Consider the following 57,671-nt stretch of genomic DNA (forward strand, 5'->3'; position numbering starts at 1 on the left):
GATTGCTGCAGTCAGAGTAGTTTTACCATGGTCAACGTGGCCGATAGTACCGACGTTGACGTGCGGTTTTGTACGTTCAAATTTTTCTTTAGACACGGCTATATTCCTTACTGTTGCGCTCTCCCCTTCTGGAGAGAGCACGGGATCAATGTTTTTTAAAACCCGGGGCTTATTTACCGCGAGCTTCGATTACGGCCTGAGCTACGTTGTTTGGCGCGTCATCATACTTCAGGAATTCCATGGAGTAAGATGCACGACCTTTGGTCAGTGAACGCAGTTGAGTTGCGTAACCGAACATTTCAGACAACGGAACTTCAGCGTGAATCTGAACGCCAGTAGCGTTAGATTCTTGACCTTTCAGCTGACCACGACGACGGCTAAGGTCACCGATAACGTCACCGGTGTTCTCTTCCGGAGTTTCAACTTCAACCTTCATGATAGGCTCAAGCAGAACTGGTTTCGCTTTCTTAAAGCCATCTTTGAAGGCAATAGAAGCGGCCAGTTTAAACGCCAGTTCAGAGGAGTCAACGTCGTGGTAAGAACCGAAGTGCAGACGCACGCCGAGATCTACTACTGGGTAACCCGCCAGAGGACCAGACTTCAGCTGCTCCTGGATACCTTTATCAACAGCAGGGATGTATTCCGTTGGGATCACACCACCTTTGATGTCGTTGACGAACTCGTAACCTTTCGGATTCGAGCCCGGCTCCAGTGGGTACATGTCGATAACAACATGACCGTACTGACCACGACCACCAGACTGCTTAGCGTGTTTACCTTCAACATCGGTAACTTTCGCGCGAATCGCTTCACGGTAAGCAACCTGAGGTTTACCAACGTTAGCTTCAACGTTGAATTCACGCTTCATACGGTCAACGATGATGTCGAGGTGAAGCTCACCCATACCAGCGATGATAGTCTGGTTGGTTTCTTCATCAGTCCATACGCGGAATGATGGATCTTCTTTAGCCAGACGACCCAGAGCCAGACCCATTTTTTCCTGGTCAGCTTTGGTTTTTGGTTCAACTGCGATCGAAATTACTGGCTCAGGGAATTCCATGCGCTCCAGGATGATCACATTGTCCTGGTCACACAGGGTATCACCGGTAGTCACTTCTTTCAGACCAATAGCTGCAGCGATATCGCCCGCGCGAACTTCTTTGATCTCTTCACGTTTGTTGGCGTGCATCTGTACGATACGGCCCAGACGCTCACGTGCTGATTTCACCGGGTTGAACACGGTGTCACCAGAGTTAACAACGCCAGAGTAAACGCGGAAGAAGGTCAGGTTACCAACAAACGGGTCAGTTGCGATTTTGAACGCCAGAGCAGCAAACGGCTCGTTGTCGTCAGAGTGACGAACAGCCGGAGTGTCTTTACCGTCGTCCAGCATACCGTTAATCGCAGTAACGTCAGTCGGAGCTGGCAGGTATTCAACTACCGCATCCAGCATCGCCTGAACACCTTTGTTCTTAAATGCAGAACCACAGGTAACCAAGATAATTTCGTTGTTCAGTACGCGCTTACGCAGAGAAGTTTTGATCTCTTCTTCAGTCAGCTCTTCGCCACCAAAGAATTTCTCCATCAGTTCGTCAGAACCTTCAGCAGCGGCTTCAACCAGTTTCTGGCGCCATTCTTCGGCCAGTTCCTGCATATCAGCTGGGATCTCTTCGTATTCGAAGGTCACGCCCTGATCGGCTTCGTTCCAGTTGATGGCTTTCATTTTCACCAGGTCAACAACACCGGTGAATTTCTCTTCCGCGCCGATAGCCAATTGCAGAGGCACCGGAGTTGCGCCCAGACGTTTTTCAATCTGATCAACAACTTTCAGGAAGTTAGCACCCATACGGTCCATTTTGTTAACGAACGCGATACGTGGAACTTTATATTTGTTTGCCTGACGCCATACGGTCTCAGACTGTGGCTGAACACCACCAACAGCACAGTAAACCATTACCGCACCATCAAGAACACGCATGGAACGTTCAACTTCGATGGTGAAGTCAACGTGCCCTGGGGTGTCGATGATGTTGATGTGGTGTGGTTCGAACTGTTTAGCCATACCTGACCAGAAACAGGTGGTCGCAGCAGACGTGATGGTAATACCACGTTCCTGCTCCTGCTCCATCCAGTCCATAGTGGCTGCGCCATCATGAACTTCACCGATTTTGTGGTTTACACCGGTGTAGAACAGAACACGTTCGGTAGTAGTTGTCTTACCGGCGTCGATGTGAGCACTGATACCAATGTTACGGTAACGCTCAATGGGTGTTTTACGAGCCATTTGATTCCTCTATATCCTAGGACGTTCATTTAAGTAACCCAAAGCGGGCAGCTCACATGAAGCGCCCGCTTGGTGACTAACACTCCGAAGGGATTACCAACGGTAGTGAGCGAACGCCTTGTTGGCTTCAGCCATACGGTGAACGTCTTCACGTTTCTTAACTGCAGTACCTTTGTTCTCTGCAGCATCAGAAAGTTCGTTCGCCAGGCGAAGAGCCATGGATTTATCACCGCGTTTACGAGCAGCTTCTACGATCCAACGCATTGCCAGAGCATTACGACGAACCGGACGTACTTCTACTGGAACCTGATAAGTAGAACCACCAACACGGCGGGACTTAACTTCGACAGTCGGACGAACGTTGTCCAGAGCGACTTCGAAAGCTTCCAGTGCTTGTTTACCAGAACGCTGAGCCAGGGTCTCCAGCGCGGTATACACGATAGATTCAGCAGTAGATTTCTTACCATCTACCATCAGAATGTTTACAAATTTGGCCAGCAACTCTGATCCGAACTTAGGATCTGGAAGAATTTTACGTTGACCAATGACGCGACGACGTGGCATGGGAATACTCCGTTGTTAATTCAGGGTTGTCCAAAACTCTATTGAGTTTGACATTTATTTAAAACGTTTGGCCTTACTTAACGGAAACCATTAAGCCTTAGGACGTTTCACGCCATACTTGGAACGAGATTGCTTACGGTCTTTAACGCCGGAGCAGTCAAGTGCACCACGAACGGTGTGGTAACGAACACCTGGCAAGTCTTTTACACGACCACCACGGATCAGGATAACTGAGTGTTCCTGCAGGTTGTGACCTTCACCGCCGATGTAGGAGGTAACTTCAAAACCGTTAGTCAAACGCACACGGCATACTTTACGCAGTGCGGAGTTTGGTTTCTTAGGAGTGGTAGTATATACACGAGTACATACGCCACGTTTCTGCGGGCAGGCTTCCAGCGCTGGCACGTTGCTTTTTGCAACTTTGCGAGCGCGTGGTTTGCGAACCAGCTGGTTAACTGTTGCCATTAAATAGCTCCTGGTTTTAGCTTTTGCTTCGTAAACACGTAATAAAACGGCCTCATATAATATGAGGACGCAGAATTTTAGGGCTGAGCCGAAAAGGTGTCAAGAAATATACAACAATCCTGGATTTTACCAGGTAATCTGCTGTTCGTGTTTAACTGTCAATCCGACGAAATCAGTATAGCTGACCTTGCCTATGCCGTTCGAAATTTGAGCAGTTAAGCCACGAGCCTCGATATCTTCGTGCAGCGCGTAAATAGAAATGGGGGCGGACAGCAGCAAATCAAGGGCTTTGGTCCCTGATAACGCAGCGATGACCGCATCTTGTAGCAATAAAACATCGTCGCCAGGCTTCACACAGCGCAGCAACGCTTCAAGATCTGTTTGAAAAGGTGAGTGTTGTAAAATATGCAGCATGTCGCCTCAGAAAGTCAGAACTACATCAAACTGATGCAGCATTTCGCTCAGCGCCTCTGGTTCAAGAGGTTTTACATCAAGCACCCAGGTACCTTCTGGAGACAATCCTCTTTCGCGAATGGAGTCTGCACAGATATAACACTGTTCTATGTCGTACAGCGGCAGCACGCGAAAAGTGGCGATGTAATCTCTTGCGAGGACAAGTCCCGGCTGTTGGTCCGGAATCAATTGCAATACGCCATCACCAATGAAAAACACACCGATGTCTTCGCTTAGCGCAGATGTCGCCAGCAAAGCATCCAACCCTTCCCGGCCAGCAGCGCTTCCATGAGGCGGTGTTTTAAATATAAATGCCACACGCTTCATCAGAATTGCACCGTTCTATCACAGGTCAGAGATGCTTGTGCCAAAGCGCCCAGCCCACTTAGCGTGAAACCAGACTGCAAATTATGGCACGGTAAACCGAGTTGAACCGCTTGTTCTTCGTCTGTCACGCCGCGGCGTAACGCGGCAGCCACGCAAATATGCAGCTCGACTCCATGCTCTTGATGCAGATGTTGCCATGCGCGCACTAAATCAAATTCATCGCTTGCAGGAGAGGTCAGCTGATTCGCGTTATAAACACCTTCTCGGTAGAAGAACACGCTTTCCAACGTATGCCCCTGGCCGATAACAGCCCGTGAAAACTGCAACGCACTACTCGCTTGCTGCGTGCCATAAGCCGGCCCTGTCACCAGGATGGCAAAACGCATTATTTATCCTGCCCCTGGAAATCACCGTTTTTGAATTGACGGATGTAGAGATACACCGTGTGTTTAGAAATATTCAAACGGTCGGCAACCTGGTTGATAGCGTCTTTGATATCAAAGATGCCTTTCTCGTAAAGATTAAGGACAATCTGTCGATTCTTGGCGTTGTTGGACACATTACGATCGGCATTCACTTCTTCAATCGTGAATTCCAGCGCCTGCATAACCAAATCTTCTACGGAGGAAGCAAAGTTCACGGAAGAAGCCACTTCTGGCGTTTCCGGCGGAATAAACGTCGACATAATTTGCGAGAACGGCACATCAAGGTTGATGTTGATGCACAGCAGTCCGATGACGCGCTCATCACGATTACGAATGGCGATAGTCTCTGACTTCATCAGTACGCCACTTTTAGCACGTGTGAAATAGCATTTAGAAACGCTACTGTCCGCACCGGTCATATCATGCAGCATTCGTAATGCGAGATCGGTAATTGGCGAGCCAATTTTGCGCCCGGTATGTTCACCATTCGCGATACGGATGGCCGAACATTTTAAATCTTGCAGCGAGTGCAACACAATTTCACAATGAGAACCAATCAGCATCGCTAACCCGTCCACTACCGCTTCGTAGGATTTTAATATTTCAAAGTCGGTTTGTTCAAAAGGACGCTGGTCCAGTAAGTCAAGCTCACTGGTTTCATTGGTTAAAAGCGAATTGGACATTTAAAGATACCACCCTCTACAGAGAGCCTGTCGCGCTTAAATGGTGTCAGGGCAGACTCATACTCGTTGTTGCGCAGTCTGCTAAGGTAATACAGCGTAAGATGCGCTTTCCAGCTTTTATTATACCCTGCCTCAAATAAAAAACCGCCGCCCTTGTGGGCGGCGGTTAATCATACCTTACTTGCTCTTAGCTGCTTCAGCTTCTGGAGCAGGAGCGGCATCTGGTTTAGCGTCTGCTTTAGGGGCTGGTTTGATATCCAGCAGCTCAACGTCAAATACCAGCGTGGAGTTAGCAGGGATCCCTGGAACGCCAGTTTTTCCGTATGCTAATTCTGGTGGAATAACCAGTTTGATTTTCCCGCCTTTCTTCAGGTTTTTCAGGCCTTCAGTCCAGCCTGGGATAACACCGTCAAGACGGAAAGACAGTGGCTCGCCACGGGTGTAAGAGTTATCAAACTCTTTACCGTCAATCAGCGTACCTTTGTAGTTCACAACAACAGTGTCGCTATCAGTTGGTGCTTCACCCGTACCAGCTTTGTCGATTTTATACATCAGGCCAGTAGGAGAGGTTTTAACACCTTTCTCTTTTGCGAAAGTATCACGGAAGGCTTTGCCTTTATCCGCGTTTTCTTTAGCGTCTTTTTCCATTTTCGCTTGAGCAGAAGACTTCACGCGAGCTTCAAAAGCTTGCAGAGTCTGCTCGATTTCCTGGTCAGATAATTTGCTCTTGTCAGCAAATGCATCCTGAACACCAGCGATAAGCTGAGTTTTATCAAGAGTGATACCCAGCTTTTCTTGTTCTTTCAGAGAGTTTTCCATATAACGGCCCAGCGAAGCACCTAATGCGTACGCAGATTTCTGGTCGTCATTTTTGAATGCCGCGTTGCTGGCAGCAGGAGCAGCAGGAGCCGCAGCATCTTTAGCGGCAGCAGCCGGGGCAGCGAACGCCGGAGCGCTCAGGGCAACGGCCATCGTGGTCGCCAGTAGCGTTACTTTAAACAGTGATTTCATCCATTTCTCCAGGGCCGGGGCCTCTAACCCCAAGGTTATTATCAACTAAGAGACGTACTATAACGTCGTGGAAGAAATCTACACAATCTCTCCGCGTCTTATCGAGACAAATTCAGACTCTTTTTGTTTAAAGAAGTTTCGTCCAGCGCAAAACGGCACTGTATCGAGAGAGATTTTTCAGTAGAATCGCCAGGAATTGTCCATCCGCAGGCCAGGAGTCATTAGCCATGCAACAAAAATCGACCGAACAACGGCTGGAAGAACTTGAGAGTCGTCTCGCTTTCCAGGAGATTACAATAGAAGAGTTAAATCAGACGGTAACGGCTCACGAATTGGAGATGGTCAAACTGCGCGAGCATTTCCGTTTGTTGGTTGAAAAACTAAAAGCGAGCCAACCTTCGATGGTAGCTTCAGAAGCCGAAGAAACTCCGCCCCCGCATTACTAATTTTACAAAAAGAAAAGGCGTGTCACAGACACGCCTTTTTTATTCCTAACGGCATCCTTAACGGATTAATGGCAGCCGCAGCCACCATTACCGCCGCAACCACCTTTACCATGTTCATGGTCGCCGTGATCGTGGCCATGACCACCGCAGCAGCCATCTTCACCATGGTCGTGGTGATGATCGTGTTCGCCGTGAACGTGACCATGAGCCAGTTCTTCAGCAGTCGCTTCACGAATAGCGATAACTTCTACGTTGAAGCTCAGGTTCTGACCTGCCAGCATGTGGTTGCCATCGACAACAACGTGCTCATCTTCAACTGCGGTAATTTCAACAGGTACTGGACCCTGGTCGGTATCAGCCATGAAGCGCATGCCAACTTCCAGCTCGTCAACGCCCATGAAGACGTCTTTCGGTACACGCTGAACCAGGTTTTCGTCGTATTGGCCGTAAGCGTCATTTGCGCCAACGTTCACGTCGAAACGATCACCAACAACGTGACCTTCCAGAGCGGTTTCCAGACCAGAAATCAGGGAGCCGTGACCATGCAGATAGTCCAGCGGCGCACTCACCGGAGACTCATCAACCAACACACCGTCTTCTGTACGTACCTGATAAGCCAGGCTGACCACCAGGTCTTTTGCTACTTTCATGATATCTCCTGAGCGAGCGTGAGAAAAAAACTGGCGCCGATTGTAGCGGAATTTAGCGCCGGTGTACCCCTAAGCTTAAAAAAAGCTGGCGCATCTCGCTAGTCCGGATGAAAAATCCCGATCACTTGCTCTTGTTCGCGAGCACGGTCCCGAGGTTGCTTATCCTCTTCACGCATTTGATGACCGCACTTAACACACTCAACAATATCGACATTATTCTCACGCCACATCGCGAGGGAATCCCGTGTCTGGCATTCAGGGCAAACAGCCCCGGCAATAAAACGTTTACGCACCGGCATTGGCTTCACCTTAATTATTCAAAATCGTCCCAACCATCGAACTGCCGACGCTCTTGCTGCATCTCGCGTTCAAAGATTTCTTCTAACTCACGACGCGCTTCCCGAACCCTGGAAATTTGTGCGTTATCGGTATGAATCGGCATTAATTCACGCAGCATGCTCATGTCCAGGCGTCGGAAATGAAGCTGCGCACGATGTGCCTGATGAGGATGCATTCCCAACGTCATCAACGCCTTACGCCCCAGCTCGAGCGCACTGGAAAACGTCTCGCGGGAGAACTGCGTGACGCCAGCCTGCAATAATTCATGCGCCTCCACACGGCCCCTGGCACGCGCCAGTATCGCCAGATGTGGAAAGTGTTGTTGACACAAATGAACGACTTTCATCGTGTCTTCCGGTTCATTACAGGTAATCACAATCGACTTTGCCGTCTCGGCGCCTGCCGAACGTAACAACTCAAGTTCGGTGGCATCACCATAATAAACTTTGTAGCCATATTTACGCATCAGGCTCACGGAACTGATATCACGCTCCAGCACCGTAATACGCATTTTGTTGGCCATCAGCAAACGGCCAATCACCTGCCCGAAACGCCCAAAGCCGACAATAATAACCTGTGGCTGGTCGTCCTCCACGTAGGGCTTTTCATCGTTTTCGTCATCAATGGTATTAAACCGCCGCGCAAGAATGGCATCGACACCTTTCATCAACAGCGGCGTGGTCATCATCGATAACGTAACGGTCACAAGGAGGAGCGGCATTTGGTCACCGCTGAACAGCTTTTGTGAAGAAGCGGTTGAGAACAGTACGAAAGCAAACTCTCCGCCCTGGCTGAGTACGCCTGAAAACTGCAAACGCTCGGAGCTGCGCAAGCCGAAAAACCACGACAGGCCATACAACACACCGGCTTTCACCGCCACCAACACCACGACGCCCAGGACAACCCAGAAAAGATGGGTGTATAGCACGCCAAGGTTTAGTGCCATGCCGACGGAGATAAAGAACAAACCGAGCAACAATCCTTTAAAAGGATCAATCGCGATTTCCAGTTCGTGCCGGTATTCACTTTCAGCCAGCAACACGCCTGCGATGAATGTCCCTAGCGCCATTGAGAAACCCAGCGCATCCATAAATAACGCCGAGCCCAATACTAATAACAGTGCCGCAGCGGTAAAGACTTCCCGCACGCCGGAGCCTGCAATAAAGCGGAACAGAGGCTTTAAAAGGTAACGGCCGCCAATCAACATGCCCGCAAAAGCCAACACCTTGAAACCAATTTTTATCCAGTCCGGGCTGTCGTCACCATTTCCGGCGAGCAACGGAACCAAAGCAATCGCCGGAATGACGGCTAAATCCTGGAACAGCAATACAGAAAATCCGAGCTGGCCGGATTCATTGCGGTTCATGCCTTTATCGCGCATTAACTGCAATGCCATCGCGGTCGAGGACATCGCCAGCCCTATTCCGCCGATGACCGCCGCTTGCCAGGAGAACTGCGTTAGCATCAACAAGCCGGCCAGTACCACCGCACTGAGCAATACCTGCGCAGCCCCGACGCCAAAGATAGACCGCCGGAGCTGCCATAACTTTGAAGGATTAAGCTCCAGGCCAATGATAAACATCAGGAACACAACACCCAGTTCAGAGAAGTGCAGGATTTCATCTACGTCACTGATAAACCCTAAACCCCACGGCCCAATGGCGATTCCCGCCAGCAAATAGCCGAGCACCGCGCCAATCCCTAATCGGGCAGCAATAGGGACGGCAACCACTGCTGCAAACAAAAACAGCACTCCTGCCAGCAATACGTCAGAACCTTCCATCAGCGGCCTCCTGGCAGGGTTGGTGATGCCAACCACTCGCCATACGCCTTCGCGTGGCTGGCAAGCTCTTGGGGAGACTGGCGGCGCGCCCAATAAACAATCATTGGATTCATCCAGTGCATACGGCACATCGCGGCAGTCAGTTCAAAGGGGCGTAAAATATCGGTCAGTGGGAAGCGATTAAAACCATCGTGGCGATAAGCACCTTCTGGTTCCCCAGTGGTTATCACGCTTCGCCAGTACTTTCCCGCGAGAGCTGTACCTCCAACACCACTTGCAAAGCCACGGCTGAGCACACGATCCAGCCACTCTTTGAGTAACGCCGGGCAGCTATAAGTATAAAGAGGGTGCTGAAAGACGATGACATCGTGCTCTTGCAGCAATGCCTGCTCGCGATAGATATCAATAAAAAAGTCAGGATAGTGCGCATAAAGGTCATGCACAGTGACATTAGCAAGCTTCTGCGCAGGCTGGAGTAAGACGCGGTTTGCTACCGAATCTTGTGACTCCGGATGGGCATATAGCAGCAAAACTTTCGGCGGCTGCGACATCATTACCCTCCAGGGCGTCGTCATAGTCTTTAAATTGGGCTACCATGCAGCCCGACGCGGTGCCGTAAGCATCACGTTACCTTAATATAATGACAATTTAACATACTCTGAACATACGGCGCTTTATGATTGTTTTCTCCTCGTTACAAATTCGTCGCGGCACACGCGTTCTGCTGGATAACGCCACCGCTACCATCAATCCAGGCCAAAAAGTGGGTCTGGTGGGTAAAAACGGCTGCGGTAAATCCACGCTGCTGGCGCTTCTGAAGAACGAGATCAGCGCCGATGGTGGCAGCATGACCTATCCGGGAAACTGGGCGCTGGCTTGGGTAAACCAGGAAACGCCAGCACTGGCAATGCCTGCCATTGAATATGTTATTGATGGCGACCGCGAATTCCGACTGCTTGAAGCAGAACTGGCAAAGGCCAATGAGCGCAACGATGGCCACGCTATTGCGCTGATTCACGGTAAGCTTGATGCAGTAGACGCCTGGACGATTCGCTCCCGCGCTTCAAGTTTGCTGCACGGTTTAGGCTTCAGCAATGAGCAACTCGAACGCCCGGTGAGTGATTTCTCCGGTGGCTGGCGTATGCGTCTGAACCTCGCGCAAGCCCTGATTTGCCGTTCCGATTTACTGCTACTCGATGAACCGACTAACCACCTGGACTTAGATGCGGTTATCTGGCTCGAGCGCTGGTTGAAAAGTTATCAGGGCACGTTAATTCTGATTTCCCACGACCGAGACTTCCTCGACCCGGTGGTCAGTAAAATTATCCACATCGAACAAGAGCAGATGTTTGAGTACACCGGCAACTACTCGTCGTTTGAAGGCCAACGCGCCACTCGCCTGGCGCAACAGCAGTCGATGTATGAAAGCCAGCAGGAGCGTGTCGCGCATCTGCAAGGTTTTATCGACCGTTTTAAAGCGAAAGCCAGCAAGGCAAAACAGGCACAAAGCCGCGTGAAGATGCTTGAACGCATGGAGCTGATTGCCCCAGCGCACGTTGATAACCCGTTCCATTTCAGCTTCCGTGCTCCGGAAAGCCTGCCAAACCCGCTGCTGCGCATGGAAAAAGTCAGCGCCGGTTATGGGGATCGCGTGATTCTGGACTCCATCAAACTGAATCTGGTGCCTGGTTCACGCATCGGCCTGCTGGGTCGCAACGGTGCCGGTAAATCAACGCTGATAAAACTGTTAGCGGAAGAAATTAAGCCATTACAGGGTGATATCGGCCTGGCAAAAGGTATCAAGCTCGGCTACTTCGCGCAGCATCAGCTCGAATACTTACGCGCTGACGAATCGCCGTTGCAGCACCTGGCGCGTATTGCACCAAAAGAGCTGGAACAGCAATTGCGTGACTATCTGGGTGGTTTTGGTTTCCGGGGCGACAAAGTCACCGAACAAACCGCGCGTTTCTCCGGCGGTGAAAAAGCGCGACTGGTTCTGGCCCTGGTTGTCTGGCAGCGCCCTAACCTGCTGCTGCTCGATGAACCGACCAACCACCTTGATCTCGACATGCGTCAGGCGCTGACCGAAGCGTTGATTGATTTTGAAGGTGCGCTGGTAGTGGTTTCGCACGACCGTCACTTATTGCGTTCGACTACCGATGATTTGTATCTGGTCCACGACGGTAAAGTCGAAGCGTTTGATGGCGATCTGGAAGATTATCAGCAGTGGCTTGTCGATTTGCAAAAGCAGGAAAACCAGCCGCTCGATTCTGCAAAAGATAACGTCAACAGCGCACAGGCTCGTAAAGATCAGAAACGCCGTGAAGCAGAATTACGCACGCAAACTCAGCCCCTGCGTAAGCAAATCACCACGCTTGAAAAGCAGATGGAAAAGCTGAATGCCCAGCTTGCGCAAGTGGAAGAGAAACTGGCTGACAGCGCTATTTACGACCAAAGTCGTAAAGCAGAAATGACCGAATGTCTGCAAACTCAGGTGAAAGTGAAGTCAGCACTGGAAGAGTGCGAGATGGAATGGCTGGACGCGCATGACAAGTTAGAGCAGATGATGCAGGCCGAGTAACCGTTTGGCCTCAACCTTATCGAAAACTAAGGATGAGGCCCGCGAACTTAATGCCAAATCAACAGGGCACACGCCGCCGTCAGCAACCCCATAAAGACATTGAAGATTGTCCAGGAGCGCCGGCTGCGCAGCAGTTTGCCGATAATGCTGCCAAACGCAATCCAGATAATACCTGCAACAATGTTAACCAGCGCAATCCCGATACTGATTAACGCCACGGAATGCAGGTACTGAGCACCGGCAAGGCTAAAACTTGCCACTGCACCCAGTGCCATCAACCAGGCTTTAGGGTTGATAACCTGAAGTAAACCGCCCTGCCAGAATGGAATAGGAGCCGGAGGCGGCGCATCCGTTTCCAGTTTTTCATAGGTCGCGGTGCCGATTTTCCATGCCAGCCATAATAGGTAAGCACTCCCGGCAATCTTCAGGATAAGGTGCAAAGCAGGATACAAAAGGATTAAGCTACCGACGCCAAAGGCCACCAGCAACAGGATGCATTGCATCCCAAGCATGATGCCAATCATCAACGGAATGGTGCGCATAAAGCCGTAATTGGCGCCGGAAGAAGTCAGTAACATATTGTTTGGGCCGGGTGTAATAGCCGCGACCCAAAGAAAACCAAGCATTGAGAAGAAAAGCGTTTCCATGAAATGGGTGTTCCACACCCGGTAAAGTTAATTAGCAAACTAAATGAAACTAACAGTGTGATATGGCTACGACAAGTCCCGCAGTATTGAATTTTAATCACGAAGAAGATGATCAATTTCGTCCGTTGAAGGGTGTCAGTAATCCACACCTGCAAACCATGCTTCCGCGTTTGATTCGCCGTCGCCTCAATTTCAAACCTCACTGGCAACGTCTGGACATGCCGGATGGGGATTTTGTCGATCTTGCCTGGAGCGAAGACCCACGCCAGGCAATGCATAAACCACGGTTAGTCGTTTTTCATGGTCTCGAAGGTAGCCTGCACAGCCCATACGCTCACGGTTTAATCGAGGCCGCCAGCAAGCAAGGGTGGCTGGGCGTAGTCATGCATTTCCGTGGATGTAGTGGCGTGCCAAATCGCATGAAACGCATTTATCACTCGGGCGAAACTGAAGACGGAAGCTACTTCTTAAACTGGCTCAGTACCCGTTATGGCAAAGTGCCGACTGCGGCAGTGGGGTTTTCCCTCGGCGGGAACATGCTCGCTTGTTTATTGGCAAAACAAGGTGCTGACTGCACGCTACAGGCCGGTGTCATAGTTTCAGCTCCTCTGATGCTGGAACATTGCAGCGCGCATATCGAAAAAGGATTCTCCCGCGTTTATCAGCACTATCTCCTGAATCTGCTGAAGAAAAATGCCGCGCGCAAGCTCAGAAGCTATCCGGGGTCTCTCCCTGTTGATATGCGTCAGCTTAAAGGAATGCGCCGTCTGCGCGAGTTTGATGATTTGATTACGTCAAAGATTCACGGCTTTGCTGATGCTATCGACTACTACCGCCAATGCAGCGCGATGCCGTTACTGCCGCAAATCAAAACCCGGACGCTGATCATCCACGCCAAAGATGACCCGTTTATGGATCATCATGTGATCCCGGATAAAGCCATATTGCCTGCTAATATCGAATACCAACTTACGCGCTACGGTGGGCATGTTGGGTTTGTTGGTGGGACGTTACGCCGCCCTGAAATGTGGCTTGAGCAACGCATCCCGCAATGGCTGTCTCAATTTTTGGACCAGTAATATGATGATTCCCTGGCAAGACCTGCCTCCCGAAACGCTTGATAATCTGATTGAATCCTTTGTATTACGAGAAGGCACAGATTATGGTGAACAAGAGCGCTCACTTGAGCAAAAGGTGGCTGATGTTAAGCGCCAACTGCAAAGTGGTGAAGCGGTACTGGTATGGTCAGAACTTCATGAAACGGTGAATATCATGGCTCGCGGGCAATTTCGCGGCTAAGCCTGCCTATACTGCATAATACAACTGCCTTCACCCAACCAAACTTGCTACTACGCATGGAGTTGTTGCCTTATGTCAGCCAAACATCCGGTTATTGCCGTAACAGGTTCCAGCGGCGCGGGAACGACCACCACCAGCATCGCCTTTCGTAAAATCTTCCAGCAATTAAACCTACGTGCAGCTGAAGTTGAAGGCGACAGTTTCCATCGTTTCACACGTCCTGAAATGGATATGGCGATTCGTAAAGCGCGCGACCTTGGCCGTCATATCAGCTACTTCGGGCCGGAAGCCAACGACTTCGGCTTGCTTGAACAAACGTTTATTGAGTACGGCAAAACCGGGCAGGGTAAATCACGTAAATATCTTCATACCTATGATGAAGCCGTACCCTGGAATCAGATTCCCGGCACGTTTACTCCATGGCAACCGTTACCAGAACCGACTGATGTTTTGTTTTATGAAGGCTTGCATGGCGGAGTCGTTACCCCGCAGCACGACGTCGCCAATGCCGTCGATTTACTGGTTGGCGTAGTGCCGATTGTCAACCTGGAGTGGATTCAAAAACTGGTGCGCGACACCAGCGAGCGCGGTCATTCCCGTGAAGCAGTAATGGATTCCGTCGTGCGTTCGATGGACGATTACATCAACTACATCACGCCGCAATTTTCGCGCACGCACATCAACTTCCAGCGCGTACCGACGGTAGATACCTCTAACCCGTTTGCCGCACGCGGTATTCCATCTTTAGATGAAAGTTTTGTCGTGATTCATTTTCGCGGTCTGGATGATATCGACTTCCCGTATTTGCTCGCCATGCTGCAAGGCTCATTTATTTCCCACATCAATACATTAGTGGTGCCGGGCGGCAAGATGGGACTGGCAATGGAATTGATCATGACGCCGTTAGTTAAGCGCCTGGCGGAAGGTCGGAATATCAATAATTAGGGCGGCTAAACACCGCCCTTTTACTTCACTCTAGCCTTCAATCACTTCGTAGCTATGGGTGATGTTTACGGCTTTTTCCAGCATCAACGCAACGGAACAGTACTTCTCAGCAGACAAGTCTACCGCACGCGAAACTGCATTATCTTTCAATTCCTTGCCTGTCACGATGAAATGCAGATTAATATGCGTGAACAGACGCGGCGCTTCCTCGCGGCGCTCGGAGGTCAGTTTCACTTCGCAATCAGTCACGTTGTAGCGGCCTTTTTGCAAAATAGAAACCACGTCGATTGCGCTACAACCACCAGCGGACATCAGAACCATTTCCATCGGACTGGGTGCTTTATCGCCAGAATTACCGTCCATCAGAATCTGGTGTCCAGAAGCGGACTCCCCAAGGAAGGTTAACCCTTCAACCCACTTCACTCGTGCTTGCATGTTGCTTCTCCCGTTGAAAAAATTGTCTTTCAGAGTACGCAGATTCAGCAAATCTGGCAATGGAAGGCGACCTGCGTCAAGCTGAAACGAGACAATAGGAGACACTTGTCAAAAGCTATGCTAAAACAATCCAGATGCAACATCGATACATTGACGTTATGCATGTATGCAGAGGACATCACTAATTACAGGCAGCAAGAATGACTTGCATGCCATCTCCCCAAGGTGGGGAATATTCTAATACTTGCAACGCCAGACAGGATGTTTAGCGTCCTGTCGTTGGTAGCCAGTTATAAAACAGAGGATAACCGCGCATGGTGCTTGGCAAACCGCAAACAGACCCGACTCTCGAATGGTTCTTGTCCCATTGCCACATTCATAAGTATCCATCGAAGAGCACACTGATTCACCAGGGTGAAAAGGCTGAGACGTTGTATTACATCGTCAAGGGTTCTGTGGCTGTTCTGATCAAAGATGAAGAGGGCAAGGAAATGATCCTCTCCTATCTGAATCAGGGCGATTTCATTGGCGAGTTAGGGCTGTTCGAAGAAGGTCAGGAACGTAGTGCCTGGGTTCGTGCTAAAAGTGCCTGCGAAGTGGCTGAAATTTCATATAAAAAATTCCGCCAGCTCATTCAGGTCAATCCAGACATTTTGATGCGCCTGTCTTCACAGATGGCTCGCCGTCTGCAAGTGACATCTGAGAAAGTCGGTAACCTGGCATTCCTGGATGTGACTGGTCGTATCGCGCAGACACTGCTGAACCTGGCTAAACAGCCTGATGCAATGACCCACCCGGACGGTATGCAGATTAAAATTACCCGTCAGGAAATCGGTCAGATCGTGGGTTGCTCTCGCGAAACCGTTGGTCGTATCTTGAAAATGCTGGAAGATCAAAATCTGATCTCTGCTCACGGTAAAACGATCGTCGTTTACGGCACTCGTTAATCTCCGTCTCAAAAAAGGCGTGTTGCTTCATAACACGCCTTTTTTGTCTCTAAAAAACTAAATCCGAAACCCGATTAATTGAAGCTGCAGCAAGGCAGCAAGTGAGTTCATCCCGATGAGCTTACTCAAGTAAGTAATTCGGGTGGATGAACGCAGCTAACGCCGCTGCAGCTTTAAGTAAGAAGGGTTTATGTGGCGAAGACTGATCTACCATCCTGAAGTTAACTACGCACTGCGGCAAACGCTGGTGCTGTGCCTTCCGGTGGCAGTAGGTTTGCTCTTTGGCAATCTCCAGTCCGGCCTGCTTTTCTCTTTAGTCCCTGCCTGCTGCAACATTGCAGGGCTTGATACTCCCCATAAACGCTTCTTCAAACGCCTGATCGTCGGCGGTAGCCTGTTTGCCGTCAGCAGTTTGATCATGCAGCTTTTATTGCTTTATACCTCCGTGCCGTTGCCGGTGATATTGGCTGTGATGGCGCTATTGCTGGGCGTCACAGCAGAAATCAGCTCCCTGCATGCTCGTCTGCTTCCCGCCTCACTCATTGCCGCGATCTTTACACTCAGCATGGCGGGGAATATGCCCATCTGGAAGCCAATGCTGCTGTATGTCAGCGGTACAATTTGGTACGGCGTGTTTAACTGGTTTTGGTTCTGGATGTGGCGCGAGCAGCCACTGCGCGAATCATTAAGCTTGCTCTATCGCCAACTGGCGGATTACTGCGAAGCCAAATACGGGATGCTCACGCAGCATACCGACCCTGAAAAAGCGCTGCCTCCGCTCCTGGAGCGGCAGCAAAAAGCCGTTGACCTGATCACGGTCTGCTACCAGCAATTGCACATGCTGGCGGCAAACCAGCAAAATGGCTACAAGCGCTTGTTACGTGCGTTTCAGGTCGCTCTGGATTTACAAGAACACATTTCCGTCAGCCTTCACCAACCTGCCGAAGTGCAAAAACTGGTTGAGAAAAGCCACGCTGAAGCCGTGATTCGCTGGAACGCGCAGACCATTGCAGCGCGTTTACGCGTGCTGGCTGACGACATTCTTTATCATCGGTTCCCGCAGCGGTTCACGATGGATAAACAGATTGATGCCCTTGAGAAAATCGCGCGTCAAAATCCGGATAACCCGGTTGGGCAATTTTGCCATTATCACTTCAGTCGGATTGGCCGAGTTTTACGCACCCAGCGCCCGTTGTATATCCGTGATTTGATGGAAGACCGGCAGCGTCGTTTGCCACTTTGGGCAGCACTGAAAAGCTATTTATCTTTGAAATCCGCCGCGCTGCGTAACGCCGCCAGATTAGGTGTAATGCTGACCATCGCCAGTATTTTGGGGGGATTTTTACATCTGCCTAAACCTTACTGGATTTTGATGACGGTAATGTTTGTGACGCAAAACGGCTATGGCGCAACCCGGGTGAGAATTCTTCACCGGTCGGCAGGCACCATTGCAGGTTTGGCGATAGCGGGCATCGCGCTGCACTTCCACTTTCCGCAAGATATCGCGCTGGCCGCGATGTTGGTCATTACGCTGGTCAGCTATTTGTTCATTCGTAAGAGTTACGGCTGGGCGACAATTGGCTTTACCGTCACGGCGGTTTACACCCTGCAACTGATCACCCTCAGCGCCGAGCAGTACATCGTTCCGCGCTTAATAGATACGCTACTCGGCTGCCTGATTGCCTTTGGCGGCATGGTATGGCTGTGGCCACAATGGCAAAGTGGTTTGCTGCGCCAAAACGCCCACGATGCTCTGGAGCGCGATCAGGATGCGATTCGCCTGATTCTGAGCAGTGACCCGGAACCCACGCCGCTGGCGTATTCGCGAATGAGGGTCAACCAGGCGCACAATGCCTTATTCAACTCGCTCAACCAGGCGATGCAGGAACCTGGATTTAACTCGCACTATCTTGCCGATATGAAACTGTGGGTGACGCACAGCCAGTTTATCGTCGAACACATCAATGCGATGACCACACTCGCCCGCGAACACAACATGTTGACGCCGGATCTCGCCCAGCATTATTTGCAATCGTGTGAAATTGCGCTGCAACGATGCCAGCAGCGGCTTCAGTATGATGGGCCTGGGGAAACCAATGATGCGAATATTCTCGACCCACTGGAAGGGCTTCCGAGCGGGCCGCTAAGTACCATGGAGCAACATTTACAGCGGGTGTTGGGCCACCTCAGCACCATGCATACCATATCTTCGGTTGCATGGCGCCAGCGGCCACATCACGGAATCTGGCTTAGCCGCTTACGGCGCTCCAATTAACGCATGATTAAGCGTTAACGACTTTTGCGACCGCTTTGGCAAAGCGCGTCATACCGTCTTCGATATCTGCATCTTCAACAATTAACGCCGGGGCAAAACGCATGACGTCTGGCCCCGCGTTCAAGACCATCACGCCCGCTTCTGCCGCCGCATACAGGAACTCCCGGGCACGGCCTTTATAGTGAGGTTTCAGTTCAGCGCCGATCAATAAGCCCATGCCGCGAATATCGCTGAACACGTCGAATTGCTCGTCGATTTGCTGCAAATGCTTAACGAACTGCTGGCGCTTCGTCGCAACGCCTTTCAAAACTTCAGGCGTATTGATGATGTCAAATGCCGCACCTGCAACGGCACATGCCAGCGGGTTTCCACCGTAAGTTGAACCATGAGTGCCAACATGGAACGCAGAAGCAATTTCCTGAGTCGTCAGCATGACGCTGACCGGGAAGCCACCGCCGAGTGCCTTCGCGCTGGTCAGAATATCTGGTGTCACGCCGTAATGCATATACGCAAACAGCTCGCCAATACGCCCCATCCCGCACTGCACTTCATCGAATACCAGTAACGCTTTATGCTCATCGCACAACTCGCGCAAGCCTTGCAGGAATTCTGGGGTTGCTGCCGTTACACCGCCCTCGCCCTGAATCGGCTCGACCACGACCGCACAAGTATGGTCATCCATCACCGCTTTCACTGCATGCAAGTCGTTAAACGGCACATGAATAATATCGGCTGGCTTCGGGCCAAAGCCGTCGGAATACTTCGGCTGGCCGCCTACAGAAACGGTAAACAGCGAACGACCGTGGAAGGCATTATGGAAGGCAATAATTTTGGTTTTATACGGACTATGGCGCGTAGAAGCGTAGTAACGAGCCAGTTTGAAGGCGGTTTCGTTGGCTTCGGTACCAGAGTTCATAAACAGGACGCGTTCAGCAAAAGTAGCATCAATCAGCTTGCGGCCCAGGCGCAACGCGGGTTCATTGGTGAAAACGTTGCTGGTATGCCATAGCGTTTCGCCCTGACTTTTTAACGCTTCCACTAACGCCGGGTGGCAGTGACCTAGCGCTGTGACGGCAATCCCGCCGGCGAAATCAACGTACTCTTTACCTTGCTGATCCCAAACACGACTGCCCTTGCCTTTCACCGGGATAAACTCCGCCGGTGCATAAATCGGCAAAATCACTTCATCAAAAGTAGCGCGGGTAATTGCTGATTGTTCGGTTGCCATTAATTGCCATCCCATTTTTACGCAAGAACAGACATGAAAATATAATCATGAAATATGCATAAAAAATCATTATCTGGCAATAAAAAATCAACGATTGAGGAAATTGGCTAACAACTGATGTCCCTGCTCACTGAGAATACTTTCCGGGTGGAATTGCACACCCTCCAGCTCAAGCTCGCGGTGACGTATCCCCATAATCTCTTGCTTATCCGTCCAGGCCGTCACGTCAAAGCAGTCGGGTAACGTTGCGGGGTCGATAACCAAAGAGTGATAGCGCGTGACGGTAAGGGGATTATTCAGGCCGTGGAACACGCCAGAATTGTTATGCGTAATAGCGGAGGTTTTGCCGTGCATTACTTTTTCAGCACGCACAATCGTCGCCCCAAATGCCTGGGCAATCGCCTGATGACCAAGGCATACCCCGAGAATCGGCAACTGCCCGGCGAAATGCGTAATCGCCGCAAGAGAAATCCCTGCTTCGGTGGGCGTGCAGGGGCCTGGCGAGATAACCAATTTTTCTGGGGCTAACGCGCTGATATCAGAAAGGGTCAGCTCATCGTTACGTTTCACCACCACTTCTGCACCTAATTCGCAAAAGTACTGATAAAGGTTCCAGGTGAATGAGTCGTAGTTGTCGATAAGCAGTAGCATCGCGGCTCCAGGGTAAAAAAGAACCGCGCTATTCTATTCGCTTTCGCGCGCTTCGCTCACCACTTTAGTGAAAATCTCATTGAGCAGCGTCAAATCACCCAATGCCCCGGCCTGATTCGCCGTTGCCCAAGCTTCAGGCGCTACGTCTTTCCAATCGAGGATGTAACCAGCGTGGATTGCTAACTGCTCGAAGAACACGCGCTGTGCCCGACCACTGCCAACAAAAAACGGATGAAGTACGTTAATTTCACAATAGTAATGCGACAGGCGCTGAACGAACTCATTTCTGGTAAGTCCGACCAGATAATGCTCGTCCTCCATTTCTTGCATCAGATCGTTGCCTTCATTTTCGATGTACTCGAAATGGCAGAACTGTATCTCCCCTTTGGAAATATCAACGTCTCGTAGCTCGCCTGCCCAGTCGAAAACATCCTGAAAAAGCTGCTGATGGATGGCACACAGCCAGGGTAATCCGCGATGCAACGGGCCAAGTTCAATCGTTTCTACACGCTGCGCGATAATCTCATCTTGCGCATGAGGCTCAAGTATATCCAGCCGGGAACTGGCCTGAAACGAACGGCTGCGCAATTGCTGCCAAAGGCGGGACTTTTGTTTATCGGTCAGTTTCTTTGCCATGATGCCTCCCTAACGTGACGACCCATACTTGCCACAAGTATAAGCAGCAATCGGGGGAAGTGCAGAAAGGAAGTCAATGCGCGGGTGGAGGAAACCCGCGCAGGGATTTTTTACGGCAGGACTTTCGCGGAGAGGATAACTACAGGTTTTGACGGCACATTTTGGTATGGGCCAACGTCATGAGTTTGTACCTGAGAGATTTTATCGGCAACGTCCATCCCTTTCACAACTTTACCAAATACGGCGTAACCAAAGTCGCGCTGTCCGTGATCGAGGAAAGCGTTATCTGCCACATTGAGGAAGAACTGGCTGGTCGCACTGTCTTTATCGGCGGTACGGGCCATAGAAATGGTACCGCGAGTATTACGTAAGCCGTTATCGGCTTCGTTTTTAATCGGTGGGTTTGGCTGCTTCTGATTCATATCTGCCGTGAAGCCGCCGCCCTGGAGCATGAAGCCCGGGATCACGCGATGGAAAATGGTGTTGTTGTAGAAGCCGCTGTTAACGTAATCCACAAAGTTTTTCACAGAAACTGGGGCTTTCTGGCTATTTAACTCAAGCTCAATTTCACCTGCTGAAGTCGTCAACAGGACGTGTGGGTCACCTTTAGCAGCAAGTGCCGCAGGAGAGAGAGCGGAAAGAGCAAACACAGTTGCTACAGCCGCCAAAGTCGATTTGAGCATGAATAATTCCTTACGAATGCAGTGAATGAAGCAAGTTGCTAGATTGTAAAGACGTGCTCAACTCTGCGCCAGCCATTTACGGTTTTTTACTTTCACACAAATCAATAAGTTAAATGAATGAATTAATGAGTGGCACTCTTTAATGTGATCGAAATCACTCTAAAACCAGTCTGTTGCTGCAAATGAATTATAAATTGTATGAATGAATCACGTTTTTGACTAAAATCCATTCTTCTCGAGTGCTGTCAAAGCACTTTACATTTCTATTCACAGGCTCGTCATGACTAACAGCAACCGCATTAAGCTCACATGGATCAGCTTCTTCTCCTACGCCCTCACTGGCGCGTTGGTAATTGTCACCGGGATGGTGATGGGCAATATTGCCGAATACTTCCACGTTCCCGTTTCCAGCATGAGTAATACTTTTACCTTCCTGAACGCGGGCATTCTGATTTCTATCTTCCTGAACGCCTGGTTGATGGAAATCGTGCCGCTCAAAACTCAGCTGCGCTTCGGATTTATATTGATGATTCTGGCGGTGGCCGGACTTGTCTTTGGCGATAACCTGACCATATTCTCCGTCGCGATGTTTGTGCTCGGGCTGGTCAGCGGTATCACCATGTCGATTGGTACCTTCCTGATCACCCACATGTATGAAGGCCGCCAGCGTGGTTCACGCCTGCTGTTTACCGACTCCTTCTTCAGCATGGCGGGGATGATTTTCCCAATGGTGGCAGCAATTTTGCTGGCGCGCAGCATCAACTGGTATTGGGTTTACGTCTGCATCGGCCTGGTTTATGTCGCTATTTTCATTCTGACAATCGGCTGTGATTTCCCGGCACTGGGCAAACACGCACCGAAAACCGAACACGTTGCCGAGAAAGAAAAATGGGGCGTGGGCGTTCTGTTCCTTTCCATTGCCGCACTTTGCTACATTCTCGGCCAACTGGGCTTTATCTCCTGGGTTCCGGAATACGCCAAAAGCCTGGGCATGAATCTGAATGATGCAGGCCAGTTAGTCAGCGATTTCTGGATGTCTTATATGTTTGGCATGTGGGCATTTAGCTTCATTTTGCGTTTCTTCGATCTGCAACGCATTCTGACTGTTCTGGCAGGTGCCGCGACCGTTCTGATGTACTTCTTCAACAAAAGTGAACCTGCCCATCTGGCGTGGTTTATTTTGGCGCTCGGTTTCTTCTCCAGCGCAATCTACACCTCGGTTATCACGCTCGGTTCATTGCAGACCAAAGTGGCTTCACCAAAACTGGTTAACTTCGTTCTGACCTGCGGCACCATCGGCACCATGCTGACCTTCGTGGTCACCGGCCCGATTGTGGCACACAGCGGCCCGCATGCGGCGCTGCAAACCGCAAACGCGCTGTATGCCGTGGTATTTATCATGTGCCTGATTCTGGGCCTTGTGACTAAGCACCGCCAGCATAACGCGGTGACTCCGCACTAAGCGCGTCTGATGACGCTACGCTTATTCGACCTACGCGGTTTTGTAGGGGATAAGCGCCAGCGTCATCCGCCCTCTTCACCCAGCAAAACTTATCTCTTCAGCGTCATCCAACATCACCCAGGTTTGTGACAATTGCGTGGTCGCAATCACCTTCCCTGCGCGTATAGACCAGCGCACCGGCACCTGCCGACGCACCGCATCAAAACCACTTTGCGCCGGAAGAATAATCAGGTTCGCCGCATTTCCCTCAGTAATCCCGTACTCTTTCACCCCGAACGTGCGCGCACTATTTTCCGTAATCAGCTTTAAACCTTCGTCAATCTGCTGATACCCCATCATCTGGCAGACATGCAGCCCCATATGCAGTACTTGCAACATATTGGCCGTCCCCAGTGGATACCACGGGTCAAACACGTCGTCATGACCAAAACAAACGTTAATGCCTGCTTCAAGTAACTCTTTAACGCGCGTGACGCCCCGACGTTTCGGGTAATCATCAAACCGACCTTGCAGATGAATATTCACCAGCGGGTTAGCGACAAAGTTAATGCCAGACATTTTCAACAAACGAAACAAGCGCGAGGTGTAAGCGCCGTTGTAAGAGTGCATGGCCGTGGTATGGCTGGCGGTAACACGTTCGCCAATGTCATCTCGCAGCGCAAGAGCCGCAACGGTTTCGACAAACCGCGACTGCTCATCGTCAATTTCGTCACAGTGAATATCCAGCGGGCGGTCGTATTTTTTCGCCAGTGCGAAAGCTTTATGCAGCGATTCAACACCGTACTCACGGGTGAACTCAAAGTGCGGTATGGCACCGACGACATCCGCACCCAGTTGCAACGCTTCTTCAAGCAGCGCTTCACCGTTGGGGTACGACATAATCCCTTCCTGTGGGAATGCGACAATCTGCACTTCAATCCAGGGGGCAGCTTCTTGCTTCACTTCCAGCATCGCTTTTAGCGCAGTCAACGTCGGGTCTGAAACATCAACGTGCGTGCGAACATATTGAATGCCGTTCGCAATCTGCCATTTCAGCGTCTGCCAGGCGCGCTGTTTCACATCCTCGTGCGTCAGAAGTGCTTTACGTTCAGCCCAACGTTCAATGCCTTCAAACAAAGTGCCCGACTGGTTCCAGTTCGGTTGGCCCGCGGTCTGCGTAGTATCAAGGTGAATATGAGGCTCAATAAATGGCGGGATCGCCAGACCGCCTCGCCCGTTAAGAATCTGCTCGCTCTCCGGCTGGATATCATCCATGGGTTTTATGGCGTTGATGCGCCCATTTTCGATGGCTATTTGCCACAACCCTTCACGCCCGACCAGACGCACATTCTGAATTAACTCCAACGCCAACTTGCTCATACCCACCCCTTGTTGATTAGCTGCCTCTATTTCATAGCACGACCAGGCAAAATCAGGGCATTTATTGTCTTCCAGTGAATAGCTAAACATTTCCGTCACTTATAAAAACCCACTAAAATCAGCAATATACCCATTAAGAGGTATATAAAGGTGTATTTGATTTGTATCAATAATCGCCATTGCTGAATCGTTAAGGTAGGCAGTAATAGAAAAGAAATTGAGGCAATTATGAGCAAAGTCAAAATCGCAATCATCGGTAATGGCATGGTCGGCCATCGCTTTATCGAAGACTTACTTGATAAAGCCCAGCCAGGCCAATTCGATATCACCGTTTTTTGTGAAGAGCCACGCAAAGCCTACGACCGCGTGCATTTATCTTCCTATTTCTCCCATCATACCGCTGAAGAATTATCCCTTGTTCGTGACGGTTTCTATGAGAAACACGGTGTAAAAGTGCTGGTTGGCGAACGCGCCATCACCATTAACCGCCAGGAAAAAGTCATTCACTCGAATACTGGCCGTACCGTGTATTACGACAAACTGGTCATGGCGACCGGTTCATACCCGTGGATCCCGCCGATTAAAGGCTCCGAAACACAAGACTGTTTCGTCTACCGCACCATTGAAGATTTGAACGCTATCGAAGCATGTGCCCGCCGCAGCAAGCGCGGCGCCGTGGTCGGTGGTGGCCTGCTCGGCCTTGAAGCCGCAGGCGCGCTGAAAAACCTCGGCGTTGAAACGCACGTTATCGAATTCGCGCCAATGCTGATGGCCGAACAGCTTGACCGCATGGGCGGCGAGCAGCTGCGCAATAAGATTGAGAGCATGGGTGTGCGCGTACATACCAGCAAAAATACGCTGGAAATCGTGCAGGAAGGTACGCAAGCGCGTAAGACCATGCGTTTCGCTGACGGCACAGACCTGGAAGTAGATTTCATCGTCTTCTCCACCGGTATCCGTCCACGCGATAAGCTGGCAACACAATGCGGCCTGGCAACAGGGCAACGCGGCGGTATCGCGGTGAATGATAGCTGCCAGACGTCTGATCCCGACATCTATGCTATTGGCGAATGCGCGAGCTGGAACAACCGCACATTCGGCCTGGTCGCCCCTGGCTACAAAATGGCCCAAGTCACGGCTGACCACCTGCTCGGTACAGAAAACGCCTTCGAAGGTGCTGATATGAGCGCCAAGCTGAAACTGCTTGGTGTGGATGTGGGCGGGATTGGTGACGCGCATGGTCGCACACCGGAATGCCGCAGCTATGTTTATCTCGACGAAAGCAAAGAAGTTTATAAGCGTCTGATTGTTAGCGCTGACAACAAAACCCTGCTCGGCGCGGTTCTGGTCGGCGATACCAGCGATTACGGCAACCTTCTGCAACTGGTTCTGAATAACATCGAACTGCCAGAGAACCCGGACGCGCTGATTCTGCCTGCGCACGCCAGCTCCGGTAAGCCGGCAATTGGTGTTGATAAACTCCCGGACAGCGCGCAAATCTGCTCTTGCTTTGATGTCACTAAAGGTCATCTGGTTAAAGCCATCAACAACGGCTGCCATACTGTCGCTGCATTGAAAGCAGAAACCAAAGCCGGCACCGGCTGTGGTGGCTGCATTCCTTTGATTACTCAAGTTTTGAATGCCGAACTGAGCAAGCAAGGTATCGAAGTTAACCATAATCTGTGCGAGCACTTCGCGTTCTCTCGCCAGGAGCTGTATCACCTGATTCGTGTGGAAGGCATTAAATCCTTCGACGAGCTGCTGCAAAAATACGGCAAAGGCTACGGCTGTGAAGTCTGTAAACCGACCGTCGGTTCTTTGCTGGCCTCTTGCTGGAACGACTATGTGCTTGCACCACAGCACACGCCGCTTCAGGACACTAACGACAACTTCCTTGGCAACATTCAGAAAGACGGGACTTACTCTGTCATTCCACGTTCCGCAGGCGGAGAAATCACACCGGAAGGTTTGATGGAAGTCGGGCGTATCGCACGCGAATACAACCTCTATACCAAAATCACCGGCTCCCAGCGTATCGGCCTGTTTGGTGCGCAGAAAGACGATTTACCAGAAATCTGGCGTCAGCTGATTGAAGCCGGTTTTGAAACGGGCCACGCCTATGCAAAAGCGTTGCGCATGGCGAAAACCTGCGTCGGCAGCACCTGGTGCCGTTACGGCGTTGGCGATAGCGTTGGCTTCGGTGTTGAGCTGGAAAACCGCTACAAAGGTATTCGTACTCCACACAAAATGAAGTTTGGTGTATCGGGCTGTACCCGTGAATGTGCTGAAGCACAGGGTAAAGATGTCGGCATCATCGCGACTGAAAAAGGCTGGAACCTGTATGTGTGCGGTAACGGCGGCATGAAACCTCGCCACGCCGATTTACTGGCCGCAGATTTAGACCGCGAAACGCTTCTCAAATATCTCGACCGTTTCATGATGTTCTACATCCGTACCGCCGACAAACTGACGCGTACCGCTCCATGGTTAGATAGCCTGGAAGGTGGCATCGAGTATCTGAAAAAAGTCATCATCGAAGACAAGCTGGGCTTGAACGATCAGCTCGAAGCCGAGCTGGAACGTCTGCGCGAAAAAGTGATTTGCGAGTGGACTGAAACGGTCAATACCCCGGAAGCTCAGGTTCGCTTCAAGCACTTCATCAACAGCCCGGTGCGCGATCCGAATGTACAAATCGTCCCTGAGCGTGAGCAGCATCGCCCGGCAACGCCATACGAGCGTATCCCGGTCACCCTGGTAGAAGAAGTGGAGGAAAATGTATGAGCCAGTGGACTACCGTTTGCCAGTTAAACGACATCCTGCCCGCTACCGGAGTTTGTGCACTAGTCGGCAATAAGCAAATTGCGATTTTCCGCCCGCGCAATGACGACCAGGTATTTGCCATCAGCAACATTGACCCGTTCTTTGAAGCGAGCGTGCTGTCGCGTGGCCTGATTGCCGAGCACCAGAATGAACTTTGGGTTGCCAGCCCGTTGAAAAAGCAGCGTTTCAGACTGCGAGACGGACTGTGCATGGAAGACGAGAGCCGCTCAATTGCGCACTACCCAGCGCGCGTACAAGACGGCCAGGTTCAGATTAAAGCTTAAGTCTTAAAACAACCCTCACCCTAACCCTCTCCCTGAGGGAGAGGGAATTAACTCGGTTTTCCCCCTCTCCCTCAGGGAGAGGGTCGGGGTGAGGGAGAAATTTCAGTTATTTATTTTTTCTTTCAATTTGTTGGGATAACAAAAATGTTCACCGATACCATTAATAAATGTGCGGCGAATGCCGCTCGCATTGCCCGATTGTCAAAAAATAACCCGCTTGGTTTCTGGATTAGCTCCGCAATGGCGGGGGCTTATGTAGGGCTTGGCATCATCCTGATTTTCACACTGGGGAATCTGGTTGACCCAGCGTTTCGCCCGTTGGTTATGGGTGCGACTTTCGGTATCGCCCTGACGCTAGTGATCATCGCAGGCTCCGAACTATTCACCGGACACACTATGTTCCTGACGTTCGGTGTGAAAGCGGGCACAATTTCTCACGGTCAGATGTGGGGTATTTTGCCGCAAACCTGGTTAGGTAACCTGGTCGGTTCGGTGTTTGTTGCCCTGCTGTACAAATGGGGTGGCGGTAGCCTGCTGCCGTTAGATACCAGCCTGGTTCACACCGCAGCGCTGGCAAAAACTTCTGCTCCTGCAATGGTGTTGTTCTTCAAAGGTGCACTGTGTAACTGGTTGGTTTGCCTTGCAATCTGGATGGCTGTCCGTACTGAAGGTGCTGCTAAATTCATTGCAATCTGGTGGTGTCTGCTGGCGTTTATCGCTTCAGGTTACGAGCACTCCATCGCGAACATGACGCTGTTTGCCCTGTCCTGGTTTGGTCATCACAGCGATGCGTACACGATGGCTGGTATCGGTCACAACCTTCTGTGGGTAACGCTTGGGAATACCCTTTCTGGCGTAGTATTCATGGGTCTGGGTTATTGGTATGCTACTCCGAAATCCGAGCGTCCACAGCCTGAGCGAATCGCCACGCCGGAGACTGCACGTCATTAATTTTTGAGGATTACCCGTGGATCACCTGCCTATATTTTGTCAATTGCAAGGTCGTGCCTGTTTGCTTGTTGGTGGTGGCGATGTTGCAGAACGTAAAGCGCGTTTGTTGATGGAGGCAGGTGCACTGGTCACTGTTAATGCCCTGGACTTCTCCCCGCAATTCCATGTGTGGGCAGAACAGGGCATGATTAGTTTGGCTCAGGGTGAATTTAATCCCGCACTGCTTGATGTTTGCTGGCTGGCCATTGCCGCAACAGACAACGATGCAGTCAATCAGCAAGTCAGCGATGCGGCTGAATCCCGCCGTATTTTCTGTAACGTGGTTGATGCGCCAAAACAGGCAAGCTTCATCATGCCATCGATTATCGACCGCTCACCGCTGATGGTTGCCGTTTCTTCTGGCGGCACCTCCCCTGTTCTTGCTCGTCTGCTACGCGAAAAACTCGAAGCCATTCTGCCGCTGCATCTGGGGAAAATTGCCTCTTATGCCGGTACGCTGCGTGGCCGGGTAAAAGCCAATTTCAAAACCATGGGCGAGCGCCGTCGCTTCTGGGAAAAGTTCTTCACCAACGATCGCCTTGCACAGTATTTAGCGAACGAAGACAAACTAGCTATCGACAAAGAAACCGAATCCATGTTCGCCACACCACTCGATCATCGTGGCGAAGTGGTGCTGGTCGGTGCAGGTCCTGGGGATGCCGGGTTGTTGACGCTCAAAGGATTACAGCAAATCCAGCAGGCTGACGTAGTGGTCTATGACCGTCTGGTATCAGATGACATTATGAACCTGGTGCGTCGCGATGCGGACCGCGTCTTCGTGGGTAAACGCGCGGGTTATCACTGCGTCCCACAAGAAGAGATTAACCAGATCCTGCTGCGTGAAGCGCAAAGCGGTAAACGCGTGGTGCGTTTGAAAGGTGGCGATCCGTTTATCTTTGGTCGTGGCGGCGAAGAGTTGGAAACCTTGTGCGAAGGCGGCATTCCGTTCTCCGTGGTACCTGGAATTACGGCGGCATCTGGCTGTTCCGCTTACTCAGGCATCCCGTTAACTCACCGCGATTACGCGCAAAGCGTGCGTCTGGTGACGGGCCACCTTAAAACAGGCGGCGAACTGGATTGGCAAAATCTGGCGGCTGAAAAACAAACGCTGGTATTTTATATGGGCTTGAACCAGGCACCCGCCATTCAGGAAAAACTCATTGAGCATGGAATGTCGGCTCAAATGCCCGTCGCGCTGGTCGAAAATGGCACTGCGGTTAAACAGCGGGTTGTGAGTGGTGTTTTAAGTGAACTGGGTGAATTATCAACCCAGGTTGAAAGCCCTGCGCTTATTATTGTCGGCAGCGTCGTTGCATTACGCGAAAAATTAAACTGGTTTTCAAATCACTAATAATCAACATAAATTTCGCCCATATCCTGTTTGGTTTCGGACTTAGCAATAATTAAGGCTTCTCATATACTGAGTAGCCTTTTTTATATATCCAAATAGTCCAATCCAATTATGATAGGGAATATCAATGATTAAGCTTGTGAGGATTACCGCATTATTCGCCGTTATCTCAACGCTGACCGCATGTAGTGGCCACATTGAAAACAAAAGCAAAAACTGTGGTTATGATTATCTGCTTCACCCAGCAATTTCTATCTCAAGAATTATCGGCGGCTGTGGCCCTGCGGATGAATCAAAATAAACAAGCTACATTAAATATGTGACACCCTCTTTATGAGGGTGTTTTTTTATATACCTTCACAACTTTTACGCAATATTCTCAATACCGTTTCTGCACCACTGCGATTTGGATTAATACGAATCATACGCTGTTCAAGCGTTGGGTCCGACTCACGGAAAGTACCTGACACGCGGTAAAAAAGCGGCGGAATTTCATATTTCGACTCAGCACCCACCGGATACGGCAATGCGCCCAGTTGTTGTGCTTTTGCCAGAACTTTTTCTGCAATCGGTTGGTGAAACTCAACCAACAAAACTTTCGATTGCGCGTTGGCGATAAATGCCTGTTTAACCTGCGCAATACTGCCCGTATTGAGTTGTTCAACCAGACTATCGTTTACCTGAGCCTGAACCGCATGCATAACAGGGGCGAACACTAATCCGCGTAACGCTTCCATGGCCTGGAAACCCTGAATCTGGCTACCGCCTGAATACATACTCTGGCGCACCGCATTCACAGCCTTTTCTGCCCCAACGACAATGCCAACGCCCGGTGGGCCGAAAAGCTTGAAACACGAGAAAGTCGAAAGAGTGGCGCCACATTCGCAACCAATACTCATCACTTTCATCACGGCATAATTATCATCTGTGAGCGATGGCAAATCGTAGTGATTAAAACAGGCGATAACCTCCTGCAAATGATACGAATCATTGATGCTCTGGCGTGTGTGTTGAATCAGTGCCGCTTGCGGACGGTGCTCTTCTATCGCCCTTTTCACTTCTTCAAGCTGATTAAAATCGGCACGAATAAGCTGCAAGCCCATTTGTTCCGCAATGACAGCAGTGGTGGGATAAAGCGGCGCATCGTGAATCAGTAAACTCCCACCTGATTTCAACAAAGCGGCTAAACCACTGCGAATTGCGCCCGTGCCTGCACCTTGCACAAGAGCCGCTGCGGGTGCGCCAAAGAAATCTGCCAGTACCGACTCAACACGCTGGGTCATTTGCGGCTGATTGAGGCCAGGCACTAAACCCAGGTCTCCGGCGCTAAGAAAATCACTGCCGGGAAAATGGCGGCAAATAGTATCCACCAGTTGAAACTGTTTACGCTGCGCCTGTTCCATCGTCAGGCTCTGCAAAGGCCAGGTTTTCACTTTATGCACTCCGTGAAGCCCACCGCCCTTCAGGGCCGTGGGCAAAGAGAGAAATCAGACCGGAATAAACAGGCCGCAATAATAGAGAATATTCAGCACGATACCGGTGATCAGCACCGCCACGACCGGTGAGGCCATTTTCTGAATCGGACGTCCCAAAGCTTCGTTCAGGAAATAGAGCGCCGCCGCGATGGTAAAGCCGGTGTAACCCGCCATTTTGATAGCCGCAAAAATAGAACCTACCAACAGCGCCATTTCCATCAGCATATTCATCGCGTTACGAATGTTGTCCGATGCGTTACGCACAGACGGGTAACGTCCCAGCCATTTGCCGATGGAACGCAACAGTAACACTTCGGCTGAAATCACTACCGCCCCCACAATAAAGGCTAATAGCGGGTTGGAGATGAGATACCCTGCGGCATAGACAAATGTAAAACCTGCCACAGCGTAAACACCCGTCGCCAGCGCCGTAGTGGCAATCAGCGGCACGAACCCAAGCCCGCGCATAAATTCGGCAAGTGCTGCCTGATGGATCAGCGTTTGTGATTGTTCCGGTGTAATACCGGCTGAATATGCCTTCTCAAGCGTAAAGATCGACACTTCAGAACCGGCGAAGATCTTCATGCTGGCAACCACCGCAATCAACCCGCCGACAATCGCTATAAACGGCAGGTTTTTGATGATGCGCGATGTGCGCTCTTCAAAGACAGAAAGCCCTCCGTCATCGTGCTCGCGTTCATCACGGGTACGATGATCCTGAGCAATCGCAATCCCCAGCAGCATCACCATGCCGACGAAAATTTCGATAGATTCAGGATTGAGATGTGGGAAGAAACGCACAATCAGCACGCGGGTCATCAACACCACAAACGCCGCAAACAGACTGTTCTTCCAGCCAAACTGGTAAAAAATGGCTACCAGCGGGAACAGAGCAAAAGCGGAAACGACCGGCGAACTTAACTCGCCAAGCGACCCGAGCACATCCACCGGGAGGGCTGTCAGCAAATGGTTAACCGGGATCAGGCAAGTCAGGATCAACACGCCCCAGACCGCTCCCATACCAAACGCCAACAGGCTGTTTGCCGCTAATACCCCGAGAATATCGGTCGGCAGGAATAACAGCCAGGCGTTCAGCAAACCGGTTTTGAGCGTGAATGAAATCCCGACCGAGGCCACAAAGCCAATACTCAGGCCGAAAGCGATACTGCCTGCTTCGCGGCGATTCATATTACCTTCGATAAGCTGAGGCAGGATGGGGCGAATACCATCGTGGAACACTGCCGCTGACTTATGCGCCAGCAGCGCCGTCATCCCGGTCAGGCAAGCCACCACAACTATCTGAATATAGAAATCCATAGCGTTGCCTTTATTTTAAATGAGCAATAAGCATCGGGATGGCATGTTCGATATGCTCCACCGACAGGCCAAAAGCGACTTTCCCATCCGCAACCATTTTGGCGACCTGCTCTTCCTTCGCCTTAATTCCTGGCTTCGCAATCGTGCAGCTTTTGTTGTAACCAATCACGGCGATAGCAATCGACAGCGCCGCGCCAGCGCCGGTATTACAGGCACCAATGTAGTAATCGAGCTGGCCTGATTTCACTTTCATAGCCGCTTCCATATCGTTGTAAATAAACACTTCAAAGCAGTCAGGTGCGGACGTCTCGATAGTTTTTTTAATAAGTTCGCGCTGTAAGCCAGCAACACCGATCTTTTTCATGGGAAATCCTTATTTAAAGAAGACAGAGGGGTTGTCACGTAACATCAAATCAACGTCGGCCTGAGAGAAACCCGCCTCCAGCAACAAAGGCACAAACGTTGTCAGCAAATAATCAAAACCGAGGCCGCCGTTGGCTTTTAAATGCGAGCGGCGAGTAATATCCATGGAGAGCATGACGTGGTCGAGTAAGCCGCGGCTGGCGATTTCTTGCAGCATCGCTACGCGCTTCGCGTCCGGGTAATAGTTGTTTTTGCCGATGGTATCGAACTGGACATACGCGCCCTGCTCAATCATGCGCAGAATGTTGTCGAGGTTATCTTTCAGGTCGCAATGGCCGACAACCACGCGGGACAGATCCACGCCGTAGCTTTTGAGTAACGCCAGTTGTTCCAGGCCCATGGTGCTAAAAGAGGTATGCGTCGAAATTGGACGCCCTGTTTCACGGTGTGCCATCGCCGCGGCAGAAAATACTTTTGCTTCATCCGGCGTGATGACGTCCACGCTTGAGCCGATTTCAGCAATGATTCCCGCTTTAAGCTCAGAGCCTTCAATGCCGATTTCGATTTCGTCGATCATCTCCTGCGCCAGTTTTTCTGCGCTGGTACTGGCAACGTGTTCGGGGAAGAAGTCATGCTGGTAATAGCCGGTGCAGGCTACTACGTTCATGCCGGTGTCACGCATAATATCGAGCATAAACTGCGGGTTACGCCCCATATAGCGGTTAGTCATCTCAATGATGTTGCGCACGCCTAATCCGTAAAGCGTTTTCATTTCCGCACAAATCAGATCGTATTGATCCAGGCGGCAATCAATATTGTTTTTGAATGACGACAAGTCGATATGCAAATGCTCGTGAGCATAGGTATAACCCGACGCGTCAATTCGCAGCGGTTCAGCCATGATTGCCTCCGGTATTGGAAGTATTAAGAAGTGACAGGAATGAAGTGCCGTTTTGTGGCGCGCTTGCCGCGAAGAATTCGCAGACTGTCGCACCGACATCAGACAGTGTTTTTCTGGCGCCTAGGTATGAATGGGATATACCAGGCTGCCAGACCAGAAGCGGGACATTTTCGCGGGTGTGCTTGCTATGGCCGATAGTCGGATCGTTGCCGTGATCGGCCATAACCACCAGACAGTCGCCGGGTTGTAGCGCATTCATCAGGCGCGCGAGATTTTTATCGACCACTTCCAGGCGCTCAGCATAACGCGCAACGTCCTGGGCATGGCCGGCCAAATCAGTTTCCTGAATATTGGTGCAGATAAAAACATCACCCGGCTTTTGTACTTCATCAAGCGTGATGTCCATGATCTGTTGGGTATCAACGAGGTTCTGATAACTGATGCCGTGCGGGTTAAGAGCAATATCAGCGACTTTACCGACTAACACCGTTTTGACGCCTGCGTCATGTAATTTTTGCGGCACCTGCACGCGACCATTCACGCCAAAACCCATATGCACAACCTGGAAGCCCTGCTGATATACACCCGATCGCGGCGCGTTGACGCCGATATAAGTGCCCTGTTTTTCTTCGGCTGCATCAAGAAGTTGCTGGCTGCTTTCCAGTAACCCGCCAAAAGCAATCACCCGCCCGACTTGCACACAGTGACGCACGATTTCTCCGATGGAGCGAACTTCGTCGAAGGAGATGGCGTTTAAATTAGCGCTGATGTTAAACACCTGACCAAGGTCGGCCTCGAGATTATCGCCAATCGCCACCGCCTGATTCACCCATAAAAATTGCAGCTCATCACCTATCCGTTCGACCTGCCAACAATCGGCTTTTAATGCTTGCTCAACTTCATCAATAACCTCTGAGAAAGGCATACGCAGCGGGGCTTGAGGCCGGGTTCCAAGTATTTCCTGGTGTCCCATGAAAGTATCGCCACCTTCATGTTGCAGCGCTGCCGTCCCGTAAGCTGCGTTTACCGAAGGGCGCATGACGCCTTCGGTAAAACCCAACGCATTAATCAGGCCGAGTTTTTCAAGCACCGGCAAACGCAATTGCGGGAAATGCCGCAAAATATGCCCACAGGTATTTGCACCCATATCTTCAGACCTGACTTGCGGAACATCATCCATAGCGCCCACGCCAAAACTGTCTATCACCACCACCACAAACTTACTCACGTAGACCTCCGCAAATGGGGTTACCGAGACTGTCATAAAGCGCTTCGAGCACTGGGTTTCCGTGACTGATTCCAGAAACCAGGGCCACATCGCTGCGCGTTACAAATACTTGCGTGCGAAAACACATCACGACCGGTGCACCGACCGGGAATTTACCTTCCAGCCCGATGTGATAATCAATACTGCTGTCATCCATTGGCAATAAATTTGCGCGAGAAGGAGCGCTGCTCGACACCGGATAAACCAGGGCATTTTGAGCATGACCCCGACGATAGTAGCCACCGCCAAAGCAGTAACTATTCCCCTGAAATTGATGTGATACTTCAGTGAGATACAACATAGCGATGCGTTCTGGCTGGTCGCCACGCTGGTTGGCGGGAATCGTCCCGGTTAGCGCGTGGCCGGGTTCAGCATGTGTTACGCCATACCCGGCAAGCTGCGGCAACGTGCTGCAACTTGAAGCCGACGGCGCATTCAGTTGAGCGATTTCAATGCCCAGGCTACGAAGTTGGTCGCGAGCCTGCAAAAGCGTATGTAGATTCTGCGTAGGCAGCGTTTTGCGTAATTCGTCATCCCACAGCAGGCACGGGAAATGAGTCAGCCCTGAGATTTTCACACCGGGCATTTTGCCGATAGCGGCGACGGTATTCTCAAGATCGGATAGAGGAAATCCTGCTTCCTGCCCCGGATAAAGTTTGTCTTTCTCATCGAAGACTTTCAGCATAATGGGTTGGATAAGCCCGAAGCGCTGCGCTGCATTTGAGATTTCACGCACCTTCTCCAGCGAAAAAACGGTCATCATTTCCGTCGAAGCGGCGACATTTTCTGTGACCAGGCTGGTAGGTGTCTGCACCAAATGGCCCACGTGCGAGACGGGTACTTCAGCATTGCGCAGCGTGCGGGCTTCTTTAAAATCCACTGCGACGGTGCCGTGAAAACCAAGTTCAATCAGTCGTTTTGCCATCCACGGATTACGCCCGATTTGTTTGGTCATCAGATACAGCGTGATGCCGTGGCTTTGGGCAATTTCCAGCAGACGACGACCGTTCTCCAGAACCTGGTCAACGTCGATAACGCAGGTATCTGGCAGAATATCGCCCTGACGCCATAACCTTATTGCGGCCTCAATCAACGCCGGATTTTGTGCCTTGAGTGCTTCAATAAACATGCCCTTGCCTCTCGACTCCATGATGCAAAAAACTCTAAATAATCATTTTTTTGAATATTTAAAGCAAAGCAGTGAACGAATAAAAAAGATTTAGCTTTTACTGACCATCCACAGGCTAAACAGGTTGGCCAGCAGATAGCCCTCTTCATTGGGATGAAGCGTGACATCAAACGGTGCCAGCATTGCCCGATGAATCGGCAGAAGTTCTGGATAGGCCTGCGACATGACAATTTCCTCAAGCAATTCTTCGTCAAGCGGGCCGATTTCCTCACCACGGCGGCTGCGCATCAATGCGTTCGCCATGTGCGTGATAGCCATTTCTCCTTGCTCATTTCGCACCGGGATCGCCCATACGCTCTCTAGCTGCTCAACCACACCGAGCATACCTTCGCAAATATCCCGGTCGATAATCCCCGCATCACACAATAGATTTAGCCGCTCTTCCACTGCCCTTACCTCTTAATGAAACTTAGTAACTTGGCTCCTGCTCGCCCTGTAACACTCTTTGTTGATGGGCAAGCAGCTCACTTTTGTTCACTACCGTGCGCAGCAATTGCTGGATGGGCACATCCTCCGCACGCGTTAATACCACGGCTTCGGAGGCCTGCACGTAACGCGGGTCACCGTTTAACGGCTGTGCCACCAGACCGAGCAATTCCAAATCGGCCTCGCCACCCACGTTCCAGATGACGGCATCAATTTCACCCTTCGCGATGCGGTTGATACACTCGTGGTAAGGCACATCAAGTATCTCAACCGGCTGACCAGAAAAGTAAATCTCGGTCATGATGCGCTGGTCAGCAGAACGTGAGTCCAGCCCAACACGCTTAATCTGTTGATCGCCTGCGCGGCAAATCAGCTTGTGCTCTCCGACGTAGGTGTGCGGGCCAAGCTCCAGCGCCATACAAACATCAGTGTTATCAAGATAACTTTGCGCGGCCAGCCGGGAAACGACCGCCAGGTCATAAACGCCATTGAGCAAACATTCGACACGGACATCTGAGCCACGCATATGCGCGTAATAAAACGGAATATCATCAAACTGCGCTTTCAAACCGCTAGCTAAACCTTCGTAAAGACGGGTGTAGGGCAACGGCATGGCACACACTACATTACCAATATCAGCAAAAGCCAATAAGGCTTTGTTATCCATGCTCACCAGATAGCTGCCATTACGCCCACGACGCTCAACAGATACCACCCCCGCTTTCTCAAGAGTTTTTAGTGCGGCTTGAATCAGCCCGACTGAGAATCGACATTCTGTTGCAAGTTCGTCGATAGTTTTCAGTCGGTTACCATTTTTCTCACCCAGTAAATAACGTGCCAGGCTCGCCTGGGCGACACCTTCTTTCTTGATAAAGCTACGGCTCATAATTAATCTTCATTTTATTGAATGGTTATATCTTCATTAAAATGAATATAAATGGCAAACGTGAAATATGCAAAAAGAGAATGGGGTCACAAAAGATATTTAGCGGGGGAATGGTTGGGAGGGGTCGCCCTCACCCCAGCCCTCTCCCCCCAGGAGAGGGAGAAAACCGATTAATCCCTTCTCCCTCAGGGAGAAGGTTGGGATGAGGGTTGTGTTAAATATTAAGGCTGTGCCACAAAGCCAATCACTTCATAGACTTTCTTCAGCGTAGCACTGGCGTGTGCGCGGGCTTTATCGGAGCCATCTTTCATCACTTGCTGCAAATAGGCTTCGTCATTACGGAAACGGTGGAAACGCTCCTGCAATTCAGTGAGCATGCCAGAAACCGCCTCAGCAACTTCACCTTTCAGGTGACCATACATTTTGCCTTCGAAGTGCTGCTCAAGCTCAGTAATGGATTTACCCGTCACACCGGAAAGAATATCCAACATGTTGGAGACGCCCGCTTTGCTGGCGGTATCGTAGCGCACAACAGGCGGCTCGTCGGAGTCGGTTACTGCGCGTTTGATTTTCTTCACGACGGCTTTCGGGTCTTCCAGCAGGCCAATAACGTTATTACGGTTATCGTCTGATTTTGACATTTTCTTGGTCGGCTCAAGCAGAGACATCACACGAGCACCGGATTTCGGAATAAACGGTTCAGGCACTTTGAACACATCACCGTACAGCGCATTGAAACGTGAAGCGATATCGCGACTCAGTTCCAGGTGCTGTTTCTGATCTTCGCCGACCGGCACCAGATTGGTCTGGTACAGCAAAATATCTGCGGCCATCAGCACCGGGTAATCGAAAAGACCGGCGTTAATGTTTTCCGCATAACGGGAAGACTTGTCTTTAAACTGAGTCATACGGCTCAGCTCACCGAAATAGGTGTAGCAGTTCAGCACCCAGCCCAGTTGCGCATGTTCTGGCACATGGGACTGTACAAAGATAGTGCTTTTAGCCGGGTCGATACCGCAAGCCAGATACAACGCCAGCGTATCGAGAGTACGGCTGCGTAGCTGTGTCGCATCCTGACGCGCGGTAATCGCATGCTGATCGACGATGCAGTAAATGCAGTCGTAATCATCTTGCATATGGACCCACTGACGCAGCGCACCCATGTAGTTACCAATGGTCAATTCACCTGATGGCTGTGCGCCACTAAAGACAATGGGTTTACTCATGTTCTGATTCCTGATGTTCTTTGCTAGATAGCCCTAATGCGGGCAGTAAATCGTTGAAGTGGTCAAACACGTAATCCGGTTTGCTCAGCTCGATAGACTCACCGTAGTTGTAACCGTAAGTCAGGCCAATTGAGCAGCATCCGGCAGCTTGAGCCGCCAGAATATCGTTGCGAGAATCACCGACAAACAACAGCTCATCCGCGCCGAGGTTCAGCTGCTCCATCACTTTGTGCAGAGCTTCTGGATGTGGCTTTTTGTTTTCCACATCGTCGCCGCCAATAATGACGCTGAAGTAATGCGCAATACCTAACTTTTCCAGCATCGGTAGGACAAATGGCGTCGGCTTATTCGTCACCAGCCCCATCGGCAGGCCTTTTTCCTTCAGTGCCGCCAATGTGGTAGCCACTTCAGGGAACAGGAAACTGCCCTCTTGCGCCGTTTGAGCATAGAAGGTATCAAACAGTTTACGCGCGATACGGCATTTGTCGGCTTCAGGCTCTTCGCCTTTTAATGCCCAGGTCAGCGCACGCTGAACCAGAACATCAGCCCCATTACCAATCCACTTCTCAACTTTTTCTTCACCGGCGGTCGGCAATTCCAGCGCATACAGCGCCTGGTCCATTGCTTGTGTCAGACCCAGTGCAGTGTCTACCAGCGTACCGTCTAAATCGAAGGCGATACCGCGAATTTTATTTAACTTATTCATGACTTACCTTTGCCAACTCGCTGCGCATACTGTCAATAACGGCTTTGTAATTTGGCTGGTTGAAGATTGCGGAACCCGCAACAAACATATCTGCACCTGCTGCGGCAATTTCAGCAATGTTGTCGACCTTCACGCCACCGTCAACTTCCAGGCGAATGTCATAGCCGGAAGCATCGATGCGTTCACGCACCTGACGCAGTTTTTCCAGCGTATGAGGAATAAATGACTGACCGCCAAAACCTGGGTTCACGGACATCAGCAAAATGACATCCAGTTTATCCATGACGTGATCAAGCCAACTCAGAGAGGTTGCCGGGTTGAATACCAGACCGGCTTTACAGCCGTGTTCTTTGATGAGTTGCAAGGATCGGTCAACGTGTTCTGAGGCTTCCGGGTGGAAGGTGATGATGTTGGCACCTGCGGCGGCGAAATCCGGAATGATACGGTCAACGGGTTTCACCATCAGATGCACATCAACAGGGGCAGTAATACCGTAATCACGCAGCGACTTTAACACCATCGGGCCGATAGTGAGATTCGGTACATAATGGTTATCCATAACATCGAAATGGACGACATCCGCACCAGCAGCCAGCACCGCAGCCGTATCTTCACCCAGGCGGGCAAAATCGGCTGAGAGGATTGAGGGGGCAATCAAAAACTGTTTCATCCGCTTCTCCAATTGCAAATCAAAAACGACTGCGGACGAAACGTCTCAGGCACCGACTTTATACAGCGCCAGCAGTTCGTCCACCTTGTTTCGTGCTCCACCATTTCGGCTAATACTGCGACGCACTTGTACAACATGCAGTTTTGCCTGGTGATACCACAACCGAGTGAGTTCAGTATCGTGATTGGAAATCAATACGGGAATGCGATTTCCCCGCAGGTTTTCCGCAAGCTGCGCCAGATGTTGCTGTTGCACCATGTTAAAGCTATCGGTGTGGTATGCAGTAAAATTAGCCGTTGCAGACAAAGGCGCATACGGCGGGTCGCAATAGACAACTGACCCGGCACTCACATCCGACATGCTGACATCGTACGACTGGCACAGGAATGTCGCGTTTTGTGCTCGTTCGGCAAAATGATACAACTCTTCTTCAGGGAAGTAGGGTTTGATGTAGCGGCCAAACGGGACATTGAATTCACCACGTAGGTTATAACGACACAGGCCGTTGTAACAATGGCGGTTCAGATATAAAAACAGCAGCGCACGACGAAACTCATCTTTGCACTGGTTAAATTCGGCACGATTGAGATAAAACGACTGCTCATCGTTTTGTTCAGCAGTAAAAAGTTTACGGGACTCCTGAACGTACTCATCTGTGCGGGTTTTGACGATGTTATAGAGGTTAATCAGATCGCTATTGATATCTGCGAGGATATAGCGGGAGTAATCAGTATTCAGAAAGACTGAGCCGGCACCGACGAACGGCTCAATCAGACAATCACCTTTCGGCAGATACTTTTTAATGTCTTCGAGCAGGGGGTATTTCCCCCCCGCCCACTTAAGAAAAGCGCGATTTTTTTTCATGCTGCCTAACTATTTACACCTTTTCCTGCTGTGGAAAGGCTCCAACAGCGGCTGCGCTTGTTCATCACTTCAGATCAGACTGAACCTGATGGATAGGTTTTGCCCATGGGTTCTTGGCCTGAACATCAGCTGGCAATGTTGCAACGGCACGTTTTGCCTCATCTTTGTTGGCATAGATACCGCTAACCAAAACATACCATGGCTGGCCGTTTCGCACCGTCTGGTAAACCATGTAGTGTTGCAGATTCTCTTTCTTCGCCCAGGCATTCAAATTTGCTGAGTTTGAAGAAGAGCTAAGCTGCAAAGTGTAATGGCTACCCGGCGCGCCTTTGATTGCGCCAGCATCACCGGCTACGGCACCTGTTGCTGCTGTCGCTGGTGCGGCGGCAGCAGCTTTCGGTGCAGGAGCTGCTGCGGTTTCGGTTGCTTTCGGCGCAGTTGCAGTCACCGGAGCTTTCGCTGGTGCGGTCGCTGTTGGTGCTGGAGTAGCAACAGGCTCGCTACGTTTAGCTGTCGCAACCGGTTTTGGTTCTGCTTTCACGGCAGGCTGTTTAGCAGGTTGAGCTTTGTGTTGTGGCTCAATGACTGCAGTTTTACGTTCCTGACGAGGTGCGGCTTGCTTCACTGGCTCTGATTTCGCAACAGGACGCGGCGCTGTAGTCGCACCATTGCTGCCAGCTACTGCTGCAACGGTCGCTGGGGCCGTTGGTAATGTCGAGCTGTTCATTGCGTTATCAATCTGACCAGATTGTTGCGTCAGTGCATTATTCAAGTCGCCCGGGACTTCCACACGCTGCTGGCCCTGAGGTGCAGGCTGAGTCTGTGCTTCAGTGGGTGTTGAAGAAATGGCTGGAAGCGTCACTTCTTGCGGGTTACCAGCATTTTCTGTCTGATTAGTCGCAGCGGTATTACCTGGTTGTGGCTGTGCACCGTTAGCTTGATCGGCTGGGCTGCCACTGGAGCCAGATAAATCAATGTTTTTCTCCGCACCCGGCTGCTGATTTACAGTTTCGGTGTCGGTAGATGGGGCTTTAAGCGCCGAACCAATTCCAATGATCAACAGCAATAGCACAAGAATGCCAATGCCCATCATCAGATGCTGGCGGGATACCGGAACTTTAGGCTTAGCGGATTTCTTACGGGCGCGCGCCGGGCGACGTTCTTCTGCGTCAACTTGCAGGTTATCATCGCTCTCATACTCTTCTTCATCACGAGTACGGCGGGAACGCGCTGGACGAGGTTCGTCGGCATCTAACTCAACATCATCGACATTGATTTGCGGTTCACTTTCACGCTCATCAGCTCTGCGGGTACGACCTGAACGGCGATCGCTTGGATCGGGTTTCAGTTCGTCTTCCGGTTTAAACTCATCCATTTAACACCCCACTCAAAGGCTTATGCCAGCGATTCAAACTCAGCACATCACCTGAAGTTAAAAATCGCCTGACAACAGCGACCGAAATTTCTAATAATTAAGCCTGCTGACAATCAGCAATGGCGGACAAAACGACATCGTGTGGCACTCCGCCACGCATTTCACTCTTCCCGATTGCCAGTGGCAGCACTAAGCGCAGCTCACCAGCCAAAACTTTCTTGTCACGCATCATGTGGGGCATATACGCGTCGGCTGACATTTCTTTCGGCCCGGTGACTGGCAGCCCAGCGCGTTGCAGCAACTTAATGATTCGCTGTACATCGGCTTCGCTGAAGTTTCCAAGACGCTGAGCTGTTCGTGCTGCCATTACCATACCTGCGGCAACAGCTTCACCATGCAGCCAATTGCCATAACCCATTTCAGCTTCTATAGCGTGACCAAAGGTGTGGCCCAAATTCAGTAAAGCACGTAAGCCGCTTTCGCGCTCGTCGGCGGCAACAACTTCCGCTTTAAGCTCACAACAACGGCGGATGCACCAGGCCATAGCTTCACCATCAAGCGCCAGCAAGGCATCCAGGTTTTCCTCAAGCCAGTTGAAGAATTCACCGTCGAGAATAATTCCGTACTTAATCACCTCTGCCAGGCCAGATGCTAACTCCCGCGCCGGTAACGTATTCAGACAGTCGAGATCCACCACGACCGAAGCCGGTTGATAGAACGCGCCAATCATATTTTTACCAAGGGGGTGGTTAACGGCTGTTTTTCCGCCGACAGAAGAATCCACTTGCGAAAGCAATGTGGTTGGAACTTGAATAAAACGCACGCCACGTTGATAGCTCGCCGCAGCAAAGCCCGTCAGGTCTCCAACGACACCGCCACCAAGGGCTATAAGTGTCGTATCACGACCATGTGGCTTTTCAAGCAACGCAGTAAAGACCGTGTCTAATACAGCGAGGCTTTTAAATTGTTCGCCATCCGGAAGGATGACGGAATCGACTTTAACGCCCGCCTGCTCAAGCACGCCACGCACCTTATCCAGGTAGAGCGGCGCCAGGGTTTCATTGGTCACCAGCATCGTTTGGTCGCCAGCTTTCAGCGGCCCAAAAGATGCCGAGTCACTAAATAACCCAGCAGCAATGGTGATAGGGTAACTACGTTCCCCGAGAGTGACTGTTAACCTCTCCATAACGCGAAGTCCACCTTGATGTTGCTTAGCCCGCAGGCGTTTTTATCGATTAAGCCAGAATCAGTTGCTTTCCAACATATTAATAATCTGGTTAGCAACCACTTTGGCACTTTGGTCGTCAGTGCGAATCGTCACATCAGCAATCTCTTCATAAAGAGGATTGCGTTCTTGAGCTAAGGCTTCAAGAACTTCACGCGGTGGAGTCTCAACTTGCAGTAATGGGCGCTTTTTATCACGCTGAGTACGGGCAAGCTGTTTTTCAATTGTGGTTTCAAGATACACCACAACTCCACGGGCGGAGAGACGGTTACGGGTCTCACGAGACTTCACAGAGCCGCCGCCAGTTGCCAGCACAATGCCCTGTTTTTCAGTGAGTTCGTTGATGATTTTTTCTTCGCGATCGCGGAAGCCGTCTTCGCCTTCAACGTCGAATACCCAGCCCACATCAGCTCCGGTACGTTTCTCAATCTCTTGATCAGAATCGAAAAATTCCATATTGAGTTGCTGAGCTAACTGACGCCCAATAGTGCTTTTGCCGGCACCCATAGGCCCAACCAGAAAGATATTGCGTTTCTCTGCCATTTTTTCGGTACTACTAAGACAATTCGTTGATGATAAACCCGCCCTGTTAAAACCAGGTGCAGCGGGACATGAACTGAAACCTCATAAGCGATAGTGCGAGAGTCAGACTGAAAATTATCTCAATACTCAAGGTGGTTTGGCAACCGATTATATTCCCCAGCGTTCTCATGAAGGAGAAAATGCATAAATCAGGGTTATCTGTCACAAACTTGAGCGTCTGGGCTCTCGAAACGGTACACCTTGTAAGCTAATTCCTCTCTGCCGTCAAACACCTGGGCATCGTTTCAAAGAAAAACTCAGCGCTGATGAAAGAAAACACTACGGAATCGGGATAAGTCTGGGCGTAATAAAGACAACTAATTCGCGGCGCTGGTGATTTTTTGCGTCGTGGCGAAACAGGCTACCCACCAACGGTATTGAGCCGAGAATGGGAACACTATCGCTGCTGTCTTTGTTATGTTGCTGGAAAATCCCACCCAGTGCGAGGGTTTCACCATTTTTCACCGCAACCACCGTTTCTATCTCCTGTTTATCTATCGCCAGCACTTCGCCATCCGCTTGCTGAATACTTCTCCCCGGCATGTTTTGGCTGATGCGCAATTTTAAGCGAATGTTTCCATGGGGCTGAATCGTGGGTGTCACTTCCATCCCCAGAACAGCTTCTTTAAACTCGATGGACGTCGCCCCACTTTCTCCGCTGGAAACCTGATAGGGAATTTCAGTGCCTTGTTTGATGCTTGCGGGTTGTTGATGAGCCGCCATCAAACGCGGGCTGGCGATGATGTCTAATTGCTGTTGCTGTTCCAGAGCCGATAACTCAAGTTCCAGCAAACGCCCGTCGATGCGGGCAATATTAAACCCGACTTTTGTAGATGCATTACTCACTGAAAGATCCGCCGAAATTCCCGTCGGCTGGTAGAGCTTGCTGTCACCGGTTTGCTCTGCCGCAGACCACTTCACGCCCAGTTCACGAAGCTTGTCCTGATTAATAGTGACGATATGGGCTTCGATTTCGACTTGCCCTATCGGTAAGTCCATTTCGCTCATCCAGTCTGCGACCTGCTTCAGTACCGTCTTGTTGTCTCTGACAATAAGACGGTTCGTTCGCTTATCAACCGTGATGTTGCCTTGCGGACTCAGGATCTTATTCCCCGATGATTTTAATGCCGCCCAGAGATCCTCAACATCTGCATGATGGGGAGCAAAGACCTGATAGAGCATAGGCTGCTCAAGCACTTGTTGCTTGCGTAATTCTAAAGCCTGCGCTTGCTGCTCGCGTTGCCGGGCTTTTGGCATTACCTGAATGACATTCCCGTCTCGCTGCTGGCTCAATTCCGCAGTATTCAGCACGAGTTGAAATGCCTGCTTCCAGGGCACGTTGATTAAATTAAGCGACAACATCCCTTCAACACCCGGCGCAATGAGGAGATTGATATTTTGGTGCTCAGCCAACGCCTGTAAAACTTGCGCGACCGGCGCGTTGTCCAGTATCAGAGAAACACCTTTATCGGCCCGGCTTGTGAATGGCAGTAGCAGCGCCAGCAGCATTACTCGTATCCATGGCATGATTTTTTCCTTTTATTTCCCAACGATAAGTTGCGGGCTGGCAGGTAGGGTCAATTTTTGCCGACACCCCCGCTTCATTCACACTTTCAATTCGCACACCTGGTACGAGCTCAGTATTGACTTTGATTCGACGCCCGATTCCTTGAGGGCTCAGCATCAGCGCCGTATTTGTAACTGCAGAGCCAATCACTCCTTGCAACATCCAGCCCGCAAGTTGTGCGGTTAATTTTTCACAAGGAGAAACCTGCGGCAGAAAAGGGTTTGCAGGCATCGCGTGTGCGCAAGACATCACAATGAATAAGCCCAACCACACGCTACGGTTCATCAGCAAACTCCATTGCCAGAACAAGTTTGAGTAATTCCCCTTGTGCCGTGATGGTGAATGAGTGACCGGCCACGACACGATACTCAGCGAGGCGGGAAAACGATTCTGGCAATTTTTCCCATGGCAACAGCATTTCCAGAGTTCCTTGCTTCACGTCTGGCTGCCATTTCAATAGTTTTCCCTGAGCTTGCCCAACAAACTCCGCCACAGAAAAAAAGGGAGCATTTGACGGCTCAAGCGGCGTACTGAGCGGTGTCAGTTTGCCTATTTTGTGGCGCACATCTGTCAGTTGCTGGCTCGTTAGCTCATTGCCCTTTTGCAATTGCTGCAACAAAGAATATTGCGGACGGATGAGGCATAACCACGCCACGAGTGCGACTAGCGCGCCTATCGCAATAACTGAAACGATGCGCAGCCAAACGCCCGCGCTAAACCAGCGTTCAATTAGCCAGAACATTCGCCACCTCGGACAACGTTAAAGTGAAAACAAAGTTCATCCCTCCCTGCGCTTCGTACTGAACTGCTCCGGTACGAACCGTGGTAACACCCGCAAGCTGAGTCAGCTCCTTTTCCAGGGCCTGCACGTCGTCCAAAAAACCTGCATGCCCTTTGATAACGAACTGATTTTTTTGCAGCGTTAATGTAGACAACCACACGCCGGGAGGTAAAAAGTCAGCCAACTGTATTAATCGTCCATCCCAGACCTGAATTGCCCGCTGTTGCTGTACACGGGTTTGCTGTAATTGCAGCAATTTTTGATTATGTGCCTGCTCTAGCAACCGCTTCTGGTAGATGTTTTTTAATGCGGGCAACATGTTGCCCAGATACTCTTTATTCACCTGCTGTTGGCTAATTTCCCAGGCTGAAAATTGCCTCACGCAAGCGACGAGTAGCGGGGTGATGATTAAAATCAGCACCAGCCATGCTCCCCAGCGTTGAGCGCGTTGTTGACGCTGCCTCTGACGCCAGGGGAGTAAGTTAATGAGCGGCTTCATCTGCACAACCCGCCGATGGCAAGCCCAATGGCTACCGTAAATACCCCTCCATGGCGCGGTAATGGGGGCTGTAAACGTGACAACGCTTGCCACGCATCCATAATCATTGCACCAGGCGGGAGTGGTTCAGGCTGTGTATGACTCAAAGCGATAAACTGTGGCTCGGTGTTGAGTTGCTGACACAAATCTAAAATCGTCGGGACGGCATCCGTATCGGCCCACCCCCAACGCGGCATCACCTCTGTCGAGGCCCACAGCCAGTGGTTGTGCTCACGATGGACAAGATAATGGCATTTCTCCAGATGGCACGGCGTAATGAGCGCCGGCAATGCACTGGCTCCGGGGGTTAACGTTGCGGGGAAGAGCCGTAACTGCGCTAAGCTCTTTAGCAATAACGCGACATCTGTCTGCCGAGCAGCAACAATCACATGCGCGTCTGCAACATCTTGTGACGCTAAATAATCCCAACACAATTGGGCTGGGGACATTTGTAACTGGCGGGCGGTTGCTGAGGCGATATAGGCTTCGCTTGCGGGTTCGCTAAGGCGTGTATCGGGGATTGGAACCGGGCGTTGCAACGTTCGTTGGGTAGGAAAAGAGACGCGTAATTGATGGCGCAACGGTAATTCTTTTCGCCACGCTGACAAGACGTTAGTCAGCGCTTGGGTATTAATTAACAAACCGTCACGAAAGGTGGCTTCGGGTAGTGAAAATTGCCACCAGTGCCGAAGCTGCCATCCTTGCCGTTGGCGCTGTACCGCCACAGCACGAATACTTTCATGTTGAATATCCAGGCCAATTTGCCAGGTTGTGAACACCATGTTTACGATCTCCTTATCGCCGGTTACGGAAAATGCCATACCAATGCCACTGGCTTGCCTTTATACTACCGCGCGGTTGTTTATAAACTGCCCAATGGAAACGTAATGGGAAATTTAAGGTGAAGTTCGTAAAGTATTTATTAATCCTTGCAGTGTGTTGCATTCTGCTGGGAGCAGGCTCGATCTTCGGGCTCTACAAATTTATTGAGCCGCAATTGCCTGATGTCGCCACGCTTAAAGATGTGCGACTCCAGATTCCAATGCAGGTTTATAGCGCTGATGGCGAGCTAATCGCTCAATACGGTGAGAAACGTCGTATTCCGGTAACGCTCGAACAAATTCCACCAGTGATGGTGAAAGCGTTCATTGCGACCGAAGACAGCCGTTTCTACGAACACCATGGCGTTGACCCGGTCGGGATTTTCCGCGCCGCCAGTGTGGCTCTGTTTTCAGGCCATGCCTCGCAGGGTGCAAGTACCATCACGCAGCAGCTGGCTCGTAACTTCTTCTTAAGCCCTGAACGCACGCTGATGCGCAAGATTAAGGAAGTGTTCCTTGCGATTCGTATTGAACAGCTACTGACCAAAGACGAAATCCTCGAGTTATACCTCAACAAGATTTATCTCGGTTATCGCGCTTATGGCGTGGGTGCCGCAGCACAAGTCTATTTTGGTAAGTCCGTTGATCAACTGACACTCAGTGAAATGGCGGTGATTGCCGGTTTGCCAAAAGCGCCGTCAACATTCAACCCGCTTTACTCGATGGATAGAGCGACTTCCCGCCGTAATGTGGTGCTTTCGCGCATGTTGAGCGAAAACTACATTACCCAGGCGCAATATGACGAAGCGCGTAATCAGCCAATCGACGCGAATTATCACGCCCCAGAAATCGCGTTTTCTGCGCCGTATCTTTCTGAATTAGTGCGCCAGGATATGGTCGCCAAATACGGAGAGAAGGCTTACGAAGATGGTTACAAGGTTTACACCACCATCACCCGTAAGACGCAGCAAGCCGCACAACAAGCTGTTCGTAACAACGTTATGGCTTATGACATGCGCCACGGTTATCGCGGCCCGTCAAATGTGTTGTGGAAAGTGGGCGAAACGCCGTGGGACAAAACCAAGATTGTCGATTCATTAAAGAACCTGCCCGTTTATGGTCCTTTATTCCCAGCCGTGATTACCCAGACGTCACCTACTGAAGCGACGGCATTACTGGCCGATGGCAGTGCTGTTGCCCTGAATATGGAAGGTATGCGCTGGGCACGACCGTACCGCTCTGATACCGCACAAGGCCCAACGCCACGCAAAGTGACGGACGTGGTGCAAGCCGGTCAGCAAGTGTGGGTGCGCAAAGTTGACGAAAACTGGTGGCTTGGGCAAGTCCCGGACGTAAACTCTGCCCTTGTTTCTATTAACCCGCATGACGGTGCCGTTGTGGCGCTGGTGGGCGGTTTTGACTTCAACCAGAGCAAGTTTAACCGCGCCACACAAGCATTGCGCCAGGTTGGCTCCAACATCAAACCGTTCCTGTATACCGCAGCCATGGACAAAGGTTTGACGCTGGCGAGCGTGCTCAATGATGTGCCGATTTCCCGCTGGGATGCCGGTGCCGGTTCCGACTGGCGTCCGAAAAACTCGCCACCGGAATATGCAGGCCCAATCAGATTACGCCAGGGCCTTGGCCAGTCTAAAAACGTTGTGATGGTGCGTGCGATGCGTGCGATGGGTGTTGATTACGCGGCGGAATACCTGCAACGCTTTGGTTTCCCTGCACAAAACATCGTGCATACCGAGTCCCTCGCCTTAGGTTCAGCATCATTCACACCGATGCAGGTCGCGCGCGGATACTCGGTCATGGCTAACGGCGGTTTCCTGGTTGACCCTTATTACATCTCAAAAATTGAGAATGAAATTGGCGGCACCATCTTTGAAGCGAAACCGAAAATCGCCTGCGCAGATTGTGATATCCCAGTGATTTACGGCGAAACGCAGAAGTCTAATGTTCTGGAAAATAAGGATGTTGAAGACGTCGCGCAGTCTCAGGAAACACAGAATGCCAGCGTTCCAATGCCGAAGCTTGAACAAGCTAACAGTGAGCTGGTTGCCCAAAGCAGCCCGCCGGAGTATGCACCACATGTCATCAACACGCCGCTGGCGTTCCTGATTAAAAGTGCGCTTAACTCGAATATCTACGGCGAGCCAGGTTGGCAAGGCACCGGCTGGCGTGCTGGACGTGACCTCAAGCGTAATGATATTGGTGGCAAAACCGGTACTACTAACAGCTCGAAAGATGCCTGGTTCTCAGGCTATGGGCCTGGTGTTGTGACGTCGGTATGGATTGGCTTTGACGATCATCGCCGTGACCTTGGACGTACCTCCGCATCAGGCGCAATCAAAGATCAGATCTCAGGTTACGAAGGTGGCGCGAAGAGTGCTCAACCCGCGTGGGATGATTTCATGAAAGCGGCTCTGGAGGGTGTACCAGAAGAACCATTAACTCCACCGCCAGGTATCGTCACGGTAAATATTGACCGTTATACCGGGCAGTTGGCGAATGGCGGAAGTAGTCGTCCTGAGTTCTTTATTGAGGGCACCCAACCGACGCAGCAGGCGGTGCATGAAGTGGGAACCACGATAATTGATAACGGCGAAAGCCACGAGTTGTTTTAGAACGAGACGTCACCCGCCTCAAATGGGGCGGGTGAGTTAAAAAGGTTTTACAAACGCCCCTGCTCTTTCAGCCATTCCCGCACCAGGAAGAGCGCACTGACATTTCGCGCCTCGCTAAAATCTTCTTCATTCAGCAAATCGAGCAGTGATTCCAGCGGCCAGCGCACTTGCGGCAACTCTTCCGGCTCATCGCCTTCCAGAGATTCAGCATAGAGATCTTCCGCAATCACGATATTCATTTTGCTCGAGAAATAAGACGGCGCCATAGTCAGCTTTTTCAGGAACGTTAACTGATTAGCCCCAAAGCCCACTTCTTCTTTCAGCTCTCGGTTAGCCGCTTCAAAAACTGTCTCACCCGGATCGATTAATCCTTTAGAAAAACCGAGCTCATAAGATTCCGTTCCAACCGCGTATTCGCGAATCAAAATCAAATGATTATCAACGATAGGGACTATCATTACAGCTTCGCGCGCGGACGGGCGCATGCGCTCGTAGACACGGCGCACACCGTTGCTGAATTCCAGGTCCACCGTTTCGACATTAAACAGCCGTGAACGGGCCACGGTTTCAACATGTAAAATGGTCGGTTTTTGTAATGGTTTGCTCATCGTGAACGGGGCTAACAGTAAATGCAGGTGCACCATTGTGCGTTATGCCACATATCTCACGCAACGGACATTGGTTATTATTTACATTTCTGCAACTTTAAGTGATTTTTTAAGACCTCTGTTACCTGTCAATAGCCAGCAAATGAAATAGGAATTTGCTGATATTTCTCGCAAAGTCGCTTTGCTAACATTATGTTACAGCAGCCTATATACATAAAAATCCCTCAAGTTTGAGGTCAGGTCTGCCGATAATGATTTTTACGCCCGTATGCTGTAAGGGGTGCAACTTGCTGCGTTTTAATAAGAAAACGAGTGTTTGATGGGGAAGGCATGAGCACCTTATTACTTCTTTTAGCTGCTATGCTGGCCTGCATCTTAATTGCGGGGTGGCTTGTATGGCGCAGCCTGCGCTTACGCGCTCGTTTATCACAAACCCAATCATTTAGTGGTGCAACTTCTCGGAAGTTGACCGCTGATGAACGCGCCGCAGTTGAAAACTATATTGAATCCTTAGCACGCACGCAAAATATCGTGGGGCCTTCTGGCGCCAGTGCGGCACCCGCAAAGCTGGTTCTTAACTCCCTCAGTAACACGGCACTTTCTCTTACTCGCTCTATTACCCGTTATGGTTTATCCACAGATGACCCCAACAAGTGGCGCTATTACCTTGATTCTATAGAGGTTCACCTTCCGCCATTCTGGGAGCAGTACATTACCAACGATAACTACGTTGAGTTAATTCGTACTGAAACCATGCCACTGGTTATCTCCCTGAACGGGCACACGCTTATTGACTACAGCAGTGAAAACCGTGGCTTCGCCCTGGAACAAGACCCACACACTCAGGCTTCGATTCGCGGTGAAGAAAGCGAACAAATAGAGCTATTGAATATCCGCCAGGAGACACCAGAAGAGTATGCACTAAGCCGCCCCGATGGCTTACGTGAAGCGATTCTGATTTGTGTGGCTTTCATCATGCTGTTTTTGTGTCTGGTGACGCCTCCGGTCGTTTTGCCCTGGTTAGTGGGCGGCGCATTTATGCTGCTGGCAGCAAGCCTTTGGGGTCTGTTTGCTCCGCCTGCCAAAAATACGTTGCGTGAAGTCCACTGTTTACGCGGCACGCCTAAGCGCTGGGGGCTGTTTGGCGAGTCGAATCAGGATCAAATCAACAATATTTCATTAGGGATCATTGACCTGATTTACCCTGCTCACTGGCAGCCTTATGTGGCTCAGGATCTCGGGCAGAAAACGGATATCGACATTTATCTTGATCGGAATGTGCTCCGCCAGGGGCGCTTCTTATCGCTGCATGACGAAGTGCGCAACTTCCCTATCCAGCATTGGGTACGCAACCTGGTGATTGCAAGCGGGAGCTTAATCGTTCTGCTGATGCTGACTATTTGGGTGCCGCTGGAAATGCCGTTAAAACTGAGCATCTCCTGGTTGAAAGGTGCACAAACCATTGAAGCCACCACTGTCGAAGACCTGAATAAAACGGCGCTGCGGGTTGGCGACACGCTGAAAGTTAACGGCACTGGCATGTGCAACATTCATACTCCAGGCAATTACATCACGCGGCAAACTTACCCATTTACGCCGTTCGATTGCTCGCAAATTATCTGGAACACCGCGCAGTCTTTACCGGTGCCTGAATCAGATATCATGGATAAAGCCACCGCGCTGACTCAGGCCGTCAGTGGGCAAATCCATCCGCAGACCAGTGAAGATTCAAAGGTGAACCCGCAATTACGCGATGCCATTCAGAAATCAGGCATGGTGTTACTGGATGATTTTGCCGGAATTGTATTGAAAACACAGGCGCTGTGTACCGCAGCAGACGAATGTGTACGTCTGAAAAATGCGCTGGTAAACCTTGGGAATACAAAAGATTGGGATGCACTCACCAAAAAGGCTGATTCAGGAAAACTCACTGGCGTGAATGTTTTGCTGCGCCCGGTCAGTGCTGAGTCGCTTGATAACCTGGTCACCACGTCTACGGCTCCCTTCTTTATCCGTGAAACGGCTCGCGCGGCACAAGCGTTGAACAGCCCCGCCCCTGCCGGGTACGTGATTATCAACGATGAAGGCAGCGATATGGTAGACCAGCCGCTCCCGCCAGTTCCGTTATATGACATTCCGGCACAAGAACAATGGGGTGAGTTTCAGCGTCTGGCCGAAATGCTCCTGAAAACGCCATTTAGCGCCGAAGGAATTATTACCGGTATTAAACAAGATGCGAACGGCACACAACATATCACGCTGCACAAAATCCCGGACAGCAGCAGTCTGTGGCGCTACATCAGCACTACATTGCTGCTCATCTGTATGATTGCTTGCCTGTTGATCAATGGAGTGCTGGCGATTCGCCGCTTCCGCCGCAGCCGCAGCCGCCTGGCGCAAATCCAGCAGTACTATGATAACTGCATGAATCCCTCGTTAACGACGATCTCCACCGTTCGCCCGCTGTTCTAAACTTCACGCGGCAGGTTGTGCTAACCTGTCGCGCAGTTTCCTCTAATCAGGCCTGAACCTATGCATATTGATATTGCCTGGCAAGATGTCGATACCGTATTGCTCGATATGGACGGCACATTGCTGGATCTCGCGTTCGATAATCACTTCTGGCAAAAACTGGTGCCGCAAACAGTCAGTGAACGAAGAAATATTCCACTGGATGAAGCGCACCAGCTGATAGCCCGCGAATATCACGCCGTGCAACATACGCTAAACTGGTACTGTCTGGATTACTGGAGTGAGCGTCTGGGTTTGGATATTTGTGCGATGACCACGGCGGCTGGGGCAAACGCGGTGCTACGTGAAGACACCGTCCCGTTCCTGGATGCCCTGAAAGCCTGCGGTAAGCGGCGGATATTACTCACGAACGCCCATCCACATAATCTGGCGGTCAAACTGGAGCACACCGGTTTAGCTCAGCACCTTGATTTATTACTTTCCACCCACACATTTGGTTATCCGAAAGAAGATCAGCGGTTGTGGCAAGGTGTTGCCGAGCATACCGGACTGGAACCGGCCAGAACGCTATTTATAGATGATAGCGAACCGATTCTTGATTCCGCTGCGAAGTTTGGCATTCGATATTGCCTGGGTGTCACCAATCCAGATTCCGGCCAGGAAGACAAAATCTATCACCGCCATCCGGCATTGAATGACTACCGCCATCTACTCCCGAAGTTGATGTTTAAGGAGTCGTGATGAAAGAGAAAGCGTCTGAAGGTGTGCGTCTCGACAAATGGCTGTGGGCGGCGCGTTTTTATAAAACACGAGCCATCGCCCGGGAAATGGTTGAAGGCGGCAAGGTGCATTACAACGGGCAACGCAGCAAACCGAGTAAGCTCGTTGAGCTAAACGCGATGCTGACGTTACGCCAGGGGAATGACGAGAAAACCGTCAAAGTTCTGGCCGTGACCGAGCAACGTCGCCCCGCTACCGATGCCTCGCAGCTGTATGAAGAGACCGCGGAAAGTATCACTAAAAGGGAGAAAGTGGCGCTGGCGCGCAAAATGAATGCGCTGACAATGCCCCACCCCGACCGTCGCCCTGATAAAAAAGAGCGGCGCGATTTGATGAAATTTAAACATGGTGGCAACGAATAGACCCAATAGATTTCGAGATGCAGGAAGGCGGCTTACGCATCTGCAACTTGAAAGATGAAGGGTATAGCGGCCATCTGAATGAGAGAAAATTATGATCCAACACGACCAACTGCACCGTTATTTGTTTGAAAACTTCGCCGTCCGCGGTGAGCTGGTAACGGTTTCCGAGACCTGGAAACAGATCATGGAAAACCATGATTACCCGGCACCGGTGAAAAATATTCTCGGTGAATTGCTGGTCGCAACCAGCCTGCTGACCGCAACCCTCAAGTTTGATGGCGATATTACCGTGCAATTACAAGGTGATGGCCCGATGACTCTCGCGGTGATCAACGGTAACAATAACCAGCAAATGCGTGGCGTCGCGCGTTTTAAAGGTGAAATCCCTGCCGATGCGGACCTGAAAACTCTGGTGGGCAATGGCTACCTGGTTATCACCATCACGCCAGCTCAAGGTGAGCGCTATCAGGGTGTGGTTGGGCTTGAAGGCGATACGCTCGCGGCATGTCTGGAAGATTACTTCTTACGTTCCGAGCAGTTACCAACGCGTCTGTTTATCCGTACTGGCGACGTAGATGGCCAACCCGCCGCTGGCGGCATGTTGTTACAAGTCCTGCCAGCTCAAGATGCGCAGGCCGATGATTTCAATCATCTCGCAGCGTTAACTGAAACCATCAAGGCTGAAGAACTGCTGACTTTACCGGCCAACGATGTGCTGTGGCGTTTGTACCACGAAGAAGAAGTGACACTTTACGATCCGCAAAACGTCGAGTTTAAGTGCACTTGTTCCCGCGAACGTTGTGCCGATGCACTGAGAACGCTGCCTGATGAAGAAGTAGATAGCATCATTGCTGAAGAAGGCGAAATCGACATGAACTGCGACTACTGTGGCAATCACTACGTGTTCAACTCTATGGACATCGCTGAAATCCGCAGCAACGCCTCCCCAGCCGATCCGCAGGTGCATTAATCTTCGTTCCCTTACTTTCGCTTTCTCCCTCTCCTGCGGGAGAGGGCTGGGGTGAGGGCATTTTGAAAAAGATAAATTTCACGGTTTGCATACGAATGCGCTCTCGCTCACACCTCGTCCGTTAATCGCACTATTTTTTAACATATTCAGAATATTTTCCCTGCCTCATTAGCATTTCCTGCCATACTCTCACCCCGTTGTGACTCGCTTCACAGCGTTTTCCGCTATATGGATTTGGGTGGATACTCAAATCTATGATAGGTGTCGCGGTTAACAACCAATAAACAACCCTACAATCTCAAGCAGTACAAATTGGCTAAGGAGCAGTGAAATGCGAGTTAAAGGCATAACAGCGCAAGATCTCAAGGCTTATGGTATTCATGATGTAAGCGAAGTCATTTACAACCCCGATTACGACACCTTGTATCATGAAGAGCTAAATCCCAATCTGGAAGGTTTTGAGCGCGGCGTAGAAACAAACCTCGGTGCAATTGCTGTTGATACCGGTATCTTTACCGGCCGTTCCCCAAAAGATAAATACATCGTCCGCGACGACACAACCCGCGATACGCTGTGGTGGGCGGATAATGGCAAAGGCAAAAACGACAATAAACCGCTGAGTGAAGAAACCTGGCAGCATCTGAAAGGACTCGTCACCAACCAACTCTCTGGCAAACGCCTCTTTATTATTGATGCTTTCTGCGGCGCGAATGCTGATACCCGTCTCTCGGTGCGTTTTATTACCGAAGTGGCCTGGCAGGCTCATTTCGTTAAGAACATGTTTATCCGTCCAACTGACGAAGAGCTGGAAATATTCGAAGCTGATTTCGTGGTGATGAATGGCGCGAAATGCACCAACCCACAATGGAAAGAGCAGGGTCTGAATTCTGAAAACTTCATCGCCTTTAACCTGACCGAGCGCGTGCAATTAATTGGCGGCACCTGGTACGGCGGTGAAATGAAGAAAGGGATGTTCTCTATCATGAACTACCTGCTGCCGCTCAGAGGCATTGCTTCCATGCACTGTTCGGCAAACGTCGGCGAAAAAGATGATGTCGCCGTGTTCTTTGGTTTGTCTGGCACGGGCAAAACCACGCTTTCTACCGATCCAAAGCGCCGCCTGATTGGCGATGACGAACACGGATGGGACGACGACGGAGTGTTCAATTTCGAAGGCGGCTGCTACGCGAAAACCATTCGTTTATCCAAAGAAGCCGAGCCGGAAATCTTTAATGCGATTCGCCGCGATGCGTTGCTGGAAAACGTCACTGTTCGCGCCGATGGTTCCATCGACTTTGATGACGGCTCTAAAACTGAAAACACGCGTGTCTCCTACCCGATTTACCATATTGAAAACATCGTTAAACCGGTTTCTAAAGCTGGCCACGCCAACAAAGTTATCTTCCTTACCGCTGATGCTTTCGGTGTTTTACCCCCGGTTTCACGCCTGACGGCAAACCAAACGCAGTACCACTTCCTGTCTGGCTTTACCGCCAAACTTGCAGGTACTGAGCGTGGCATTACCGAACCGACGCCAACTTTCTCTTCTTGTTTTGGTGCGGCATTCTTGTCTCTGCACCCGACGCAATACGCAGAAGTGCTGGTGAAACGCATGCAGGCTGCGGGTGCTCAGGCGTATCTGGT

Annotated in this window: 60 protein-coding genes (1 of these 60 running past the window's edge); 19 read left to right on the forward strand and 41 right to left on the reverse strand. The window is 50.8% G+C overall.

The window, feature by feature from the left end; all coding sequences use genetic code 11:
* The 9 genes from M2371_RS13865 to fkpA all read right to left on the reverse strand — a co-directional run.
* Positions 1–96 (reverse strand): GTP-binding protein (locus tag M2371_RS13865; RefSeq protein ID WP_001967706.1); only part of this gene is annotated, 96 nt, incomplete at its 3' end.
* A gap of 73 nt (positions 97–169) precedes the next feature.
* Positions 170–2,284: an elongation factor G gene (fusA, locus tag M2371_RS13870; RefSeq protein ID WP_034499038.1), complete on the reverse strand. Its 2,115-nt coding sequence runs from the start codon at positions 2,282–2,284 to the stop codon at positions 170–172.
* A 93-nt stretch (positions 2,285–2,377) separates the two neighbouring features.
* Positions 2,378–2,848, reverse strand: coding sequence for a 30S ribosomal protein S7 (rpsG, locus tag M2371_RS13875; RefSeq protein ID WP_034499040.1), 471 nt, complete (start codon positions 2,846–2,848; stop codon positions 2,378–2,380).
* 90 nt (positions 2,849–2,938) lie between these two features.
* Positions 2,939–3,313: a 30S ribosomal protein S12 gene (rpsL, locus tag M2371_RS13880; RefSeq protein WP_003023654.1), complete on the reverse strand. Its 375-nt coding sequence runs from the start codon at positions 3,311–3,313 to the stop codon at positions 2,939–2,941.
* Between the two features lie 126 nt (positions 3,314–3,439).
* Positions 3,440–3,727, reverse strand: a complete 288-nt coding sequence (gene tusB / locus M2371_RS13885) for a sulfurtransferase complex subunit TusB (RefSeq protein WP_034499042.1) — start codon at positions 3,725–3,727, stop codon at positions 3,440–3,442.
* 6 nt (positions 3,728–3,733) lie between these two features.
* Positions 3,734–4,093, reverse strand: a complete 360-nt coding sequence (gene tusC, locus M2371_RS13890; RefSeq protein WP_259267965.1) for a sulfurtransferase complex subunit TusC — start codon at positions 4,091–4,093, stop codon at positions 3,734–3,736.
* Complete coding sequence (gene tusD, locus M2371_RS13895; protein WP_259267966.1) at positions 4,093–4,479, reverse strand: sulfurtransferase complex subunit TusD; 387 nt, start codon at positions 4,477–4,479, stop codon at positions 4,093–4,095. Before tusD ends, tusC begins: the two co-directional genes overlap by 1 nt.
* Complete coding sequence (locus M2371_RS13900) at positions 4,479–5,201, reverse strand: transcriptional regulator (RefSeq protein ID WP_034460202.1); 723 nt, start codon at positions 5,199–5,201, stop codon at positions 4,479–4,481. Before M2371_RS13900 ends, tusD begins: the two co-directional genes overlap by 1 nt.
* Before the next feature lie 177 nt (positions 5,202–5,378).
* Positions 5,379–6,212, reverse strand: coding sequence for an FKBP-type peptidyl-prolyl cis-trans isomerase (fkpA, locus tag M2371_RS13905; RefSeq protein ID WP_259267967.1), 834 nt, complete (start codon positions 6,210–6,212; stop codon positions 5,379–5,381).
* Positions 6,213–6,439: 227 nt separating this feature from the next.
* On the opposite strand from fkpA, the gene M2371_RS13910 reads away from it, so the two are divergent.
* The gene (locus M2371_RS13910) at positions 6,440–6,658 is read left to right on the forward strand and encodes a protein SlyX (protein WP_034460204.1); all 219 of its coding nucleotides are present in this window, start codon (positions 6,440–6,442) and stop codon (positions 6,656–6,658) included.
* Between the two features lie 65 nt (positions 6,659–6,723).
* Here the strand turns inward: M2371_RS13910 and slyD are convergent, their stop codons facing one another.
* The 4 genes from slyD to kefG all read right to left on the reverse strand — a co-directional run bounded on the left by slyD (position 6,724) and on the right by kefG (position 9,981).
* A complete protein-coding gene (gene slyD / locus M2371_RS13915) occupies positions 6,724–7,308 on the reverse strand; it encodes a peptidylprolyl isomerase (RefSeq protein ID WP_034499051.1) in 585 nt (194 codons plus the stop codon).
* A 98-nt stretch (positions 7,309–7,406) separates the two neighbouring features.
* Positions 7,407–7,607: a YheV family putative zinc ribbon protein gene (locus M2371_RS13920; protein ID WP_034499052.1), complete on the reverse strand. Its 201-nt coding sequence runs from the start codon at positions 7,605–7,607 to the stop codon at positions 7,407–7,409.
* Between the two features lie 14 nt (positions 7,608–7,621).
* A complete protein-coding gene (gene kefB, locus M2371_RS13925) occupies positions 7,622–9,430 on the reverse strand; it encodes a glutathione-regulated potassium-efflux system protein KefB (protein WP_259267968.1) in 1,809 nt (602 codons plus the stop codon).
* Complete coding sequence (kefG, locus tag M2371_RS13930; RefSeq protein ID WP_034499057.1) at positions 9,430–9,981, reverse strand: glutathione-regulated potassium-efflux system ancillary protein KefG; 552 nt, start codon at positions 9,979–9,981, stop codon at positions 9,430–9,432. Before kefG ends, kefB begins: the two co-directional genes overlap by 1 nt.
* A gap of 125 nt (positions 9,982–10,106) precedes the next feature.
* Here kefG and M2371_RS13935 point away from each other — a divergent pair, with 125 nt between their 5' ends.
* Positions 10,107–12,011, forward strand: a complete 1,905-nt coding sequence (locus M2371_RS13935) for an ABC transporter ATP-binding protein (protein ID WP_034499059.1) — start codon at positions 10,107–10,109, stop codon at positions 12,009–12,011.
* Positions 12,012–12,058: 47 nt separating this feature from the next.
* Here M2371_RS13935 and M2371_RS13940 read toward each other — a convergent pair whose 3' ends face one another.
* Positions 12,059–12,658 (reverse strand): LysE family translocator, encoded by a 600-nt coding sequence (locus M2371_RS13940; protein WP_259267969.1) that lies wholly within the window; start codon positions 12,656–12,658, stop codon positions 12,059–12,061.
* 62 nt (positions 12,659–12,720) lie between these two features.
* Here M2371_RS13940 and M2371_RS13945 point away from each other — a divergent pair, with 62 nt between their 5' ends.
* The 3 genes from M2371_RS13945 to M2371_RS13955 all read left to right on the forward strand — a co-directional run bounded on the left by M2371_RS13945 (position 12,721) and on the right by M2371_RS13955 (position 14,902).
* Complete coding sequence (locus M2371_RS13945) at positions 12,721–13,737, forward strand: hydrolase (protein WP_172893061.1); 1,017 nt, start codon at positions 12,721–12,723, stop codon at positions 13,735–13,737.
* A gap of 1 nt (position 13,738) precedes the next feature.
* A complete protein-coding gene (locus M2371_RS13950; RefSeq protein ID WP_034460225.1) occupies positions 13,739–13,957 on the forward strand; it encodes a YheU family protein in 219 nt (72 codons plus the stop codon).
* A 72-nt stretch (positions 13,958–14,029) separates the two neighbouring features.
* Positions 14,030–14,902, forward strand: a complete 873-nt coding sequence (locus M2371_RS13955; protein WP_034499065.1) for a phosphoribulokinase — start codon at positions 14,030–14,032, stop codon at positions 14,900–14,902.
* 30 nt (positions 14,903–14,932) lie between these two features.
* Here the strand turns inward: M2371_RS13955 and M2371_RS13960 are convergent, their stop codons facing one another.
* Positions 14,933–15,337 carry an OsmC family protein gene (locus M2371_RS13960; RefSeq protein WP_034499068.1) on the reverse strand — a complete coding sequence of 135 codons (405 nt, stop codon included), beginning with the start codon at positions 15,335–15,337 and terminating at the stop codon, positions 14,933–14,935.
* Between the two features lie 314 nt (positions 15,338–15,651).
* On the opposite strand from M2371_RS13960, the gene crp reads away from it, so the two are divergent.
* Entirely contained in the window at positions 15,652–16,284 is a 633-nt protein-coding gene (gene crp, locus M2371_RS13965; protein WP_003852956.1) for a cAMP-activated global transcriptional regulator CRP, read from the forward strand.
* A 190-nt stretch (positions 16,285–16,474) separates the two neighbouring features.
* On the forward strand, positions 16,475–18,559 hold the full coding sequence (locus M2371_RS13970; protein ID WP_259267970.1) for a YccS/YhfK family putative transporter: 2,085 nt from the start codon (positions 16,475–16,477) through the stop codon (positions 18,557–18,559).
* A 7-nt stretch (positions 18,560–18,566) separates the two neighbouring features.
* Here M2371_RS13970 and M2371_RS13975 read toward each other — a convergent pair whose 3' ends face one another.
* The 4 genes from M2371_RS13975 to ppiA all read right to left on the reverse strand — a co-directional run bounded on the left by M2371_RS13975 (position 18,567) and on the right by ppiA (position 21,757).
* Entirely contained in the window at positions 18,567–19,787 is a 1,221-nt protein-coding gene (locus M2371_RS13975; protein ID WP_154151325.1) for an aspartate aminotransferase family protein, read from the reverse strand.
* Between the two features lie 87 nt (positions 19,788–19,874).
* Positions 19,875–20,438, reverse strand: a complete 564-nt coding sequence (gene pabA, locus M2371_RS13980; RefSeq protein ID WP_115627088.1) for an aminodeoxychorismate synthase component 2 — start codon at positions 20,436–20,438, stop codon at positions 19,875–19,877.
* Between the two features lie 33 nt (positions 20,439–20,471).
* Complete coding sequence (locus M2371_RS13985; RefSeq protein WP_172893058.1) at positions 20,472–21,074, reverse strand: putative adenosine monophosphate-protein transferase Fic; 603 nt, start codon at positions 21,072–21,074, stop codon at positions 20,472–20,474.
* Positions 21,075–21,184: 110 nt separating this feature from the next.
* Positions 21,185–21,757 (reverse strand): peptidylprolyl isomerase A, encoded by a 573-nt coding sequence (gene ppiA / locus M2371_RS13990; protein WP_034499086.1) that lies wholly within the window; start codon positions 21,755–21,757, stop codon positions 21,185–21,187.
* A gap of 280 nt (positions 21,758–22,037) precedes the next feature.
* Between ppiA and tsgA the strand changes: the two genes are divergently transcribed.
* Entirely contained in the window at positions 22,038–23,219 is a 1,182-nt protein-coding gene (tsgA, locus tag M2371_RS13995) for an MFS transporter TsgA (protein ID WP_172893057.1), read from the forward strand.
* 75 nt (positions 23,220–23,294) lie between these two features.
* Here tsgA and M2371_RS14000 read toward each other — a convergent pair whose 3' ends face one another.
* The gene (locus M2371_RS14000; RefSeq protein ID WP_259267971.1) at positions 23,295–24,578 is read right to left on the reverse strand and encodes a cytosine deaminase; all 1,284 of its coding nucleotides are present in this window, start codon (positions 24,576–24,578) and stop codon (positions 23,295–23,297) included.
* A gap of 228 nt (positions 24,579–24,806) precedes the next feature.
* Between M2371_RS14000 and nirB the strand changes: the two genes are divergently transcribed.
* The 5 genes from nirB (at position 24,807) to M2371_RS14025 (ending at position 30,324) form a co-directional block, all read left to right on the forward strand.
* Entirely contained in the window at positions 24,807–27,359 is a 2,553-nt protein-coding gene (nirB, locus tag M2371_RS14005; RefSeq protein WP_172893055.1) for a nitrite reductase large subunit NirB, read from the forward strand.
* Positions 27,356–27,682 carry a nitrite reductase small subunit NirD gene (nirD, locus tag M2371_RS14010; RefSeq protein ID WP_034499097.1) on the forward strand — a complete coding sequence of 109 codons (327 nt, stop codon included), beginning with the start codon at positions 27,356–27,358 and terminating at the stop codon, positions 27,680–27,682. The genes nirB and nirD overlap by 4 nt, the downstream gene beginning before the upstream one ends.
* Before the next feature lie 144 nt (positions 27,683–27,826).
* The gene (nirC, locus tag M2371_RS14015; protein ID WP_034499100.1) at positions 27,827–28,633 is read left to right on the forward strand and encodes a nitrite transporter NirC; all 807 of its coding nucleotides are present in this window, start codon (positions 27,827–27,829) and stop codon (positions 28,631–28,633) included.
* Between the two features lie 16 nt (positions 28,634–28,649).
* A complete protein-coding gene (gene cysG, locus M2371_RS14020) occupies positions 28,650–30,023 on the forward strand; it encodes a siroheme synthase CysG (protein WP_259267972.1) in 1,374 nt (457 codons plus the stop codon).
* 127 nt (positions 30,024–30,150) lie between these two features.
* A complete protein-coding gene (locus M2371_RS14025) occupies positions 30,151–30,324 on the forward strand; it encodes a YhfL family protein (protein ID WP_259267973.1) in 174 nt (57 codons plus the stop codon).
* 46 nt (positions 30,325–30,370) lie between these two features.
* On the opposite strand, the gene M2371_RS14030 is transcribed toward M2371_RS14025, so the two are convergent.
* From M2371_RS14030 to M2371_RS14125, 20 genes are all read right to left on the reverse strand, one after another.
* Entirely contained in the window at positions 30,371–31,456 is a 1,086-nt protein-coding gene (locus tag M2371_RS14030; protein ID WP_259267974.1) for an aminotransferase class V-fold PLP-dependent enzyme, read from the reverse strand.
* Between the two features lie 54 nt (positions 31,457–31,510).
* Positions 31,511–32,815: a YhfT family protein gene (locus M2371_RS14035; protein ID WP_034499109.1), complete on the reverse strand. Its 1,305-nt coding sequence runs from the start codon at positions 32,813–32,815 to the stop codon at positions 31,511–31,513.
* A gap of 10 nt (positions 32,816–32,825) precedes the next feature.
* Positions 32,826–33,179, reverse strand: coding sequence for a DUF2620 domain-containing protein (locus M2371_RS14040; protein ID WP_034499110.1), 354 nt, complete (start codon positions 33,177–33,179; stop codon positions 32,826–32,828).
* Between the two features lie 9 nt (positions 33,180–33,188).
* Complete coding sequence (locus tag M2371_RS14045; RefSeq protein ID WP_404979393.1) at positions 33,189–34,079, reverse strand: phosphotriesterase-related protein; 891 nt, start codon at positions 34,077–34,079, stop codon at positions 33,189–33,191.
* Positions 34,072–35,307, reverse strand: a complete 1,236-nt coding sequence (locus M2371_RS14050) for a phosphopentomutase (protein WP_259267975.1) — start codon at positions 35,305–35,307, stop codon at positions 34,072–34,074. The genes M2371_RS14045 and M2371_RS14050 overlap by 8 nt, the downstream gene beginning before the upstream one ends.
* Positions 35,300–36,475: a YhfX family PLP-dependent enzyme gene (locus M2371_RS14055; protein WP_259267976.1), complete on the reverse strand. Its 1,176-nt coding sequence runs from the start codon at positions 36,473–36,475 to the stop codon at positions 35,300–35,302. Before M2371_RS14055 ends, M2371_RS14050 begins: the two co-directional genes overlap by 8 nt.
* Positions 36,476–36,565: 90 nt before the next feature.
* Positions 36,566–36,922 (reverse strand): PRD domain-containing protein, encoded by a 357-nt coding sequence (locus M2371_RS14060; protein ID WP_172893049.1) that lies wholly within the window; start codon positions 36,920–36,922, stop codon positions 36,566–36,568.
* A gap of 22 nt (positions 36,923–36,944) precedes the next feature.
* On the reverse strand, positions 36,945–37,847 hold the full coding sequence (yhfZ, locus tag M2371_RS14065) for a GntR family transcriptional regulator YhfZ (protein ID WP_259267977.1): 903 nt from the start codon (positions 37,845–37,847) through the stop codon (positions 36,945–36,947).
* 221 nt (positions 37,848–38,068) lie between these two features.
* Entirely contained in the window at positions 38,069–39,073 is a 1,005-nt protein-coding gene (gene trpS / locus M2371_RS14070; protein ID WP_034499123.1) for a tryptophan--tRNA ligase, read from the reverse strand.
* Complete coding sequence (locus M2371_RS14075; protein ID WP_172893047.1) at positions 39,066–39,779, reverse strand: phosphoglycolate phosphatase; 714 nt, start codon at positions 39,777–39,779, stop codon at positions 39,066–39,068. Before M2371_RS14075 ends, trpS begins: the two co-directional genes overlap by 8 nt.
* A complete protein-coding gene (rpe, locus tag M2371_RS14080) occupies positions 39,772–40,449 on the reverse strand; it encodes a ribulose-phosphate 3-epimerase (RefSeq protein WP_034499126.1) in 678 nt (225 codons plus the stop codon). Before rpe ends, M2371_RS14075 begins: the two co-directional genes overlap by 8 nt.
* Positions 40,450–40,494: 45 nt before the next feature.
* Positions 40,495–41,313, reverse strand: coding sequence for an adenine-specific DNA-methyltransferase (gene dam, locus M2371_RS14085; RefSeq protein WP_115627071.1), 819 nt, complete (start codon positions 41,311–41,313; stop codon positions 40,495–40,497).
* A 64-nt stretch (positions 41,314–41,377) separates the two neighbouring features.
* Complete coding sequence (damX, locus tag M2371_RS14090) at positions 41,378–42,688, reverse strand: cell division protein DamX (RefSeq protein ID WP_172893045.1); 1,311 nt, start codon at positions 42,686–42,688, stop codon at positions 41,378–41,380.
* A gap of 97 nt (positions 42,689–42,785) precedes the next feature.
* Complete coding sequence (gene aroB / locus M2371_RS14095) at positions 42,786–43,874, reverse strand: 3-dehydroquinate synthase (RefSeq protein WP_115627069.1); 1,089 nt, start codon at positions 43,872–43,874, stop codon at positions 42,786–42,788.
* A gap of 60 nt (positions 43,875–43,934) precedes the next feature.
* Positions 43,935–44,456, reverse strand: coding sequence for a shikimate kinase AroK (gene aroK, locus M2371_RS14100; protein WP_034460280.1), 522 nt, complete (start codon positions 44,454–44,456; stop codon positions 43,935–43,937).
* Between the two features lie 318 nt (positions 44,457–44,774).
* On the reverse strand, positions 44,775–46,022 hold the full coding sequence (gene pilQ, locus M2371_RS14105) for a type IV pilus secretin PilQ (RefSeq protein ID WP_404979395.1): 1,248 nt from the start codon (positions 46,020–46,022) through the stop codon (positions 44,775–44,777).
* The gene (locus M2371_RS14110; protein ID WP_172893043.1) at positions 45,961–46,347 is read right to left on the reverse strand and encodes a HofP DNA utilization family protein; all 387 of its coding nucleotides are present in this window, start codon (positions 46,345–46,347) and stop codon (positions 45,961–45,963) included. The genes pilQ and M2371_RS14110 overlap by 62 nt, the downstream gene beginning before the upstream one ends.
* Positions 46,337–46,804 carry a hypothetical protein gene (locus M2371_RS14115; protein ID WP_172893042.1) on the reverse strand — a complete coding sequence of 156 codons (468 nt, stop codon included), beginning with the start codon at positions 46,802–46,804 and terminating at the stop codon, positions 46,337–46,339. Before M2371_RS14115 ends, M2371_RS14110 begins: the two co-directional genes overlap by 11 nt.
* Entirely contained in the window at positions 46,788–47,342 is a 555-nt protein-coding gene (locus M2371_RS14120; RefSeq protein WP_172893041.1) for a PilN domain-containing protein, read from the reverse strand. The genes M2371_RS14115 and M2371_RS14120 overlap by 17 nt, the downstream gene beginning before the upstream one ends.
* The gene (locus M2371_RS14125; protein WP_259267978.1) at positions 47,339–48,163 is read right to left on the reverse strand and encodes a pilus assembly protein; all 825 of its coding nucleotides are present in this window, start codon (positions 48,161–48,163) and stop codon (positions 47,339–47,341) included. The genes M2371_RS14120 and M2371_RS14125 overlap by 4 nt, the downstream gene beginning before the upstream one ends.
* Before the next feature lie 119 nt (positions 48,164–48,282).
* On the opposite strand from M2371_RS14125, the gene mrcA reads away from it, so the two are divergent.
* Positions 48,283–50,835, forward strand: coding sequence for a peptidoglycan glycosyltransferase/peptidoglycan DD-transpeptidase MrcA (gene mrcA, locus M2371_RS14130; RefSeq protein ID WP_172893039.1), 2,553 nt, complete (start codon positions 48,283–48,285; stop codon positions 50,833–50,835).
* A gap of 47 nt (positions 50,836–50,882) precedes the next feature.
* On the opposite strand, the gene nudE is transcribed toward mrcA, so the two are convergent.
* Complete coding sequence (nudE, locus tag M2371_RS14135; RefSeq protein ID WP_172893038.1) at positions 50,883–51,443, reverse strand: ADP compounds hydrolase NudE; 561 nt, start codon at positions 51,441–51,443, stop codon at positions 50,883–50,885.
* Between the two features lie 330 nt (positions 51,444–51,773).
* On the opposite strand from nudE, the gene M2371_RS14140 reads away from it, so the two are divergent.
* The 5 genes from M2371_RS14140 to pckA all read left to right on the forward strand — a co-directional run.
* Entirely contained in the window at positions 51,774–53,915 is a 2,142-nt protein-coding gene (locus M2371_RS14140; protein WP_259267979.1) for an intracellular growth attenuator family protein, read from the forward strand.
* A gap of 60 nt (positions 53,916–53,975) precedes the next feature.
* Entirely contained in the window at positions 53,976–54,656 is a 681-nt protein-coding gene (gene yrfG, locus M2371_RS14145) for a GMP/IMP nucleotidase (protein ID WP_172893036.1), read from the forward strand.
* Positions 54,656–55,057, forward strand: coding sequence for a ribosome-associated heat shock protein Hsp15 (gene hslR, locus M2371_RS14150; RefSeq protein ID WP_172893035.1), 402 nt, complete (start codon positions 54,656–54,658; stop codon positions 55,055–55,057). The genes yrfG and hslR overlap by 1 nt, the downstream gene beginning before the upstream one ends.
* 91 nt (positions 55,058–55,148) lie before the next feature.
* Entirely contained in the window at positions 55,149–56,027 is an 879-nt protein-coding gene (gene hslO / locus M2371_RS14155; RefSeq protein WP_259267980.1) for an Hsp33 family molecular chaperone HslO, read from the forward strand.
* A 331-nt stretch (positions 56,028–56,358) separates the two neighbouring features.
* A protein-coding gene (pckA, locus tag M2371_RS14160; RefSeq protein WP_259267981.1) for a phosphoenolpyruvate carboxykinase (ATP) crosses the window boundary here: on the forward strand, positions 56,359–57,671 show its 5' portion. 307 nt of this gene lie beyond the right edge of the window; 1,313 of the gene's 1,620 nt are visible here — the first part of the coding sequence; it begins with the start codon at positions 56,359–56,361; the stop codon falls past the right edge of the window.

The organism is Buttiauxella sp. BIGb0471 (assembly GCF_024807715.1).
Classification (GTDB): Bacteria; Pseudomonadota; Gammaproteobacteria; order Enterobacterales; family Enterobacteriaceae; genus Buttiauxella; species Buttiauxella agrestis.

Coding starts and splice junctions, on each gene's coding strand:
- fusA (WP_034499038.1), bottom strand. CDS start 2,284: ATGGCTCGTAAAACACCCATTGAGCGTTACCGTAACATTGGTATCAGT.
- rpsG (WP_034499040.1), bottom strand. CDS start 2,848: ATGCCACGTCGTCGCGTCATTGGTCAACGTAAAATTCTTCCAGATCCT.
- rpsL (WP_003023654.1), bottom strand. CDS start 3,313: ATGGCAACAGTTAACCAGCTGGTTCGCAAACCACGCGCTCGCAAAGTT.
- tusB (WP_034499042.1), bottom strand. CDS start 3,727: ATGCTGCATATTTTACAACACTCACCTTTTCAAACAGATCTTGAAGCG.
- tusC (WP_259267965.1), bottom strand. CDS start 4,093: ATGAAGCGTGTGGCATTTATATTTAAAACACCGCCTCATGGAAGCGCT.
- tusD (WP_259267966.1), bottom strand. CDS start 4,479: ATGCGTTTTGCCATCCTGGTGACAGGGCCGGCTTATGGCACGCAGCAA.
- M2371_RS13900 (WP_034460202.1), bottom strand. CDS start 5,201: ATGTCCAATTCGCTTTTAACCAATGAAACCAGTGAGCTTGACTTACTG.
- fkpA (WP_259267967.1), bottom strand. CDS start 6,212: ATGAAATCACTGTTTAAAGTAACGCTACTGGCGACCACGATGGCCGTT.
- M2371_RS13910 (WP_034460204.1), top strand. CDS start 6,440: ATGCAACAAAAATCGACCGAACAACGGCTGGAAGAACTTGAGAGTCGT.
- slyD (WP_034499051.1), bottom strand. CDS start 7,308: ATGAAAGTAGCAAAAGACCTGGTGGTCAGCCTGGCTTATCAGGTACGT.
- M2371_RS13920 (WP_034499052.1), bottom strand. CDS start 7,607: ATGCCGGTGCGTAAACGTTTTATTGCCGGGGCTGTTTGCCCTGAATGC.
- kefB (WP_259267968.1), bottom strand. CDS start 9,430: ATGGAAGGTTCTGACGTATTGCTGGCAGGAGTGCTGTTTTTGTTTGCA.
- kefG (WP_034499057.1), bottom strand. CDS start 9,981: ATGTCGCAGCCGCCGAAAGTTTTGCTGCTATATGCCCATCCGGAGTCA.
- M2371_RS13935 (WP_034499059.1), top strand. CDS start 10,107: ATGATTGTTTTCTCCTCGTTACAAATTCGTCGCGGCACACGCGTTCTG.
- M2371_RS13940 (WP_259267969.1), bottom strand. CDS start 12,658: ATGGAAACGCTTTTCTTCTCAATGCTTGGTTTTCTTTGGGTCGCGGCT.
- M2371_RS13945 (WP_172893061.1), top strand. CDS start 12,721: ATGGCTACGACAAGTCCCGCAGTATTGAATTTTAATCACGAAGAAGAT.
- M2371_RS13950 (WP_034460225.1), top strand. CDS start 13,739: ATGATGATTCCCTGGCAAGACCTGCCTCCCGAAACGCTTGATAATCTG.
- M2371_RS13955 (WP_034499065.1), top strand. CDS start 14,030: ATGTCAGCCAAACATCCGGTTATTGCCGTAACAGGTTCCAGCGGCGCG.
- M2371_RS13960 (WP_034499068.1), bottom strand. CDS start 15,337: ATGCAAGCACGAGTGAAGTGGGTTGAAGGGTTAACCTTCCTTGGGGAG.
- crp (WP_003852956.1), top strand. CDS start 15,652: ATGGTGCTTGGCAAACCGCAAACAGACCCGACTCTCGAATGGTTCTTG.
- M2371_RS13970 (WP_259267970.1), top strand. CDS start 16,475: ATGTGGCGAAGACTGATCTACCATCCTGAAGTTAACTACGCACTGCGG.
- M2371_RS13975 (WP_154151325.1), bottom strand. CDS start 19,787: ATGGCAACCGAACAATCAGCAATTACCCGCGCTACTTTTGATGAAGTG.
- pabA (WP_115627088.1), bottom strand. CDS start 20,438: ATGCTACTGCTTATCGACAACTACGACTCATTCACCTGGAACCTTTAT.
- M2371_RS13985 (WP_172893058.1), bottom strand. CDS start 21,074: ATGGCAAAGAAACTGACCGATAAACAAAAGTCCCGCCTTTGGCAGCAA.
- ppiA (WP_034499086.1), bottom strand. CDS start 21,757: ATGCTCAAATCGACTTTGGCGGCTGTAGCAACTGTGTTTGCTCTTTCC.
- tsgA (WP_172893057.1), top strand. CDS start 22,038: ATGACTAACAGCAACCGCATTAAGCTCACATGGATCAGCTTCTTCTCC.
- M2371_RS14000 (WP_259267971.1), bottom strand. CDS start 24,578: ATGAGCAAGTTGGCGTTGGAGTTAATTCAGAATGTGCGTCTGGTCGGG.
- nirB (WP_172893055.1), top strand. CDS start 24,807: ATGAGCAAAGTCAAAATCGCAATCATCGGTAATGGCATGGTCGGCCAT.
- nirD (WP_034499097.1), top strand. CDS start 27,356: ATGAGCCAGTGGACTACCGTTTGCCAGTTAAACGACATCCTGCCCGCT.
- nirC (WP_034499100.1), top strand. CDS start 27,827: ATGTTCACCGATACCATTAATAAATGTGCGGCGAATGCCGCTCGCATT.
- M2371_RS14025 (WP_259267973.1), top strand. CDS start 30,151: ATGATTAAGCTTGTGAGGATTACCGCATTATTCGCCGTTATCTCAACG.
- M2371_RS14035 (WP_034499109.1), bottom strand. CDS start 32,815: ATGGATTTCTATATTCAGATAGTTGTGGTGGCTTGCCTGACCGGGATG.
- M2371_RS14040 (WP_034499110.1), bottom strand. CDS start 33,179: ATGAAAAAGATCGGTGTTGCTGGCTTACAGCGCGAACTTATTAAAAAA.
- M2371_RS14045 (WP_404979393.1), bottom strand. CDS start 34,079: ATGGCTGAACCGCTGCGAATTGACGCGTCGGGTTATACCTATGCTCAC.
- M2371_RS14055 (WP_259267976.1), bottom strand. CDS start 36,475: ATGTTTATTGAAGCACTCAAGGCACAAAATCCGGCGTTGATTGAGGCC.
- yhfZ (WP_259267977.1), bottom strand. CDS start 37,847: ATGAGCCGTAGCTTTATCAAGAAAGAAGGTGTCGCCCAGGCGAGCCTG.
- trpS (WP_034499123.1), bottom strand. CDS start 39,073: ATGAGTAAACCCATTGTCTTTAGTGGCGCACAGCCATCAGGTGAATTG.
- M2371_RS14075 (WP_172893047.1), bottom strand. CDS start 39,779: ATGAATAAGTTAAATAAAATTCGCGGTATCGCCTTCGATTTAGACGGT.
- rpe (WP_034499126.1), bottom strand. CDS start 40,449: ATGAAACAGTTTTTGATTGCCCCCTCAATCCTCTCAGCCGATTTTGCC.
- dam (WP_115627071.1), bottom strand. CDS start 41,313: ATGAAAAAAAATCGCGCTTTTCTTAAGTGGGCGGGGGGGAAATACCCC.
- damX (WP_172893045.1), bottom strand. CDS start 42,688: ATGGATGAGTTTAAACCGGAAGACGAACTGAAACCCGATCCAAGCGAT.
- aroB (WP_115627069.1), bottom strand. CDS start 43,874: ATGGAGAGGTTAACAGTCACTCTCGGGGAACGTAGTTACCCTATCACC.
- aroK (WP_034460280.1), bottom strand. CDS start 44,456: ATGGCAGAGAAACGCAATATCTTTCTGGTTGGGCCTATGGGTGCCGGC.
- pilQ (WP_404979395.1), bottom strand. CDS start 46,022: ATGCCATGGATACGAGTAATGCTGCTGGCGCTGCTACTGCCATTCACA.
- M2371_RS14110 (WP_172893043.1), bottom strand. CDS start 46,347: ATGAACCGTAGCGTGTGGTTGGGCTTATTCATTGTGATGTCTTGCGCA.
- M2371_RS14115 (WP_172893042.1), bottom strand. CDS start 46,804: ATGTTCTGGCTAATTGAACGCTGGTTTAGCGCGGGCGTTTGGCTGCGC.
- M2371_RS14120 (WP_172893041.1), bottom strand. CDS start 47,342: ATGAAGCCGCTCATTAACTTACTCCCCTGGCGTCAGAGGCAGCGTCAA.
- M2371_RS14125 (WP_259267978.1), bottom strand. CDS start 48,163: ATGGTGTTCACAACCTGGCAAATTGGCCTGGATATTCAACATGAAAGT.
- nudE (WP_172893038.1), bottom strand. CDS start 51,443: ATGAGCAAACCATTACAAAAACCGACCATTTTACATGTTGAAACCGTG.
- M2371_RS14140 (WP_259267979.1), top strand. CDS start 51,774: ATGAGCACCTTATTACTTCTTTTAGCTGCTATGCTGGCCTGCATCTTA.
- yrfG (WP_172893036.1), top strand. CDS start 53,976: ATGCATATTGATATTGCCTGGCAAGATGTCGATACCGTATTGCTCGAT.
- hslR (WP_172893035.1), top strand. CDS start 54,656: ATGAAAGAGAAAGCGTCTGAAGGTGTGCGTCTCGACAAATGGCTGTGG.
- hslO (WP_259267980.1), top strand. CDS start 55,149: ATGATCCAACACGACCAACTGCACCGTTATTTGTTTGAAAACTTCGCC.